We start from the raw sequence: 48,893 nt of genomic DNA on the forward strand, positions 1-48,893 counted from the left end.
GCCGCAGGCTGGATCGCCGGGGATGTTGTCACGGTGGCGAGCACGGGTACCTTTGATACTAAGCATGCGGGTACCGGTAAGACGGTTAACCTGAGCGCTACCAGCTATGGCGGCGCGGATAACACTAACTACAGCATCACCGATCAGGTGACGGCCTCTGCTGCCATCTCAAAAGCGAACCTGGTGATTACTAGCGATGATGTTACAAAAACATATGACGGTACGGTCATTGCAGAGGGCTCAGCATCAGCGACATCGGGTACGCAAATGTTTGTCGACGACAGCCTGACGGGTGGTACGTATGCCTTCACCAATGCGCATGTCAGTCGTGATGGTAGTGGTAATGTTCTCAATAACAAAACCGTTACCACCACAGGCGTCACCGTCAATGACGATAACAACGGCAATAATTACGCGGTTACCTATGCGGACAACATCACCAGTACCATTAATCCTCAAGCTTTATCATTAGTGTTGGCTAATCAGAGTAAGACCTATGATGGCTCGACCAATGCGCCGCTTGATACGACTGATTATTCACTCACTGGATTTATCGGAACTGAAGATGCCAGTGTTACACAAACTGTGGGAACCTATGACAGCAAAAATGTTCTGGATGCCACTAATGTAACCGCCGCCCTGACTAGCAACGACTTTACGGCAGATGCATTAACGGCTTTGAGTGATTACGTTCTGCCTATAACCGTGGTTGCCGAGGGGAGCATTACAACGGCAACCCTGACGGCGGTTGCTGATGTGCAGGATCGTACCTATGACGCTACTAATGTTGGCACACTGAATGATATTACTCTGCAGGGCCTTATTGGTAGTGAAACATTGCGGACTGCTCAAACAACTGGAGGTGACACGTTATTTGGCGACAAAAATGTTGGCGTTGATAAGACGGTTACTGTTACGGGAATTACGATCAACAACGGTACGGGAGTTGAAGCGGGTCTGAGTTCTAATTACCAGGTTGCTTCCACCGCGACAACTAAGGCCACTATCAGTAAAAAGGATCTGACAGTAAAAGGTGTGGTTGCGCTCGATAAGGTTTATGACGGCAAAACTACCGCGCAAATTAACACCAGCATAGCATCGCTTGATGGTGCAATTACTGATGACCTTGTCAGCATTGGCAGCATGACTGGTAGTTTCCTAGATAAGAATGCAGGAGACAATAAAGTGGTTAATGGTAGTGAGGTTGTACTCTTAGGGGCTGATGGCGGAAACTATAATCTGATACAGCCCACAGGGTTACAGGCCAGTATCACTCAGAGAGCACTAACAGTCTCTATTAGTAGTACTGATGATAAGGTTTACGATAGCGCTACTGATGCGATTGTTACATTGGCTGATGATCGTGTTAGTGGTGATCAGTTATCCTATGTTTATGATGCAAATTTTATCGACAAAAACGTGGGTAATAATAAGTTTGTTAGCGTTAGTAATATTAGTTTAACCAGCAGCGCAGATTTGACTAATTATACGGTAAATAGCACAGCATCTGGGTTTGCGGCTGTAACGGCTAAAGCGATTACCATTAGTGGCATCACGGCTGGCGACAAGACCTACGATGCAAACACAGCAGCGATTATCGATGTCAGTAGTGCTGCAGGTTGGATCAACGGGGATGATGTCACGGTAGCGGCTACGGGGGTGTTTGCCACTAAAGATGCCGGCACGGATAGAACGGTGGCACTGAGTTCTAGCTATAGCGGCGCGGATGAAAGCAACTACGTCATCACCCATCAGTCGACAACTACGGGCGATGTAACGGCTAAAGCGATTACCATTAGTGGCATCACGGCTGGCGACAAAACCTACGATGCAAACACAGCAGCGACTATCGATGTCAGCCGTGCTGCAGGTTGGATCAGCGGGGATGATGTCACAGTAGCTTCTACGGGTGCGTTTGCCACTAAAGATGCCGGCACGGATAAAACGGTGGCACTGAATTCTAGTTATAGCGGCGCGGATGAAAGCAACTACGTCATCACCCATCAGTCGACAACCACGGGCGATGTAACGGCTAAAGCGATTACCGTTAGTGGCATCACGGCTGGCGACAAGACCTACGATGCAAACACAGTAGCGACTATCGATGTCAGCGGTGCCGCAGGTTGGATCAGCGGGGATGATGTCACGGTAGCGGCTACGGGTGCGTTTGACACTAAAAATGTCGGCACGGATAAAACGGTGGCACTGAGCTCTAGCTATGGCGGCGCCGATGAAAGCAACTACGTTATCACCCATCAGTCGACAACCACGGGCGATGTAACGGCTAAAGCGGTTGCCATTAGTGGCATCACCGCTGGCGAAAAAACCTACGATGCAAACACAGTAGCGACTATCGATGTCAGTAGTGCTGCAGGTTGGATCAGCGGGGATGATGTCACCGTAGCGGCTACGGGTGCGTTTGACACTAAAGATGTCGGTACGGATAAAACAGTGGCACTGAGCTCTAGCTATGGCGGTGCGGATGAAAGCAACTACGTCATCACCCATCAGTCGACAACCACGGGCGATGTAACGGCTAAAGCGATTACCGTTAGTGGCATCACGGCTGGCGACAAGACTTACGATGCAAACACAGCAGCGACTATCGATGTCAGTAGTGCTGCAGGTTGGATCAGCGGGGATGATGTCACGGTAGCGGCTACGGGTGCGTTTGCCACTAAAGATGCCGGTACGGATAAAACAGTGGTACTGAGCTCTAGCTATGGCGGCGCGGATGAAAGCAACTACGTCATCACCCACCAGTCGACAACCACGGGTGATGTAACGGCTAAAGCGATTACCGTTAGTGGCATCACGGCTGGCGACAAGACTTACGATGCAAACACAGTAGCGACTATCGATGTCAGCAGTGCCGCAGGTTGGATCAGCGGGGATGATGTCACGGTAGCGGCTACGGGTGCGTTTGACACTAAAGATGTCGGCACGGATAAAACGGTGGCACTGAGTTCTAGCTATGGCGGCGCCGATGAAAGCAACTACGTTATCACCGATCAGTCGATAACCATGGCTGATGTTCAGTCGACAACCACGGGTAATGTTCTTCTGAATACGATTGTTACTGATGTTGTAAATACTCCAACATCAGCCACTGGAGACGTGACCTCTGAAAATATTAATAGCAGCGCAGTTAATCGTAGCGGATTTGGTAGTAACGCTACTGGCATGATGACTGGCTTGATGACTGACTTGATGACTGTCGCTGATGCCGGTATCTCTGGTTTGCAGGCTAAAGATGAAGAGGATAATAATGGCGAGTGACGCATTAAACTATGATTGAATACATGGCATCTAACTAGGCATGTATTCAACGGAATATGATTATTCAAGTCATTAACTAGTACGAATGATAGCGATTACTCCTAATTGACAGGTAAATCGCTAAATAGAACCATTAATAATCAGGATAGATATAAAATGCATCAGTTTAATTGCACTTTTTTTACCATGGTGCTTGCCAGTAGTGTCGGCAGCGTTCATGCAGCGACTATACCCCCAACTGATTCTGGGCGGTTGTTACAAGACACCAGAAATAGTCAAAGCATCACTAAGCCTATGCAGCAATTGAATGGTTTGACTTTACATGGATCGCCGTTGAGTGAATCAACACCGGGAGGGGCAAAAATCCTGCTGAATAAATTTAATGTTTTTGGTAATACTATATTCGATTATGATCAATTACTGGCTGTGTTGGGAACGGATACACAGGGTAAGAAGTATGATTTAGCAGAGTTAAAGAATCTTGCTAATCAAATCAGTATTTTTTATCGAGATAACGGCTACCCGTTTGCGAGAGCCTTTATTCCTGCTCAGGAGCTTAATAGTGGTGAGCTCACCATTGGCATTCTTGAAGGCCGTTATGGTGAGGTTCGCACTACGGGTGATCATTCGTTGTCTTCTATGACACAGGGCTTCTTGATGTATATACAGCCTGATGTGGTGATTGACGAGGCTAAGCTGGAACGTTCAATGCTTTTGTTAAGTGATCAACCAGGGGTTGATGTTGTTCCTGTGATACAGCCAGGGAAGGAAGTCGGCAAAGGTGATTTGATGGTTTCCGTCCAAGAAGGTAAACGCTACGCTTTATCTGTCGGCTTAGATAATTTGGGTAATAGGTATTCTGGTCGTAATCGCGCTACAATCGATTTAAATGTTAGCAGCTTACTAACGGTTGGAGATAACCTGTCGTTCAATCTTTTTCGAACAGATGAAGAAACTTGGCTAGGACAGGCAAAATATGAAATGCCAATTGGATTTTCTGGTCTAAGAGCTTCAATCGGATATTCTTATTTGAATTATTTTTTGGGCGCTGAATTCGAGGATAGTGATTTTTCAGGAAAGGCTACAACAAGGAGTTTTGAATTAACTTACCCACTTATCCGTTCATTAAGTCGTAACGTTACTGCTCTAGGCAAGTATAATATGGCTAAATACTCAGATGAGCGACTTGGTTTTATTGATACAAAAGATGGGGATAGCTTTCAATTCGGCATACAGTTTGATAACCGTGATAGTTTTTATGGCGGAGGGATTACTTATGGCAATATTTTGAAAGTAGAAGGTGATATTCATCACTCTTCGGGTGTGGGTTTTGATCGTTTTAACCTTTATAAAGGTCAGTTATCACGTCAGCAGAATATGCCGGACAGCTTCTCACTATTTGCTAATTTAAGTGGCCAACACTCTGATAAGTCAGTAGATGGTTCAGAGCAACTGGCACTGGGAGGTGTATCCGCAGTCCGAGCTTATCCACAAGGAGAGGGCAGTGGGAGTAAGGCTTGGGTGGGTCAAATAGAGCTTCGATATCAGATTGATGATTACCAGCCATTTGTGTTTTATGACTTAGGTAAACGTTTCAATGTTGGTGCGGAAGAAGTACGAAAATTGGCCGGCGCTGGTTTGGGTATCAGGTATCAAAGGGATAAATTTAATGTTGAACTGATGTCGGCTTGGAAGACAACAGGGGGTGATTCGTTATCTGATAACAAACAAAAAAGTGCTCGTATTTGGTTTAAAACCGGCATTGTTTTCTGAAAAAATTCAGTAACATGATGCCTTTACTTATAAATATCCATTAAGGAAAGTGTAGTGAATACTATTAATATTGATAATAAAGAGTTTGATGTTGATGCATTGTCGGAAAATGCTAAAGCTCAAATAATTAGCTTGCGTAGCTGTGATCAACGTATGCAAGATCTACAGCAGGAGCTGGCAATTTTGCAGACTGCTCGTAATGCCTATTCAAATGCTTTAAAGGCAGAACTACCGGATGATGCAGATGATGCAACAGTAAAATAATAAGTACCTTCTAACCTATCTTGGATGTTTTTCTTTGAAAAATGGAAATATTAATGCGTACAATAATTAAAAGTATAATTACGATTATAGGCATAACATTCAGCTGTCTTGTATGGTCAGAGGAAAGCCCTAAAAATCCTAATGTTGTTACTTATGGTGATTGGGGTTTGCAATGCACTGAAGAGGTTAAACTACATATCTGTCAAGCAGTACAAGTAATTTGGTTAGAGCAAGATGAAAAAAAACAGCGAGTTCTTACTCTGCAATTAATTCCAAGGAATGAGGAGCAGAAAGTGCTGCAACTCAGTTTTCCACTAGGCGTTGATTTAAGACCCGGCATTGTAATCGCGGTTGATGATGGCAATGAGCAGAAATATCCTTACACTACCTGTGCCAATCAAAGTTGTTTATCTCTAATTTTGATGACAGAAGAACAATTATCTATGTTTGAGAAAGGTAATGTATTAAAAGTAGGTTTCAAAACTTTCGAGTCTGATAAAACTGTAGTGCTCGAGGTTTCGTTAAAGGGCTTTACAAAAGCTAATGCGGAGGTGAAAAAAGCGTTGATTAAGTAACCTAGAATTATATAGGTTATCTATTCTGAATAAGCGTTTGACGTGGTCAAGTGACTTTTGAAAAATCAGTAGCTATTATTTTTAAGAAAAATAAAATGGTCAATAGGGCCGTAGCCTAAAAAGCGACGGTCCTTATAAATTGCTTCATTATTCATGCGCCTCTTTTATCTGATTGTAGTCCCCTAGCAACAATGGCTTTACGGAAAAAATACGTAGCCCTTAATTGATGCTAGTCACAGATCATATTTTTGTGTGAAGAAGGTTGGACATTATTACTAAATATTCAGTAAGTGAAAATCACTCATCGGGAAGTCTTCTATAAATAGTTTTACGACGAATCTTATAGTTAAATTAATACTTGTTTACGACTAATATCAAACTTTATTATAGGAATACATTACCCCTCTCCGCTTTCTTATTCATATTCTGGCTATCCTTAACCCGACATGGATATTAATAATAGGCAGTTATACAGATTTTGTTACAGGGTCATAATCACAGTATCATCAGGTAATAAAAAAGCCACCAACATGATGTTGGTGGCTTTTACTTTTATAAATACTTTAACAAAAGTTTAGATTATCTGATTACGCTTTTCTACGGCGAGTAAATAACAATGGTGTCAGCAGTAATATTAACCAACCAAATGAACCACTTTCTTTCTTATTAACAATTGATACTGAAGCAACCATTGAATCTGAGTTGCCGTTGCTATCATTTACTGTCAACTGAAAAGAGATAGTTTCATTTTTCGATACTTTGGGTGCTGTAAAGCTAATTGACTCAGCGCTTGCGTTGAAAGTCACCGGAGTACCTGCCATCTGTACCCAAGCATAAGTAAGTGCATCACCGTTAGGATCTGATGAGTTAGCACCACTCAGTTGTACACTTTCGGTTTCAACAACAGCGGTACTACCTGTAATCATCGCGGTAGGAGCACCTTCAACTTGAATAGCAACACTTGAGTCATTAACAACTTCAATTGTATTTATATCGTCTGCACTGTGTGTAAGAACAACATTTGCTGTACCACCTTTAAACGTATCTTTAATCTCAGTAGAGAAAGTAAAGACTCGTGGATCAGTTGCGACAGGCGTTAATGCATAACATATAACTAAGCCAGAATATATATCTGCAATATCACCAACAGAACCGGCTTCACCGCCTGTATAAGGTGATATTGCATATACGTCGGTACGACCTGATGTACCTGCAGAATTTTCAAGGCCAACAGTAACACCTAAATCAGCACCAACAACATGTGTCACATTATCGTAGGCAAACATAATATTGCCAGTAGAGTTCTCAAAGACCACTTCAAAATCGATATTATCAGAAACACTTGCATCGCCATTATGGAAATCCCAAGGTCTCATATCATCAAACTCAATGAAGCTATAATCACCAGCTGAGGCAATACTAATACCAGAGGTATCGGTACGAACAATTTCCATATCACGCCAAAATGGGGCAACTAAGTTGTTAGCTTCCGCTGTATTGGGTAATAACTGGTTAACCCAAGGTGTTGAACCGGCTGTACCACTTAAGTAAATAAAACCATCATCTGTTACAGAAACTGAACTAAATGACTTGCCTAAAAAGTTGGCGTCTAAGCTATATGTCGCGGTAACCGTGTCGCCATTTAGCGTACCAGGTAAGATATCAAAATCAGCTAAATCAAGGTAACCACTACCTTGACCAAAATCTGGTAATGCACAACTTGTATCATTATCATTGGTCGTTTTAGTATAGAAGGGCTCAACACCAAAGAGTGATTCTTGAACAACAGTCCAGGTAATATCATTACCGCTAATTACCGCATCACCGCTAACAGAAGCTTCATCAAGCGTCATACTTGCAGGTACTGTTGCTTTAACAGTATATGTGCGCTCGCCCGGGGTTAAGTTTGCAATTACACTCACTTCATAATCAACACGGTCTTGACGTTCCATGTATGCATTTGCATTACTTGAAATAGACACATCGTCCATGCCACGCATAAGGTCAACAGATACTAATCCTAAGTTGCCTGCATTTTCAAAGCTTGTACCTAAGTCAAGAGCACCGTAGTACATATCACCTTGTAAAGCACCGTCAAGTGACCATTTAACACGTAAGTCAAATTCTGTTAATGCAGTTATAGCAGTGTCAGCTTCGATAGATAAGTTATCACCAGCTTCAGCATCTACAATAGCTGTTGCTAAGGTATATGCATCTTCAGCACCTTCCTCTGATGCCGCCCAGTTTTGAACAGCAACCCAGTAACTACCGGCTTCAGGCATAATTAGGTCAACTTTTTCAAGTGCAGTAGCGGTTGCACTGATACCCACTTCCTCGTCTTCTTGTGGAATACCATCGCCATTAGCATCTAAACCTACGCGTAGATCTAAATCTGGAGATGCTGACGCTAAGATTTCTGCAACAAAACGTTTTGCATCAGCAGGAACGGTATGCAGAGTAACATTAATGCCATCTGCTAAATCATCGTAAGCATCACTATTATCGCTATCGACAGCTAATGTCGCCTCAGTTTTTTCTGCCTTAGTCAAACCGTACGAACGACTGGTAAATTCAGTAATTTCAACCGCCATAACATTTTCAATTAAGAAGCTATCTTGATCGCGATTTGCGTCGAAAGATAGACTGTCTGGTATGTTACCATTTGAAGCCTGCACGCTTACAGGAATTCTAGCTGTTGGATGAATATTTGATGTCATCACAACGTGGCCAAATGACCAAACATCACTTTCTGCAGCAATGGCATCAACGCTAATTGCTATAGTCTGGCTTTCGCCGGCAGCAAGTGTAAATGTTGCCGGAGTAGCGGTAATGATTAAACCATCAGAAATCGTAGTGCCTTCAACAGTCCAAGTGCCATCTGCTGTAGCAGTTACAGTACGGGTCCAATCACACAAACCAACACAGCTAGCATTAGCAACCGATGGAATGTTTAATGTTTTAGGATCCCCACCTTCTTCAGGATTAGCAGCAGTGTAGTTCGCTGCGGTTTCATTCATTACAAGACCCGTTAGATGCGCTAAATTTACCCGTATACTACCAGCCCCCATATCAAAGAAATCAGCAGCTGTTGTGCCATCTTCTTTACGAACATCGGTAATGGCTGTCAACATTAATGCTGAACGAATGTTATCAGGTGTCCATGTTGGATGAGCTGATTTCAATACCGCACCAGCGCCAGCGACATGAGGAGCTGACATTGAAGTCCCTTGTAAAAAGGCAAAATCTGTTGGTGCTGGTGTGGTTTCGTCATGACCAAATTGCTGATCTGAATAGGCCGCATAAATTGAAACCCCTGGAGCTGTTACAGAAGGTGTCATGATATCAGGAACTGTATTATTACCGCCTCGTGAAGAGAAGTCAGCCATATCATCTGCTTGGCCAATTTGTAACTCACCGACTGCAGTAGTAATGGTTGCAGTATGTCCTTCACCACTTGCTAACCAAGTACGTAAAGCATTACCATTTTCTGCGTTGATATGAATACCAGGTACCACGTAAACGTCATTGGCTACAGCATTTGAACCACCATCTATATTACCAAGTACAAAACCACCTGCGCCACCATCAGCAGCATTTATTGCTTTTTGTACACGAGCAATTTCGCCTCGGTCACAAACAACTATTTCACCTGAGAATGTATCTGTAGGGAAAGGTTGTAAACATTGTGCAGGGTCTCCATCAGGATCGTTGCTGTTAGCGTAATCACCAGCCCAAACGATACTTGCTGTAATACCTTGTGAAGCGCTCTTACCTTCAATAGCCGCTAATTCAGTATCACCACCGGTGAATGCGCCAATTTCTTTTTCAAAGGCAACTTCACGGCCGTGTGTGGAAGCACCAACAACAGTATACCAAGGAGCATTTTTCGAAGTGGTCAATGCATCTGGACCGTCATTACCCGAAGAAACAGAAGAAAAAATACCGGCTTCTTGAGCGGCTAAGAACCCCAATTCAGTTGAGCTTGACCAAGGATCGCCACCACCACTAATCGAGTAGTTAATCACATCAACGCCATCAACTAGCGCATCATCTAGCGCTGCAATAATTGCGGCACCTGGACAACCCGAATATTTATCACCAGTGTCGCCACCATGACATATTTGATAAGCAACAATGTTTGCGTGCGGTGCTACACCAGAGATTTGAGCAAATTCAAAGCCTGTTGTGTTTATACCGTCACCTTCAATTTCACCTGTTTCAGGGTCAACTAAAGGCACATCATGTAGGATGTTACCACCAGCAGTACTTGCAGTATGAGAACCGTGCCCGCCGTAATCTTCACCATTTTTTGCTGGTGGGGTAGCACCAAATACATCAGCATCGTCATAGCTGTCTGTAATAGTGTCATATGAACGTACACCAATTAATTTGTCGTTACACAAAGCAGCGAAATCGCCAGCACAGTCACCCGCGTAGACACCTGATCCCCATGGGTTAGTATGATCGTAGCCGTCATCACCAACGTCGGCAAATGATCTGTGATCCGTATTTGCACCGGTATCAAGCACACCGATAATTACGCCTTCACCCATGTTAACAGCACTTTGGCCTTGACCATCCCAAACTAAAGGTGCGCCAACGTGAATTGGGCCGGTATCAGTTTCTAAATGCTCAGTTTTTTCACGCTCAACGTATGCTACATCAGCAAATGCCGATAACGCTTGAGCTTCATCTTGTGTTAAACGCACAGCCATACCGTTGAAGGCATTTTTATATTGATAAGTAACGTTTAAACTACTGCCTAATTTTCCTGACGCCTTGGTTAAGAAAGTCTGGTGTTTAGCTTCTAAATAATTACTGTAGGCCATTATTTCAGGCGCTTGAAAATCAAGCCGTAACTCTTTTCTGATTTGTTTAGAGCTTTTGTTGCTATGGGCTAAAGATTTAAAAAGAGACTTCTTGGCAATTTGAGGATTAGTCGCTGTTAAACCGGCAACAGAACCGTCGTATGTAGCAACTGGTTGGTCTTTAAGTCGAATAATATAAGTATAAGTACCACCAGTTAAGTCTTTTTCAGCCCGAAATTTTTTAACTTGCGTTTTATTGTATGTACCACCTTTATTTATTGAAATTGGTGCGACTGACTTTAATGAGTCAGCCAAATATTGCGTTTGAACTGTGCTAGCAGATGCCTGCATAGTGGCCATTGATAATAGCGCTGTAGAAACAGCAATGGTTACTTTGTTATTCACAAGGAGCTCCCTAAATGCACAGGATAGTTGTGCAGTTTATTATTTTATATTTAGTAAATCCATTTAATATTAAAGACCTACTTATTTCACAAGACGAAAAACGCAAAAATGCGATGAGTAAACATAGCAATACGTAAATAAAATGTAAAGTTAGTGTAAATTAATGTCAGTGCAACTTTTATTTAAGAGGATGTTTATTAGAAAAATTGGAAAGTAGTGTTTACAAAATGTACCTTGGGTTTTTATTAGGTCTAAAATTAATTCTTCATTAGGGACAAAATTAATTGACTAGTTATCTAGTATCTTTTTTAGTTTTATTTAACAGTAAATTTAGCAATTTAATCTAAATGTTATTAATTAATATATTTTGGCTGGAAAAACGGTAGGTATTTAATCGTTGGGGATAATCAGTGACTTTAAGCGTGGTAGCCTACGCACGTAGCGTAGACTACCAGAGGTTGAACTTAGCTTAACCTGAGTTTAGTGAGTTGTACCGTCAATAAATTGTGCTAATTGAGGACGCTTAAATTCATAAGTGGTCAGACAATAATCACAAGTCATCGACACACTACCTTGTTCAACAATAATACTTTCAAGCTCACTAGGTTCAATTTGAGAAATGGTATTTAAACACTTTTCTTCTGAGCAACTACATTGATAGCTAACAGCTTGCGGCTCAAAGAGTCTAACCTCTTCTTGATGATATAACCGGTAAAGCAAGTCTTCGCTAGCTAATGAGAATATCTCTTCAGATTTAATCGTATTGGTGAGTTGGCACAAGTGCTCAAAATCAGCTTGTTGTTGCTCTTTATCATCACCATCAGGTAGTAATTGAATTAAGGTGCCTGCTATTTGCGAGCTTTGCTCATCACTAAATAGCCAAATTTTAGTGGGGATTTGTTCTGAAACATCAAAGTAGTGTTCTAAGCATTCGGCCAAGGTATCTTGCTCAAGCGCTACAACACCTTGATAAGGTTCGCCATTGCTCGGCCGAATAGTGATGATCATATTACCTTTACCGATAAGTTCTTTTAGCGTCGTTGCATTGGTTTCGCTCACCATACGTGCAATACCACGCATTTCTTGGCGATTATTGCCATTTACGGCTAAATAACCTATTGGGCCATCGCCTTGAAGTTGTACCGCAATTTCACCTTCAAATTTTAATGTTGCTGTTAATAAGCAAGTCGCTGCCACTAATTCACCTAACAATTGCTTTACGCCCAGCGGGTAGTCGTGTGCAGCAACAATGTCTTGGAAGGTTTGGCTTAAGTTAACCAATTCGCCTCGAGCATGTAGGTTGTCAAATAAATAGCGATTTAAGATATCTTTTTGCATGGTCACTGTTTATATCCTTTCTTTTAATTGCCGAATTTGTCGACGTTGTTTCTTATCAGGTTTAGTGTCACTGGCTGGGCTGAGCAAAATACCCTGCTGGCGGGCTAAGTTGTTTCTCTCACGGGTTTTAATACTTTCAGGCGTTTCTTGATAAAGTGTTTGAGCAAAACTTGCATCTCGACGTTTATCTGCCAAGGCAATGACCAAAACATGTTTTTCTTCAAAACCTTGGCGAATGGTAACGCGATCACCTAAAACTACAGCTTTGCCTGATTTACTGCGTTGGCCATTGTAGAATACTTTACCGCCATCGATCATCTGTTTTGCAATCGCTCGGGTTTTATAAAAGCGCGCTGCCCACAACCACTTGTCTAAGCGGGTTGACTGGGTGTTGTTTGTCTCAATAACGTTAGGTTTGGTCATTGTTTTGTTTATATCCCGTGTAGGCATTATAAATTGGCGAAAGTTAACATAACGCTAATGTTTACGCTAGTTAGAATGCATTTGGTTACATTTTTAAGCTTATACCAAGGTCGTTAAATAAAGTCATTAAATTATTGTTCACCTTTATTGGTTAAAATACACTAGGGCAGCGCTGGTTATGTTTAGTCTGAAACAATAAACACCTGCCCTGATTTACTTTTGCTGTGCGCAACTAGATTACAAACTTCATGAAAAATGGCATAATTATAGGTAAAAATAATATGACGTCTTGTTGCGAGGCGTTTGGTCAAGTATCATCAAAGCGACTTGAAATCTCCAGACAATAAAAAAATTATAAACAATGACCTTATCGAATAACCTATCAAACGCGTTTGATCAGCTTGCTAAGCTGCCACAACAAAAAATTACCCAGGTAATTATCTTGGTGTTGCTGAGTTATATTGCCTTTCTCTTTGCGCAAATAACCTGGCTAGGGTTAGCAGAGACCGATAATAATGCGAACTTAACACTTAATAATTTATCGTCTGTTTCAGTTGCGCCAAAAGAACAAGTTCAGGTGAAAGCCATTCAAGCACTCAATCTTTTTGGTGTTTTTTCTCAGCAAAACGTAAATCGTGTTGAAGAGGTTGTTGAAGACGCGCCAGAAACACGGCTGCAACTCATTCTAACCGGTGTGGTTGCCAGTAGTAACAAAGCGACTGCCGCGGCAGTAATAGAAAGTAGGGGAAAGCAAGAAACCTATAGTATCGGTGAAAATATCAAAGGCACTCGGGCCGTGTTAGAAGATATTTTTCACGATCGAGTCCTGTTAAAAATATCGGGTGGCTTAGAAACCTTAATGTTTGAAGGCTTAATATTTGATAAAAAAATTAAGGCTATTAAACCACGTTACAATCAGCAAGCTGTGACGCAGCCGACAAAAAATACCAGTCAAAACTTTTCACCCACCAATATTGTTGATCAACGAGATAATAAAGCGCTAGCCCAAGTGACCAGGTCACTACGAACAGAATTAGCTAGCGACCCAGGTAAAATTACTGATTATTTAAAAATTTCACCTAAACGAGAAAATGGTAAAATTACCGGCTATCAATTAATGCCAGCAAAAGATCCAACTTTTTTTCAAAGTGCGGGTCTTAAGTCAGGTGATGTTGCGGTACAAATGAATGGTTTCGATTTAACCGCGCCACAAGAGGCAGCTCAAGCGCTACAATCTTTAAAAGAACAACGCGAAGTTTCGCTGTTACTTGACCGTAATGGTGACATAACAGAAATACTCTTCAGTATAGACAATTAGAATAAAAGGAATAATAAATGCGCAAATTATTAAGCGCACCTTGGTATAAGCGAAGCCTTACCGGGGTTGTTACTGCAGTTTTACTCAATAGTATTTTGCTTTCTGCCAATATCAGTGCTGCAGAATATTCGCCCAATTTCAAAGGGACAGAAATTGGGGAATTTATTAATATTGTCGGTAAAAACTTAAGAAAAACCATGATTGTCGATCCAAACGTACGTGGCAAAGTTAATGTCCGTAGTTATGACTTATTAACTGAAGAGCAATATTATCAATTTTTCCTAAATGTTTTAGAAGTCTATGGTTTTTCTGCCGTATCAATGGACAATAACATTGTCAAAATCATTCGAGATAAAGATGCAAAAACCTCATCTATCCCAGTAGTCGGTAATGAAAACCCCGGTGCAGGTGACGAAATGGTTACCCGTGTGATTGAAGTTAAAAACGTCACAGTTCGCGAGCTTACGCCATTGCTGCGCCAATTATCAGATCAAGCAGGCGGCGGCAACGTGGTTAATTATGATCCTGCCAACGTTATTATGTTAACGGGCACCGCGGCTGTTGTTAATCGCTTGGTGCAAATTATTGAACGGGTTGATAAAGCGGGCGATCAAGACGTACAAATCATTAGCCTTAAATATGCATCGGCTGGCGAAATGGTCCGTATTATTGAAGCAATGAACAAATCTGGCCAAGGCAAAGGCTCTAGTACACCGACTTTTTTAATCCCTAAAATTGTGGCTGATGAACGCACCAATAGCGTTATTGTTAGTGGCGAAGTCAAAGCGCGTGAGCGTGTGGCAAGATTAGTGTCACGTTTGGACAGTGAATTAGAGTCAAACGGCAACACACGGGTTTATCATTTAAAGTACGCAAAATCAGAAGACATGGTGAAAGTACTTCAAGGGGTTAGTGAATCTATTGAAGCAGACTCTTCTACAACAACTTCATCATCGCGAAAAAGCAAAACACGTAATGTCAGTATTGACGCCCATGAAGATACAAATACTTTAGTTATTACTGCCCAACCAGATATGTTGCGCTCATTAGAAGCGGTTATTCGCCAGTTAGATATTCGTCGTGCTCAAGTGCTTATTGAAGCCATCATTGTCGAAGTATTTGAAGGTGATGGCGTCAACTTAGGCGTGCAATGGTATAGCGAACAAGGTGGTGTTACTCAATTTACTAACGGTGTTGCACCGATTAGTTCTGTGGCAGCTGCTGCAGAAGCGGCTCGCTCAACTTCTGGAACTAAAGGTTCAACAGTCACTTCAGAGAGTGGCGCGGTTACTGTTAACCCTGATCAAGCCGATACTAAAGGTGATTATAGTTTATTGGCTCAAGTATTAGGCTCTGTTAGTGGCACTATGTTCGGTATTGTGAAAGATGACTGGGGCGCGATAGTCCAAGCGGTAAGTTCAGATACCAATTCAAACTTATTGTCTACGCCAAGTATTACCACACTAGATAATGAAGAAGCCTATTTTATTGTTGGCCAAGAAGTGCCTATTATTACTGGCGCGCAAACCGGCAGCAACAATAGTAATCCCTTTCAAACAGTCGAGCGCCAAGAAATAGGTATTAAGTTAAAAGTCACACCACAAATTAATGAAGGCAGTGGCGTGCAGTTAACCATTGAACAAGAAGTGTCTTCGGTCAGTGGTGCTACGGGTGTTGATATCTCAATCAATAAACGTGAAATTAAAACCACCGTGATGGCTGATGATGGCGCAACCGTTATTTTAGGTGGCTTAATTGATGAAGATGTGCAAGAAAGTGTGCAAAAAGTCCCTTTACTAGGCGACATTCCATTTATCGGCCACTTGTTTAAATCTACCAATAATACCACGCGTAAGCGTAATTTGATGGTGTTTTTACGGCCAACTATTGTCCGTGATGGCAAATTGATGAATGACCTGAGTAGAGAAAAGTACAACTATATTCGCGCACTGGAAATTCAAAAGAAAGCAGCGGGTCTTGAGTTAATGTCGGGTGAGAAGTTGCCTATTTTGCCAAAATGGAATGATCAATTGGCATTACCGCCGTCGTTTGACGAATACATGAAAAAGCGTGATGAAGAAAAGTCATCTGCTGAAAACGAATAGTCATGAGTGACATTGCCCCACAAACACAAGTGCTTGTTAACGCAAATGAACAAGGTGCTGCCAGTGAAAACACCTTAGCAGCTGATGAGTCGTCAACGATTGCCGTTAGTGACATTTTGAAAGACGAAAATGTTCGCTTTCGCCTACCCTTTGGTTTTGCTAAGCGCCACAGTGTGTTGGTGGCAAATGACCAGGGTGTATTACGTTTAGTTTGCACTGACTTGCTCAGTGCTAATATTTTGTTGGAAGTACGTCGTGTACTCAAAGCACCTTTTACCCTTGACGTAAAAAGTGCCGAAGAATTTGAACAATTGTTAATCATTGCTTATCAGCGTGATTCATCAGAAGCGCAACAAATGATGGAAGACATTGGCAACGAGGTTGACTTATATTCCCTTGCCGACGAGATGACGGAAACCGAAGACTTATTAGAAAACGAAGACGATGCACCGATTATTAAACTGATCAATGCCATGCTCAGTGAAGCCATTAAAGAAAACGCTTCTGATATTCATATTGAAACTTTTGAACAAGCGTTGCAAATTCGCTTCCGTGTTGATGGTGTATTACGTGAAGTGTTAAAACCTAATCGTAAATTAGCCTCATTACTTGTTTCACGTATCAAGGTTATGGCCAAGCTCGATATTGCGGAAAAACGCATTCCTCAAGATGGTCGTATTTCGTTAAGAATAGCGGGTCGAGCCGTAGATGTGCGCGTTTCCACCATGCCAACAGGCCATGGTGAACGTGTAGTTTTACGCTTACTAGATAAAAACTCAACACGTTTAGACTTAAAAGACTTAGGCATGAGCGATGGTAACCGAGCACGTTTTTCTGAATTAATTGAAAAACCTCACGGTATTATACTGGTTACTGGGCCGACAGGATCAGGTAAAAGTACCACTTTGTATGCCGGTTTAAGCCAAATTGATAGTAAAGAACGTAATATTCTCACGGTGGAAGATCCCATCGAATACGCTATTGAAGGTATTGGACAAACACAAGTTAATACCAAGGTTGATATGACTTTTGCCCGAGGTTTACGCGCGATACTGCGCCAAGATCCCGATGTGGTTATGGTGGGTGAAATTCGAGATTTAGAAACAGCCCAAATTGGCGTGCAAGCGAGTTTGACTGGACATTTAGTCTTATCTACCTTACATACCAATACAGCGGCAGGCGCGATAACGCGTATGGAAGATATGGGTGTTGAACCTTTCTTGCTTTCATCAAGTTTGCTAGGTGTTTTAGCGCAGCGATTAGTCAGAACCTTATGTCCGCATTGCCGCGAATGTAGCACCCCATCAGCAGAAGAGCGCAAGTTATTGCAACTAAGTGACGAGGATACCGCGCCAATATACCGATCTGTGGGTTGTGAAGATTGTAACTTTAAAGGTTATCGGGGCCGAACCGGTATTCATGAACTGATTGTCGTTGATGAGAAAGTCCGTGCATTAATTCATAACGGTAAAGGTGAGCAAGCGATTGAAAAATTTATTCGTAAATCGACACCCAGTATACGCCGTGATGGTTTTGATAAAGTCATGCTTGGCGAAACCACGATTGAAGAAGTATTGCGTGTTACGCGCGAAGACTAACAGTCGACTCATCTAAGTACCTAACTAAGTACCGAACTAAGTATAGATAAATTGTAAACTATGGCAGCATTTGATTATCAGGCAGTAGACAGCCGAGGCAAAAATAAAAAAGGGGTTATCGAAGGCGATACCCCTAGACATGTGCGTAATTTATTGCGCGAACAGGGCTTAATGCCGATTGAGGTGACGCCCTGTCTGCAAAAAAGTAAGCAAGAAAGTAAAAAGTCTATTTTTGCTGGCGGTAAAAAAATATCAGCGTCGGAGTTGGCATTAATCACACGGCAACTATCAACCTTAGTTGAATCAGGTTTGCCGATAGAAGAGTCCTTGATGGCTGTTGGTGAGCAGTGTGAAAAAATCGTTATAAAAAGCATGATTATGGCGGTGCGAACAAAAGTCACCGAAGGCTATGGTTTAGCTGAAAGTATGGCGGAGTTTCCGCAAATATTTAATCACTTATTTCGCGCTATGGTTGCTGCGGGTGAAAAATCAGGCCACCTCGAGAAAGTATTAGACCGTTTAGCGGATTACACCGAAAAGCGACAACAACTGCGCTCGCAGCTTATTCAAGCCTTGGTATACCCGGTTATTATGACCGTAGTGGCCACTGGCGTTATTGCTATATTACTGACCGCTGTAGTACCAAAAATTGTTGGCCAATTTGAGCATATGGGTGCTAATTTACCCGCCACCACCCAGTTTCTCATTGCCAGTAGTGACTTTTTACGTGACTATGGTTTGGTTATTGTGCTGATTGTCGTCGCACTGATGTTACTTTGGTCGCAACTGCTGAAAAAGGCCAGTTTTAGGTTTGCTTATCATAAGCGTTTTCTTGCCATACCTGGCATAGGTAAAGTAGCAAAAAGTGTCAATACCGCAAGATTTGCTCGTACCTTGAGCATTTTAACCGCGAGTGCCGTTCCTTTATTAGAGAGTATGAAGATATCGGGTGAAGTACTCGACAATTTATATATTAAGCAAAGTGTTAAAGAGTCAGCGGATAAGGTCAGAGAAGGAACAAGTTTACGGGTGTCATTAGAGCAAACTAAGCTGTTTCCTCCCATGATGCTACATATGATCGCCAGTGGCGAAAAAAGTGGTCAGCTTGAACACATGTTAGGTCGAGCTGCAGATAACCAAGATCGTGAGTTTGAGGCTATTATTAATATATCATTAAAAGCATTTGAGCCAGCTTTAATGGTGGTAATGGCCGGTATTGTATTATTTATCGTGATGGCTATTTTACAGCCAATTCTTCAGTTAAATACGTTAATAGGAAATTAGAAATGAAAGTAGTAAGAAATATTCGAGGTTTTACCCTGTTAGAAGTTATGGTCGTTATCGTTATTTTAGGCATTTTAGCTAGTATGGTTGTGCCTAATCTGCTTGGCAGCCAAGAGCGTGCCAATATCCAAAAGGCGGTGTCAGATATTAATGCGTTGGAAACGTCTTTAACCATGTACAAAATGGATAATTATCAGTACCCAACTACGGAGCAAAGCCTAGAAGCACTGGTCACTGAAACGGATATAGAGCCAGCGGCACGTCGTTTTCCACAAGGCGGTTATGTTAAGCGTTTACCTAACGACCCTTGGGGCAGTGAATATCAACTACTAAACCCAGGGGAACATGGCGCTATGGACGTTTTTTCTATGGGACCTGATGGTGAACCCGGTACAGACGATGACATTGGTAACTGGAACCTAGGCGATTATCAATAATCAGTCGCCTAGATTATTGACTCACTATGAAGCTTAAAAATGGGCATTTGCCTAAAGATAAACATCGCCAGCAAGGTTTTACCTTAATTGAAGTGATGCTAGTGATCGTGTTAATTGGCGTAATGGCTTCTGCAGTACAATTTACTTTTTCTGGTAATAAAGCTGAACAACTATTAGAACAAAACAGTGCCCGTTTTGCCGGCGTTTTTGATGTCGCTGCGGAATACGGCCTGTTAAATAATATAGAGTTAGGCTTGTTTGTGGAAAAAAATACTTATCAATTTCTTGGCTATGACGGTGTTAGTTGGTCGCCGATTGCCAGTAACCCTATGTTTGAGGTCTTTACTTTACCTGAGGGTATAGAAATCACCTTACAGCTTGATGATCTGCCTATTGAAGAACCTTTGCTGTTTGATTCGTCGTTATTAATTAATGAAGATCAAGACGATAACTTTACTGAAGAAGAGAAGAAAAAAATCATCCCTCAAGTGTATATGCTCTCTGGCGGTGATATCACCCCTTTTAGTTTAACCTTTTCATTGGCAGAGTTTGCTATTGATGGCGATGTAGATATCAGTTTTAAAGTGTCTGGCATCTACACCACACCATTAACGATAGAAGGGCCATTAGTTAATGCTAACTCTCGTTAACTTTAGTTTTCATAAACTGGCAAAAGGTTTTACCTTAATTGAGGTTATGTTGGCGATGGCAGTGTTTTCAATTGCCGGTATTGCTATTTTAGGTACGGCAGATACCAACGTGCGTAACTTAGGTTATTTAGAAAGTAAAATTATGGCGAGTTGGGTGGCATCGAACCAGTTAGTCGAAGTAACGGTTAATAATGCATGGCCACCCAAAAACAATAAAAAGGGTAAAGTAGAGCTGGCAGGACAAACATGGTTTTGGCAACAAAAAGTACTTAAAACAACGGACAGCGACATGCGTTCAATTGTGATGCAAGTGCGACTTGACGAGAAAGAAACTTCAGCGTTAACCAGTTTAACGACTTATATCTCTAAGCCTGACCAATGAAAATTTCTACCATTAAATATGGTTTTTTGACAAAACCCGTTAGCCTTATGCCAAAGCGCAGCAAAGGCTTTACCTTATTAGAAGTGCTGATTGCGATTGCAATTTTTTCAGTGATCAGTATGGCAAGTTTTAGCATTTTTGAAACTGTGATTAACAGCGACACAGTAAGCAAAGTACGCACTGACCGTATTAACGAACTGCAGCGGGGTTTTTTAATTATCGAGCGTGATATGTTACAAATAGCGCGACGCAGTGTACGTTTAAACGGTGAAGCACCTCTGAGCGATTTTTTACATACTGACAACGACAGCTTTACTACTAGTGAACAAGCCATCGCCTTTGTTCGTCATGGTTGGACTAACCCAGGATTACTATTACCTCGCAGCGATATGCAGTCGGTAGCTTATCAACTAAACGAAAATACTGTCGAACGAGTACACTTTAATTTTGTTGATGCGGTGTTAGGCGAGGAGCCAAAAGTTAGGCCATTAATATCGCAGGTAGAAAAACTAAATTTTGAATTTTATGACGGGGAAAAATGGCAAGAAGCCTTGCAAGAGAATACCTTACCAATGGCGATTGCAATTGAAATAGACACCACAGACTATGGCATAATTCGTCGCCAATTTATCGTTGCCGGTGATAACCTGCAAGATAATGGGAGCTAGCAGTGATGACTATTTTTGCAGGTAAACATAGCGCTAAAGGTGTTGCGTTAATCACCGTTATGCTTATTGTGGCATTAATCGCTATTTTGGCAACGCAAATGACCGCGCGGTTACAATTACAAATGCAACGCACGACCAATATTTCCTCAAACCAGCAAGCCTATTGGTATGCCATGGGCGCAGAAGCCTTTGCAAAAAGAGTGTTAATACAATCCTTTGCAGATAATGCCGAGGTAACACATTTAGGTCAAATATGGGCGCAAGGGGAGAACACTTTTCCTGTCGATTTTGGTGAAATTACCGGTGAGATAACAGATTTAAATAGCTGTTTCAACTTGAATGCCTTACGAGCCGACGATGATGACAGTAACAATATTAGTAATAATGGTGATATAGCGACCAAATCGCCAGCACGAGCCGCGTTTGAAGAATTACTCATTGTCATGAATATTGAAGGTGTTGGCAGTTTTGAAGCGCAATATATGGCAGATGCATTAACCGACTGGTTAGACGCTAATAGCAGCATCTCAAGTTCAGGTGGTGCTGAAGATAATGATTATGCCGCAAAAGCATTTCCTTATTTAGCGGCGAATAATTATCTTGCTAGTATCGGCGAGTTAAGAGTCGTTGAGCATTTTACGGTCAATGTCATTAATAAACTAAAAGACTATGCCTGTGTGTTACCTAATACTAACCTCAATAAGATTAACGTTAATACCATAGCATTAGATAAGCCTGAAATACTTGTCGCTATGTTAGGGATAAGTCAAAATGAAGCGACACAAGTCTTGACTGCTCGCGGTGAAGAAGGCTTTAAAAGTGTTGATGAATTTTTTAATTTAAGTGAGTTGAGTAAGGCTAAAATACCCCCCGAGAAAAAACAACAATTTGCCGTTACCAGCGAGTATTTTAAGCTCAAAACAACAGCAAGTTTTAATAACAGTTACTTTGCTTTGAATACCATTATGAAAGTAGACAATAAAAACAATATAAGTGTGATCAGTCGCATCATAGGACGAGAGTAATGGGTGAAACCTTATTTATCCGTTTAGGCAGCCAAGTTGAAAATAAAATTCACTGGCTGATCAAAACCAACGGACAAGAAGATATTATTGCAAGTGGTGAGTTACCTAATGCGAAGGCATTGAGTCAATTAACTGAAAAATCGACAGCACGGGATGTGGTCGTTTTTGTACCAGCAAGTGACATTGCCATTAAACGCTTAAAAGTGCCTGGTTCATCTCAACGCGCTATTCGTTTAGCGGCGCCATATATGATGGAAGAAACGCTGGCACAAGATGTTGAGCAACTATGCTTCTCTTTTAGTGATACAAAACAAGATGAACAGGGTCATAACTGCTTTGTTGCGGCACTTGAGCGTAAGCAGTTAGAGCTTTGGCTACAGTGGCTGGCCAATGCAGGAATATTCACTGAGTCAATCATTCCCGATGCTTTGGCATTACCCTTGGATAGCCAAAGCAGTACGGCAGTGATGCTGGGTGAGCAAGTATTAATCAGGCTTGGTGCATGGCAAGTTATGTCATTTGAAGCCAATGCATGGCCTATTATTGCGCAACACTTCAGTGCACAGGCAGAAAACAGCGCACTAGCAGACAATGAAAACACCATTTTGGCCTATTCATCTCTACCGCAAGTGCCGGGTGAAATAAAGGTCGAATACTTACCCGAAGAGTTGCCTTTAGCTATTTTAGCGAATAATCATTCCGCTAAATTCAACCTACTGCAAGGTGAGTTTCAAGTAAAAGAAAAACGTTCAGCAACCAAAACCAATTGGCTTTGGGTTGCCGGTATTGCCGGTGTAGCTTTAGTGCTTAACTTTACCCTTAAGGGGGCAGAATTATATCGCTTGTCAGATCAGCAATCGGTGATTGAAGCGCAAATTATCGCTAATTATAAAGCAGCATTTCCTGAGACTAAGCGGGTGAAAGTGTCAACTGTTCGCTCACAGTTACGGCAAAAATTAGCCGAGGTGGGTAATAGTGACGAATCTATAGGTTTTTTATCATTATTAGTTAAGCTTGAGCCCGCATTAGCCAGTGTGCCTGAGATTAAACCACAAACACTAAAATTTGACGGTAAACGCCATGAAGTTCGTATGCAAACTATTGCCAAAGATTATCAATATTTTGAAAAGTTAAAAGTGGCGCTTGAAAAGGCAGGATTAACCGTGAATTTAGGCGCACAAAATAATCAAGGTGAGCAAATTTCAGGCTCGTTTAGTATTACAGATACCGCAGCTAAGGGGCGCTCATGAAAGCTTGGTGGCAACAGTTAAATATTCGTGAACAACGTTTGGTCAGCGTGATGTCAGTGCTTATGTCGATATTTATTTTATATGGTCTTATTTGGCAGCCGTTGACGGAAAATATCGAAAAAACAACATTAAAGCTTGAACGTCAACAAGCCTTGTTAACTTGGGTGACCGAAAATACTCAACGCTATCAACAAGCAAAACGTAGTGCACGCGCCAATTCGGGCGCAAGTTTGTCGAGCATAGTCAACCGCACTTCCAGCGCTAACAATATAACCATTACTCGCATGCAGCCCCAAGGCGATGACTTACAGGTCTGGATTGATGAAATATCATTTAACCAGTTATTAACTTGGTTAGAACAATTGGCTATTAACGATGGTCTGCAAGTTAAAAATATAGATCTTAGTTCAGCTGATCAACAAGGTATGGTTCGTGTTCGTCGATTACAGTTAGGAAAGAGTTAATGAAAAAGAAGTTTGCTTATATCGCCATCTTTTTAACCGCGTACAGCGTTTTTGTTTTAGCATTAATGCCGGCAAGTTGGTTGATGGCGCAAATTAAATTACCGAAAAATATCACTATCGCCGCAGTAGAAGGCACTATTTGGCGAGCCCGTGTTAATCAGGTAATGGTTGATGACGTTGTGATTAACCAAGTGCAGAGCTCGCTATCGTTTATGTCTTTGTTAACGCTTGACCCAAAACTTGATATTAGTTTTGGTGGTACTTTAGTCAATGGCCCTGAAGGACAGTTGACGATAAGTGGCCTATTATCTGACATGGTTATTAAAGATGCGCAGATAGACCTTGCTGCAAATACCGTGACCGCAAGGCTTAACTTACCGGTTAATGTTATTGCCCATGAACAATTAGCGCTAACTATTGACCGTTTTATTATTGGCACGCCGATATGTCTTGAATTACAGGGTAATTTGCAATGGCGTAATGCGGGTATTACCGCTTTTGATGAAAAAGTTGAGTTTGGTACACTTAAGGCAAAACTAACCTGTGATAAAGGCGAACTTGTCGCTGATATAGACCCTGAAAATAATTTAGGATTAAGTTATCGTGCCCAGTTAAAGCAAGGCGGGCGTTTCTCAGGTAGTGGATATTTAAGCCCAGGGGCTAAATTTCCTGAGCAATTAAGATCAGCATTAAGCTTTTTGGGTAAGCCAGATAATCAAGGTCGATATCGCTTAAAAATATAACGGCTATATAATGCCTACATAAGATATCACTCACCTTACACTTAGGTGAGTTTAGGTGAGTTATATCAAATACCTCAGCTCACTTATAATTACTGATGAAATGCAATGGCTATTATACTCAAGGGATTATTAATTGTTCCACTTGCTGTTGTTTATTCCTGCCAGCAAAACACTATAATCAGTAATCGACGGGTAGTCATTAATCACAGCACTGGCTTTTTTACTATCGGGGTTTGCCACCGCTAATAAATGCTCAATACCATATTTTTTAGCAGAATCTAGCATAACGACACTGTCATCAACAAAAAGTGTCTTCTCTAAGGCAAAACCATGCTTTTGATGTAGACGCTGCCAGAGTAGTTGTGATTCTTTTGTCACACCAAATTCATGAGTTGAATACAGGGTATCAAAGTATTTATCTAACTTAGTGCGCTCTATTTTTAGCGATAAACTATCAGGATGGGCATTGGTCACCAATACCACTTCACGCCCTGATGACTTAAGCGCGACGAGAAAGTCATGTGCGTCACTGCGCAGTTGAATCAAATGTTGTACTTCGCGTTTTAGGTCGATGATCGACAGTTGTGTTTGCTGGGCCCAATAATCAAGGCAATACCAGTCTATAGTCCCGGCCACTTTTTCGTAGTGATTGGCCAATGACGTTTGCGCATCAGCTAAACTTACCCCGCGTAAATCACTATAGCGTTTAGGTAAGTAGTGCAACCAAAAGTGATTGTCAAAATGTAAATCGAGAATGGTTCCATCCATATCAAGTAAAACAGTTGAAATTTTTGACCAATCAAGCATAGATTTTTCCCTAGAAACACGTTTATTATAGGAGCATACCAAAGAGGTTTGGTTATGTATTCAACGTTATCGTGTTATGGTTAAACTTTAGTTTTTTTAACGTTGCATTCTCAGTTAAGTTGTTGCAATAAAGGTCGTTATGACAACAAAAAAAGTATTACCGCAAATTACCGCACGCAAGCAGGTTGCTAAAAGTCGTTTATTTTCGATTGAACAAGTTGACCTAACTTTTACCAATGGCGAAAAACGTGAATATGAACGTATGTCTGGCAAAGGCAGAGGGGCGGTGATGATTGTTCCTATGCTAGATCAACAGACCATGTTACTAGTACGTGAGTACTGTGGCGGTACTCACACTTATGAACTCGGCTTTCCCAAGGGGCTGATTGATGCCGGCGAAAGTGCGGCAGAGGCAGCCAATCGAGAATTAAAAGAAGAAGTGGGCTACGGTGCTCAAACATTAACCTCAATACATACCGTTGCCATGGCACCCGCATTTTTTGATGCCAGCATGACCATTTTTCTCGCGGAAAATCTTTATACTGAAAAGCTGCTCGGTGATGAACCCGAAGCCTTAGAATTAATACCTTGGCCGTTAGCCGATTATCGGCAATTGATGCAAGAGCCAGATTTCAATGAAGCACGCAGTATTGCCGCGCTGTTATTAGTAAAAGATCACTTAGGAGGTGTTTTATGAGCCCAGAAAAATTATTGTCAGTAGCACTTGAAAGTGCCAAAAAAGCGGGACAAGAAGTCGCGAGTTACTATAAGCATGGCAACTATACGGCTGAAATGAAGGAAGACAATAGCCCAGTGACCAGTGCTGATATGGCGGCAAATGACATTCTAATGGATGAATTAAGACGGCTAACACCTGATATTCCCATTATTTCTGAAGAAGTGGGGGCGTTAGCACTTGCTCAGCGCAGCAAATGGTCACGCTATTGGTTATTAGACCCTATTGATGGAACGGGTGAGTTTATTGCCGGCAGTGGCGATTTCGCCGTCAATGTTGCTTTAGTGGAAAATGGCTGGCCAACGATTGGTGTTATCCATGCACCTGATCATCAATTAACCTACTATGGCCAAAATAATTTAGGTGCATTTAAAGAAAATGATAGCGGTAGTCATAAAATACAAGTGGCAAAATATGATGGCCAGCGTCGAATTAAAGTCGCTATTAGTCGTCGCCAAGATATTAACTTAATGGGGCAGTATTTAAATGATAAATACGACTACGATCATGTTGCTTTAGGCAGTTGCTCGCTAAAAAATTGTTTAATTGCTGAAGGTGGTGCTGATTGTTATTTACGGGTTGGGCCAACAGGTGAGTGGGACACTGGCGCTAGCCATTGTATCATTGAACAAGCGGGTGGCAGTATTATCGACAGTGAATTTAAACCATTAACTTATAATCAACGTAACACTTTGATGCAGCCTGATTTTTTATCTTTAGGGAATACAGAGATCCCTTGGCATGATATTATTAAGCCGCACAGAACAACACGCTAACAATCAATAATAGCTTAAGCGAAGAGTTAACACACTTATTTGCTTTAGGCATAAAGATCAAGGCGAAAGCCTGACATAAATGGAATATATAATGCGCCAAACAGCTTTAATGTTAATTACCCTACTTGTGGCTACAATCAGTTTACCTGCTTTAGCTACATGGAAACTCGACAATTCAAGTTCACTACTTAGTTTTACATCGGTGAAAAAATCGGCTATTGCGGAAAATCACAGTTTTGCAAAACTTGAAGGCGATATTGACGCAAAAGCACAGGTGACTATTAGTGTTGACCTAGCTAGCGTAAATACCAATATTGCTATCCGCGATGAGCGAATGAAAAAGTTCGTTTTTGAAACGGATAAATATAGCTCAGCAAATTTTACGACTCAGCTTGATAAAGAATTAATTAACACTTTAAAAGCTGGCCAAAATCAGCAACTCAGTCTTAGTGGCACGCTTGACTTCCATGGCCTACAACAAGTAGTCACTATTGATGTTAGTGTTGTAAAACTAAGCGCAGATAAAATATTGGTCAACACGATAAAGCCATTTTTTATTAAAGCGGATGCTTTTAGTGTCGTTGCTGGCATTAATAAACTTAAAGAGTTAGCGTCTCTACCGAGTATTGATTATGTCGTACCGGTAAGTTTTTCAGTCACCTTTACTCGTTAAATTAAAGGTCGTTAAGTTTAAAGTTCGTTAAGTCTACACTTGGTTAAATGCAACATTCGTTAAGTTGACACAGCATTACTCTTTATCAAAGGCACTTAATCAGTGCCTTTTTCATTGCAATAAACTGTAATTATATTTTTTAAGCGCTTTCCTCACTGTCTTCAACCAATTGATCTGTCGGTAAAATATTAACTGTCTCATGTAGTTCTGAGTAGACTAATAGGGCAGAACCTTGTGTTAATTGCTGACGCACTTGAGTGATTTTATCACTGAGTGACACATCCTCACTACCATACTCAGTACCTTCTCGAAGGACAAAGTTCTCGATAATGGCGTTTAAAGTCTCGGTTGATAATTGTTCTAATGGAATGATCATAAATATCTCGTCAAAAATTCAGGTATACGCTGCTCAAGCCAAAATTGTGGCTTAAGTGGATTTTTACCGGTAATGAAGCCAACATGGCCACCATGAGCACTAATTTCAAAGGTTAATTGCTCTGGTAGAACACTAATAGCGGTGGTGTTTTCATGGCATAAGAAGGGGTCATCGCTCGCGTGAATGATTAAACATGGCGTGGTTATCTGTTGAAGTACATCTCGGCCGCTTGCTTGTTGATAATAGTGATTGGCATCGCGAAAGCCATTAACTGGGGCGGTGATCATTTGGTCAAACTCTCGAATAGAGCGAACCTTGTCTAAATTTTTTCTGTCTATATTATTGAGTAAATTTGTATTTATTTTTTCAATGGTGCTAACTCTAAGCATATCAACCAGGTACTTTTGATAAACGCGCGAAAAGCCTTGATTAATTCTGTCACAGCAACTTGATAGGTCAAGTGGAGCACAAATTACACCGGCGGCTTGATAGATATTTTGTTTTTGTTCTGCCAAATATTTAGTTAATACATTACCACCCAGTGAAAAGCCTATAATCGCTTTTTTTGCGTCAGGATAAGTATCAGCAAGATATTGACTAAAGTAGTCAACATCACAAGTTTGACCACTATGATAAGACTTTGCCATACGATTGGGTCGGCCACTGCAACCGCGAAAATGCATTAAAACACCTATCCAACCTTGCGCTTTAATTGCAGATAACATGCCTTTAGCATAATGACTGTTTTTTGAACCTTCTAAGCCATGTAATACGGCGACAATGGGGCGAGAGCACGAAGGGCTAACCTTTTCGGTCCACGCCAAATCAACAAAGTCACCATCGGGTAACTCTAACGTTTCATTTGTGGTATTAATAGTGTGACCACGCCGAAAAAACTTAGCGGCAATGGTTTGGCAGTGAGGGTTTTTAAGCCACCAAGCAGGGCTGAAAGAACTTTTGGTAAACATAACGTGGTAATAGTGTGTAATGCAAAAAATTATTGTACGTTAAAACACTGTGGATGCCCAATGGTTAGCCATCAATGTACAAGCTTATTTGGCTTGGGTAAGTAATGCAGGGAGTCTTACGCAGACTAAAGCAGTCTTAGTTAGTGGAGCCATAGCTAGCAAGGTTAGGTATGAGTCTAAGAAAGGCATTAGTCAGTTTTGCTCGACCTTGTCCAGTAAGACTTACGTTATTTAAATAGGCAATATTAGTTTGCTCAATGTAGTGAAAATAAACTTAACAGCATAAGTTACTTATTCAGCTTAGAGCAGAGTAAAAAGCCAATACTGAACCGATAGCATTGATCTTGTTATATGTTAAGCGTATATACCTTGATTGTACTATTGCTAGATTTACTTTTCATCTTCACTAATATGCTTTAAAAAATAATAGACATAAAAACCACATATACCCAGTAAAACCGCTAAGCCAATAAAAGAATAAAGCACAACAGGGTCGTTGATTAGCATATTTAAAACGTTCATAACTGACTCCAAAAATCATCAAAATAGTAAAAAGATTAGATAACTATTGTAAATAATAACTCAGTACTACTTATTGATTTAGATCACATTCATTGCCATTGTATGCTGTGAATATGATGGCTAGTAATGGAGGCTAGCATTGACTTGAGGTATTGATATGAGGTATTGATATTAGGTATGGACTTCAGGTGTGTATTTTTATTAATAGTAAGAAATAAGCAGGTTATAAATTAACTTTTCTATCGCTGAGGTTACTGATTTTTATCATTTAATAGACCGCTAGATAAATAACTTACTGAAAGGCAAAAATAAACCCGCTAACGTTTGTTGCGGGTTTATATTTTTTATTGAAGCCGGCTAATGCAGACGAATTTTTCGTCTAACGGTTTTGCTCTATTAGCGCTTGCCTTAATTTCAGCTCTCTTTGTTGTATTATGTTACGCTGAAGAGTATCTGCTTTTTCACGGCTGATATTAATTTCTTCTACCGTTAATTTATACTCGTCCATATCGCGACTTTTTTCTGCTATACGATAGCCATTTCTAGCGGCAATGATATTCCAGATATACGACATCTCTGTACTTTTAGCGACCCCTTTGCCGTCAAAATACATTAAGGCGAGGTTAAATTGCGCTAGTGCATAGTTTTGATCAGCAGCCTTTTGATACCAGCGCGATGCTTGCAAATAATCTTGCGGTACACCGCTGCCATTATAAATCATCACCCCTAAGTTAAATTGCGCGCGAGGTAAGCCTTTTTTTGCCGCTTTTTCCATTAAGGCATAAGCAGTGTTTAGATCTTTTTTAACGACTTCACCCTCACTATATAACAAAGAAAGGTCAAACAAAGCATCTGAATAATTTTTTGACGCCGCCAAATGAAATAATTCCACTGCTTTTGTTGGATTTTTAATCACGCCGTAACCATTTAAATAAACTAAGCCCATTTGATATTGAGCAGGTGCATATCCTTCTGCAACTAAAGGCTCAAACTGAGCTATTGCGGCGTTAAACTCACCACGATTAAGATCATATATGCCTAAATCTAAATCTGCGCTGTATGCAAAGTTCTGAGCAAATAGGGCAATACTGAGTACGAGTAAGGTCAATTTTTTCATTTTAATGTCCTATAGTCTGGTGTTGTCGCCATTAAACGCAATGACAAGGTATTTTTCTGCTATGTGTTAAGTGTAGCAATAAATTTATAATGCTTGCGACATTATCTCTTCAATTTGCTCTTCAAGGTCAAGCCATTGTATTTCATTGGCTTCTAAGTCTTGTGTCAGCTTTGCTTGGCGTTTCAGTAGTTCGGTTAGTTTGGCTTTATGCTCAGCTTGATAAATGTCACTGTCTGCTAACTTAGCTTCAACTTCCGTTAACTCGTCTTGGCTTTTTTGTACTAATTTTTCAAATTTATCTGCTTGTTTACGCAGCGGTGAGGCTTTTTTACGTAATTCGGCTTGTTCTTTGCGTTGTTGTTTTTTATCAACTTGTGGCTCGCTAACGATTTTATTTGCTTTAACGCTTTGCTTTTTATCGTCATTTAACCATTGTTGATAGTCGTCAATGTCACCATCAAAGTCAGCCACGTGGCCGTTAGCTACTAAGTAAAATTCATCGACACACGACTCTAATAAATACCTGTCATGGGCAATAAGAATGATTGCGCCCTCAAAGTCTTGCAGAGCGAGTACCAATGCTTGACGCATTTCTAAATCAAGATGGTTGGTTGGCTCATCTAACAGTAGCAGTTGTGGTTTGTCTAGGACAATAAGCGCTAATACTAAGCGCGCTTTTTCGCCACCAGACATAGTGCCGACTTTATCTAGTGCTTGGTCGCCACTAAAGCCAAAGCGGCCTAGAAATGACCGTGCTTGTAATTCGGTTATATCGGCCTTTGCCCGTGTAATATGCTCAATGGCACTACTGGATAAGTGTAGTTGCTCAAGTTGGTGCTGTGAAAAATAGCCCACTTTTAAATCTTGCGCACAATAACGCTCACCTTTAAGCAGGGCTAAATCTCCCGCCAGTGATTTTATTAATGTTGATTTACCCGCACCGTTGCGCCCGAGTAAGCCAATGCGACTTCCAGGTACTAGGGTCATGGCAACATCTTCTAAAATAATGGCTTGTTCACTATAGCCACATTGGCTCTCTTTTAGTGCCAGTAACGGATAAGGCAGGGTTTCGGGCTGCTCAAAGTTGAAAGTAAATTGACTATCTACATGAGCTGGCGCCAAATCAGGTAATTTTTGCAGGCGTTTTAAACGACTTTGTGCTTGTTTTGCTTTACTGGCTTTAGCGCGAAAGCGGTCAACAAAAGAAGTTAAGTGAGCAACTTCTTTTTGTTGTTTCTGATATTGCGCATCTTGTTGTGCAAGGTGTTCGGCACGTTGGCGCTCAAAAGCACTATAGTTACCCGAATATAATTTCGCAGTTTGATGCTCAATATGCAGAATTTGGCCAATCACATCATCAAGAAAATCACGATCATGTGATATCAGCACTAAAGTACCGGTGAACCTTTTTAACCAACGTTGCAGCCAAATCACGGCATCTAAATCTAAATGGTTGGTGGGTTCATCCAGTAATAATAAATCGGCCCGGCTGATCAAGGCTTGAGCTAAGTTTAAGCGCATTCTCCAACCGCCAGAAAATGATTTAACCGGGTTAACTAGCTGCTCTTGTACAAAACCTAAACCGTGTAATAATTCTCCGGCTCGTGCCGGTAAACTGTAGCCATTAACCGCGTCAATTTGGTTGATAATAGTGGCTTCAAGTGTGCCATTGTCGTCTTTGCGTGCTTGTTCTAATTTAGCTTCTAGCTCACGATATTCAACATCACCGTCCATAACATAGTCTAGAGCTGAGCGGTCTAACGCAGGCGTTTCCTGTTTAACGGTAGCAATTTTCCAGCTTGAGGGCATAGAAAGGTTGCCCACATCTGATGGTAGTGTGCCCAGTAAGCTGGCAAATAAAGAAGATTTTCCACAGCCATTCGCCCCAACAAGTCCAACTTTATGATTTGGATGTATAGTAAAACTTGATGATTTTATGAGGTATTTTGCGCCTCGGGCTAAACTTAAATCTGTGGCTATGATCATTTATCGTTACTCATTTTAATGCAGAACACTATTGTCGCTTTTCCTTAGGGGGTAGTTCAAGGTAAAATAACAGCACTAAGCAGATATCTTGCTAAAATCTAATACAAAATTAATTAAAACTGAGTAAATAAGTGAAAAAACGATTTATAGCAGGAGCAACCTGTCCAAAATGCAAGGAAATGGACACTATGGGGCTAACGAAGGTAAACGGTATTGAAACAGTCACCTGTGTAAGTTGTGGCCACCAAATGTCGCAACCGGAAGAACATGTTGTGCAAGAAGTAAGACCAAACGAACAAGTTATTGGTATTTTTAAACCAGATTGATGTGCTAGGAGATACTTACAATAGACTGTTTTAATTAAGAAAAATATTATAAATCATTGGTTAAGTACTATGTTTTAATCAATGTCAATTAAGTGGACTTAGCCTCAGGCTGAGCAAAGAAAACAAACGGCACAGCCAGTGGACCGAGAATAGCCCCCATTATTACCCAAAATCTAGTGTTAGCACCTTTAGATTTTGCAATTGAATAACAAACAAAAATACAGAGTAAATTTAAAACCACTAAAGCAAAAATATAAAGCTCCTTTTAGAAACTATATTGGCAATAATATAAATTTAACACAAAATGATACGTACACAAATGCCTTAATAATAGACTGATAATTTTAGGCAAAATTTTATCATTGAATTTACTTAATATGCTTAATACTGAAAAGCTAGACTTTTAACTAACAAAGTCTAGCGATAAATTTGCGTAAACAGCTTTTGAACCTAGCTGAATAGGGCATAAAATTTTCTTGAAATAGAAAGGACTATGCGAATAAAAACTATTCCTCAAATAAAAGTACGTTAGATTTTTGTGGCGATAATTCGACCATCTGTTTACGACCATCGAGTTTGTTTGTTGCGGTAATTTCTAAGCTTTTTTCAGCATCCCCTTGACCAAAAAGATTGACTTGATATTCAAACTCACTATTGGGCTTAACTAAAGTATAACGGCCCATAACCACTAACTGTGACGCAGGTGCCTTAGGCGAATGATGATCAGTAACTGGCGACAAGATTATTCCCTGCAAAGCGAGTTTTCCGCTTTTATCTTTTAAAGTTATTTTGCTGTGAACCGTATCGATAATACTAAGGCGGTGCGTTGCAAACTCTTCAGCAGAAAGTTTACTATCAAGATCTTCATCGATGCCTACAAAAGCAGATACCGGCAATGAAATTACCATGTAAACGCCATCTTCGGCAACGTTCAATGTACCGTGCTGAGCTACCATTACATGGGCATATAGCGACTTAGAGCACAGTAAATTTAGCAAGATTAAAATAGTCGACATTGCTATGGTAATATTCAATTTCATCTTGTTACATCCTGATAATTTAGCCGTACTGGGCTTATAAAAGTGCCAGTCGTATTTTGTAAAGTTGAACCGACATTACAGAATTACTGATGTCGGTATCGTTAAGTAGGTGTATTAAGGGGGTGGCATACCACCTGTTACTTCTACTTCGCCTTTTACACAGCGTTGAAAGTACGGGTAACTGTCGGTGGCAAAATAATGATAAATACCTTCGGGGAACTCAGGTGTAACGCCCACTCGGCCATTACATTCATCTAAATCTCCTGAACCGGCAACATATTCCCAGTCTTGAGCGAAAGTCCCTAATGTGTAGATGTCTTGCGAAGGTCGAGAAGCACTAACGTCACTTTTTAATTGAAAGCTGCCTGTAAGCAACTTAAGTGCTGACGTTGCATCACTTACAATGCTATAACCGTAGCGGGCGTAAATAGGAAAGCCATCGGCAGCCCAACCAATTAGCGTCATGCTTGTGTCTCCACCACCTTGTTTTGTTATAAAACCTTCTGGCATACCATGATAATGATATGTGCCACCGGGCTGAACATGGGCATTGTTGTTGTCAGTACCAAAGTTAAAACTTGTATGACCTAATGCTTCGATACTCCAATTGCCGCTGTTATCGATTAAACTACAGTTGTCACCGGAGTCGTCACAGCTTCCTGCGGTACCCGCATCAATTTTCACCCCATTAAGTACGTAACCTGTAACACCGCGAGGACCGCCTAACTCTGTTGCAGCAGTCGACTCTACAGGCGACAAGCTTAAGTTAGCTGAAATAGTTTGAGACGAAATAGTATTGGGGTTGCCTTCATTTGGAAACTCTCCTACCTCGTGATCAGGAATGCCGTTGGCACTTAATAAACGCTCACTATCGGTACAGCTCCATTGCGAAAAGCTGTCGTCTTGTACATAAATGGAATCGTTATATTCGTTATAATTGTAGTCACATAAAACACCTAAAGTAGAGCTTTGCGGTACTTCTGAAACCACTATTTCAACACTATCAACTTCACTATTAAGCAGAGTATCGTCGACAGTTAAATTAACCCTATAACTACCTATAACATCAGCGACAAAAGTAGGTGCTACCTGAGTATCGCTTGATAATGTAGCAACACTGCCATTAGGAATTGATGAGAAACTCCAAGAATAACCGAGCGTATCCTTGTCTGCATCGCTACTTAGCTCACCAGAAAGGACAACAGTACTGTTTAAAAATACCGATTGGTCAGTGCCAGCGTTAGCAATGGGGGCTGAATTAGTCGTTCCAGATTCACTGCTTTCATCACTATCGGCGCTACTACTGCCACCACAAGCGGTTAATGTCGATATGACTAAGCATAAGCTCAGTAAGCTTGATGAACTTTTCCAACAACTTATTTTTGTTTTCATTTTAAAAATTCCTTCAGTATTTTTTATTAGAATAGCGTTAGTTTAAAACAAAAATGTGCAGAAAGTGTGCAAAAAATGTGAAAGGATTTTTAAAGCTAGTTTAAAGCTTGGAGCGGATAAAAAGTTAATAAAAATAAGCTACTTTCACTTTAAAAGTAGTTTATTGTCAAAATTAAACCCACATTAATTTTTAGATATACCATCAGCACATGAACTATTAAATATTTTACTCATAGTTTACGCCGTGGTGTTGATAATTGACTCGCCCTCTTCAATATCAAACTTTTCAAAGATCTATGCCAATATCGATTGCTTGTTTGTGTCGCTCAGGCTATTGCCATTATTTTCCGCCGATGTTCTTCTAGAATTTCTGCTAGATAGTCTACCAGAGAAGTTATTTCTTCTGCACTTTGTCTAGGCGGAGGAAGTGGCCTGTTAGCTTTAGAAACATTGGCTAGATCGCCAATGTTTTTTGCATCAAATTCGGCAGTTTGAAGCTGCTTTTTCTAGCGCTGCATTTGGTTGAATATTGGTTTGAGAAAATGCTTTTATAATGTTCAAAGCACCTTCTTGAGTAATATTTTCAGTGTCAAATTCAGCTAAGGTATCAGAAATAAAAAACTGTTATTCTTCGGTTAAGCTTTGCGCTGATCTTGGCGATGGCATTGAACTATTGAAATTTGTTGAGTTAATCATTTATAGCGCCTCAACGTTGCTGTTTAGTAGGTGGTCGGTGATTTTTAAACTCTGTGCTACTAATCACGCCATTATTATCGCTGTCGATATGAGAAAAAATAGTTTGATGATCACCATTAGGCAGGGTTTGTTGCGAAAACTCGTCCATGTCAATTCCACCGTCACCATTAATATCTATCGATGAAAAATCCGGTGGTCCTGGTCTGTCTCGATTTTTTTCTTGAGCCTGTACTTGAGAAAACATAACCACTACAAACGTGATAGCTAATACGGCTTTTGATTGCATATTCATAATCTTTGTTAATCCTGTGTTTAGTTCATAAACAAGGTTATCAATAGAAAATGCAAAAAATGTGCAAATAAAAAGTAAGTTAACTCACTTCAGTCATTTTTATTAAAAGCAGCTAAAGCGCTAAGTGATAACCCTTGCCATATAACGACTGCAGCCAGTCTTTGCTATGGCTAATATCGTTGAGTTTTTTACGCAATTTTTTTATGTGGCTGTCAATGGTGCGATGATTTACGATGCGATGATCTGAATACATATTTTGTATCAGTTGATCACGGGTAAAAATTCGCTTGTGTTTAGCGGCTAAGGGTTTTAATAGCTGAAACTTTACAAAAGTAAGTGATACTTTTTGATGATGAAAACCTACCGTAAGGCGATGTTCGTCGAGTATTAGCATATCAGCACTATTTTCGATTGTTTGTGTTCTTCTTAGAACCGCTTTAACTCTTGCAACAACTTCCCGAGGGCTGAAGGGGTTACAAATATAGTCATCAGCGCCTAACTCTTAACCTATCAAGCGTTCTATTTCTTCAACCTTAGCCGTCACCATTAAAATAGGCTTATGACTAAAAGTGCAATTAGCCATAAATATTCTTGTTGTTGTTCAATAAATTCAACTTCGTAACCTTGTGTGAGTTGATTCCGTTTTGATACCGCAAAATATCCCACTACGCGATTATCAACCTCGATAGCTATTTTTTTATAATCTAAAGTCGACAAGTAATTAGCAATAATCACATTTTCGTCAGCATCTAATAATGCATACTTTGCTTCAGATTTTGGCGGGCGAGGAGGTAAGTCAGCAAAATTGTTATGGCAAGGTGGAGGTCTATTTTCTGCTGATTCAGCTTAAAACCATGGTTTATCGAGGCGCTTTTATCGGTTATATCTTGTGTAGGCGGAAAGTTTCTCTCTACATCCAAGTCACTATTAGCTAATTGCTGGGTAATTAAGTGATGAAACCTACGGTGTTTCCCAGCCAGATACGGCCCATTGTTTTCAACTTTATATTTATCTGTTATCTGAGTTAATGCGGGCTGTAATGTTTCTATTTCTTTTGAAATAACATATTAAACCATGCCTTTATCAATGCTCCACTGCATTAGTAGGGTATTGGGGATTATCGTTTCAACAAGCCAACCATAGGTGTTCAGTTGAGATGTTTTTTTTTAAATTCTATGACTTTTTGCTTTTTTTGTACTTTATGATCTTCCTTGTGGTTTATTTAAATTTTATTCGTTGGACCATATTTCATAAAAACTAAAACTAGACAGCTTAATTATTGAGGTTAATAAGTTTTAGGTATTACAGGGAAAGTAAGCCAATCATGATGAGAAAGATACTCTAGAAAATACCTGCCAGTATTTTCCAGTGCATAATGAAGTTTAAAATTAAATTTTTACGAAAGTTTTAACTCTTCCAGTAAGTCATGAATTTCCGCTTTTAATTCTTTATCCGAAATTTTATTACAGCTTATTTTAGCTTTTTCTAATGACTCAATAGCACCTGCTTTATCATCTAATGCCACTTTCATTGTCGCAATAGAATAACTAATAGACGAACGGAAGTCTTTGTCGTTAATCGCTTCAGCTTTTAATAAAGCTTGCTCGTAAATAGTAATAGCTAAGGGTAAGTCATCAGTAAAGTCAGCAAGTGTTTCCCATTGCACAGGGTGGTCTTTATCGGTATTTTCATTCTCTTCGCAGAGTTGCTTTAGCTCGGCATAAAAACCATCAAATGTAGGTTGGTCTTGCTCTTGAGCTGCTGCCATTAAGTGATCAGCGAAAAAAAGCACTTGCTTGTATATTTTGGTGTTCATGCTGCGACCTTTGTCAGTTGCGTTAACTTGCGTTAAGTTTTGTGATTAACAATATTCAATCGCTAATTATAATGCTTTTATAGCCACCAACCCCAGTTTATTCGCTCAGTAGCTTAAAATTTAACAGAGCAAATTAAATAAAGCCTACTCATTAGCGCCTAAGGTTATTTTAGATCTGCTTTAATAACCTCGCAGGTCTTGAAGTATTTGGTATCAATTAGATTACAATATTTAGCTTATTGCTTTTAATAGTGTGGCGGCGGTGGCTCTACTTCTTCTTTACCGTCTTGCTCTGGCGTATTGTCTTTAATTCTGTTGGCAAGCAATGATACTTGCTGTTTCAGCTCTGCAAGCTGGCGTTGATGTAGTGTTATTTCGTGGTTAAGTTGTTCTATTATGTCGTCTTGAAAGGCATTGCGGCTTTCAAGCATTTCAATTGCTTTGTTTAATTCGTTAACTGATTTCACTGTTTATTTACCTGCCATAATTCGGCGTATCCTGAGGAACTTTCGGTGATTACTTGGTTATTATCTCTAAAAGCGACGCTATAAACAACTGCCCCCGCCGGTCTAATATCATCACGTGGTAAAACACGCCAACTGGTTAGCCGTTCGCCTGTAGCAATATCCCATACGCTAACCTTACGAGAAGGCGCGCCAGTTAATAACTTAGTGCCGTCAGGTGAAAATTGCACGGCACTAAAAATCTCTTGGCGATTAAAATATTTTAATTGGGACACTAACTCGCCCGTTTTTAAATCCCAAATATTGGCTGATTTTTTACTGTCAGCGGTAAAGGCATAGCGTGCTTTAGGATCAAGCGCCACCATAGTCACGCGGCTAGGGTGATTAAAACGATAAATAACTTGTCCCGAAGCGGTATCCCAGACATAAGCAACAAAATCATTAGAGCCAGAAATAGCCACTCGGCCATTAGGTAGCATATCGATTGCATTAATTTTTTCTTGATGACCCAAAAACTCTAAGCGGCGGCCATTGGCAATGGTGATGTGTACGACTTTACCGTTACTCTGTCCAACAAGTAAGTAGTCACCATTATTTGCTACGGCTACATCACGAATACTAGATTCGGTAATTGACCAATAACCTTCTGATTGGCCATTTTTGATATTCCACAACGAAAAATCATGGCGATTAGCGGTTATGGCATGACTGTTATTATCAGCAATATCTGCCACCAACACTAAATTATCAGCACTATTTTGCTGTTGCGACCAGTTATATTTCAGCGCGTTTTTGTCTAAATCCCACAAGCTAATGCCGTGATGAATGGATGAGACAACACTGAATTTAGCGTCATTAGAGATATTTGCCGCGTAGGCTCCCTCTACCGCATGTTGCCACCTTTTTTCTGGTGCTTGACCGAGAGGCTGACAAGCTGTTAGCCATATCAACACCAATAAAAACAAAAGCTTGGCTTTAAAATTAGTTAAGTTACAGTTTAGCAAAATATTAATACTTTTTTCTTAGGGCATTTATCGTTAGTATAAGCCGCATTGTTTCACAATTCACACATATTTAAATGACTTAGCGGGAATTTCTGACTGAGTAGTAAACGGAGAAATAAATGAAATTTTTTAAACCAACGGTAGTCGCTATTGCTTTATTATCAGTAATGGGTTGTCAAGAACCAGTTAAGCAAGAAGAACAAACAGTTGCGCTTGATACAGAAATACAAAAACAAGCCTACGGTTTAGGTGCTTCAATTGGTCTATATATGGAGCGTAATCTAGAAGAGCACGATAAATTGGGCTTAACTTTAGATAAAACACTTATTATTCGTGGCTTTACCGATAGCATGGACGGTAATTCTCAAATTGAACAAGAAGACATTCAAGCCTTGTTGATGAACTTAGATCAAGCAATGAAAGCAAAGCAAGCCGAACAAGCTACCGTCAGTTCAGAAGCAAGCTTAGCTGAAGGTCAGGCTTTCTTGGCAGAAAATGCTAAAAAAGAAGGTGTTCAAGTTACTGAGTCTGGCATTCAATACGAAATTTTAACCGCTGCTGACGGCGAAAAGCCTGTTGCCACTGATACAGTAAAAGTACATTACAAGGGTACTTTCCTTAATGGTGAAACTTTTGATAGTTCATACGAACGTGATGAGCCAGCTGTTTTTCCACTTAATCGCGTGATTTCAGGTTGGACCGAAGGTGTGCAGTTAATGTCAGTAGGTGCTAAGTTTAAATTTACTATCCCTGCAGATCTAGCTTACGGTCCTAACGGAAACCCACCACGCATTCCGGGTAATTCTGTGCTTCAGTTTGATATTGAGTTATTAGAAATTCAAAAACCAGAAGCCGCAGCGCAAGTTGGCGACAAATAGATAAGTAAAATTTTATAGCTTTTTGTATAGTAAAAACCAACCACCTAGGTTGGTTTTTTTGTTTTTAACCCGGCATTACTACTGTATTGCTACTGCATTCAATTAGGCTAATCCGTTAGCTGTAAGTGCTCAACGTACTCAGCAATAGCTAAACTTGAGATCAGCCGGGGTGAGTCAGTAGCCAATAAATAAATTAGCCCTGCTATGCCATATTTGTTTTCATTTTGAATGCTAAAGTCTTTAAAACCTTCGTATGTGGCTTGTAATTTTGGCCGAGCCCCTGCGTAATCAGGCTGCAATTTATTAGCATCAACTTCAGGGAAGTATCGTACTATTGGGTTAAAGAACTTAGCTTTTATTATCGGGTCAACGTGGTAGTCAATAACATCAATGTATTGCGTGTCAGGGCCAAAGTTAAGATGTCCCGCTATATTTAACGAAACATGAATACCTAAGCCATTAATCTGAGGTATTGGCTAAATAAGTTGTTGAAATGGACTTTCCCCCTGATAACCCACAGTATACAAGTGCAGTGAGGGCAGGTGTAGATCATGGCAAAGAATCAAGTACAGTTTCAGTAAGGGTATAGTTTGTTTGAGTTTATGGGAAACTTTGGCACTGAAGATAAGTGCCAACAAACGTTGTTTAACTGGCGTTTCCCACTGGGGTCTTTGTGCTGGGATTGCGGTAACCATATTTATTGCTAGTTGAAGTGCCGCAGACTTTTACAATGTAACCGCTGCGGTCATCAACATTCTCTGATCAGCGGAACATTATTTGCGAGTACTAAACTGTCTTTAACTAGGAGGTTTATGGCAATCCATTTGCTAATGCAATCCAAAACAGGATTGTCAGCGATGGAGCTAAAGCGCCAATTAGGCGTGAATTACGACACCGCCTGGAAGCTAAAATACAAGCTGTTACAGGCGATGAAAGAAAGCACCCCATTGGAGGTGTCGTGCAGTTGGAAGATGTGTACTGGTGAGGCAAACGACGCGGGGGAAAGCGCAGCTGGTAAGACACCTTTTGTCGCCGCAGTCGCCTGAATGAGCAGGGTCATCCCGTTCGGATGAGAATGAATGTGGTGAATGGGTTTCAATCAAGGGCGATAGAAAATGATCAGCGCTGCATATCAAGTCAGATACCATTGTTATTTAAGACAGCCTGCCTGCTTCCGGGTGATAGCCAGTGAGGATAAACACCATTTTTGAGCCGTTACAGGCGGTAATCTGGATATGTTGGAGCATCCCGCCTTCATGCGTGAATACTATGATAGACAATGTGAAGAACTCGCTACGGTGCAGTTGTCATGCCATTGGAGCCAAACATCTGCCACGTCATTTGGCGGAGTATTGTTATCGGTTTAATAATCATTTCGAGTTGAGGACGCTTCTACCAAGGCTGGTGGTAAGAACACAGCCTATGCCAATCGTCTATTGAGACTAGCTGAAGTTTATTGGTAATCAGGAGATTGTATTACTTTGAAAAAGCACACAAATATGACATCCATTTCTCTACTACTTGTTATTCTATCTTAATGATTTTATTTCACACATCAGAATACGCCCATTCTTATTCAAGTGTGATTTCAGAAGTTTTCAGACAATTTCATTAGACCATTAACCACAATTCAAGCACCTTGTTAGTGTGAACTTATATCATGTAATCCGTTTAATATTAAACCAAAAAGGTGAAAAAATGCTGTCTATAGAATCGAAAAAACGCCCTATCATTACTTCAATACTCTTTTTGCTAACCCTTCTTAGTTTTTCAATACAAGCTAATGAGAATAAGACGACCTCTCTGATTTGGGACGTTATTGAATCATTTAAGCTTTCTATAGTAACCAAAGATGAAGCGTTATTTTTATCGCTGTTCCATAATATGAACAATGATAATATAACTTGGGTTGGTGTTATTAGTGACGACACATTAAAAGCATTAATAGCGAAAGATGAGAAATTTAAACAACAACCTAAGATCATGAATAGCACACCAAAAGAGTTCATCCATGCAATTGTCAATTCACCCCAAGCAAGCAAAGAGGTCTTCAAAAATGTCAAAATTAATACTGATAAAGAAGTCGCTTCTGTCAGTTTTGATTATGAATTTTTCAAAGATGAGAAAGTTAGTAATTTTGGACAAGAACACTGGCAGTTAATAAACACCAAAAACGGTTGGAAGATTAACGCAGTCAACTTTTCATTCACGCTAGTTATATAATTAAAAAAACTTAAACCTATGACGCTACAGGTCTTGTTGTAGCTGACTAGTTTTAATTCGATGTATCCATGATTTTACTGCGGGTTTTATACTTAGCAATTCGCGTTCATTAATAATTGCTAATGCTTGCTTAGCGTTATATTCGGCGACTTTTAAATCACCTTGCGCATGCGCAAGTACCGACAAATGCATCAGTCCATTAGAGCGTCCCAACGGACATTGCAAGACTTTATGGTATTCAATGGCCTGCTCAAAATTTGCTTGAGCTAAATCAAACTTAGCTAGGTGTTGATTTAATGAACCGGTAAATTCCGATGCATAGGCTAAATATAACCAGTCGTTAATCAGTTTTGCATCAGTGTTAACATCATCAATAAATTTTTGACTCTGATCAAAATCGCCATTTTGTGCGGCGTTCATGGCTGCAAAAAATCGTAACCGAATCAGCTCTTTAATATTTTTTGTGGCTATAGCCTTGGGAATTGCGTTGGAAAGGATCTCCTCCACCGCAGCACGATCTTTGTTTTCTAAAGCAACTTCTACCAACAACCGTGAAGCGGTAAGGTTGTCAGGCTCAGTTACGGTAATAGCTTCTAACAGTTGCCTCGCCCCTAAATTTTTTCCACTGTTTCGCATTTGTATTGCTTCAGCAAGCATTTGATTGGCAAATGCTGATAAATAATGTGTTGTCGAAATTTCGTTTTTGTTGTCTAGCTTTCGATTGCCTATCACCGCCAATCTATCAATAGCAGACCCAATGTGCTCGTCTAAAATAGCCCCTCTTTCAATGTCATTCTGTTGATGCAAGGTGTAAATGACTTGGTAGTCGCCAGAACTGCCTGTTACCGAAGCCTCAATAACTAAAGTCGCGCCCGATACAGTAAATATTTGCTCGATGTGTTGACGGTCAAAGTTATCCCTTGGCATGTCAGCTCTTTTCATTACCTCCATAACGTAGTCAGTATTTAACACTCCGACATTGTGACTAGACGACAGTCGCTGAATTAGCTGATCCATTGCGCCATAGCGAACCCACTGATGGTTAGTGTCTTCAATATTATTTTTAATAGGCAAAACAACGACAGAACCGGTAATGGCTGGCTCGCCCTGTTGCATAAAGGAAGCGGCTAAAATAACAATGAACAATATCGTAGCGGCTATTGCTAACGACAATGGATTATTGAAAAGAGTCGCCTTTTTTAAGCCCACAGCTTTGGCGTCGTTAGGGGATACATCTATATTTTGGTTCTGTTCAATTTTGGCAATCCAAGCATATCCTTTGCGTGGATACGTTTTAATAACATCTTTACCCACAAAAAGTTTTCTAAGCTCTTTTATCGATTGAAAAATAACTTGGTCATCATCAACAACAACATCATCCCAGATTTCATCCAAAATTTGTTGTTTGCTGACCATATTTTTAGACGAAACGAGTAATACCAGCAATTGGAACGTTTTTGGACGAACACTGACATTTTGATCGTTGAAAGTCACTTTGCCAGTATGGGGCCATATTGTAAAACCGACAGTTTGGTAAAACACAGTCACAAATTTACTACCCACTTACTTAGAGTTTTTCAACAACAGGAATGTAATAGTACACCAGTTCCTATTGCAATTGTCTCGAGTGCACCAAATTAATATAAAATTAATTGGTTAAGTTTTTGCCTCACCTGAATTTCAGTAATTTTCAGATTATTTCAATAGGTTTTTTTTATGAACGCATACACCATTAGCTTTATCCAATAACTAACGGTAACTCATAAGAATGCAAAAACTTAAACAACAAATTCTCAATCAACCGCTAATCAGCGCTATTTTAATTGCTGTGATTGCCGTCGCTGCATCGCAATTAATACCAGTACTGTTAAATAACTTGTTTCCCCAAGTAGGATTATGGACCTTTGCAACACTCACTCGTTACCTAATCGCAGCCACTTCTATGTTGCTCGTCTACCGTTTGGGTTGGAACACCATAACGAAACCAAATAAGCATCTAGTGATCGGGAGTAAATATAGGTGGGCGCTCATCATTCCTATGTTGTGTGTGGGTCTCATTAACCTAGCCAATGTTAAATGGGTACTACTGCAACCTAGTTCTGTAGATATTGTCCGATGGCTAGCAACAAACCTCGCGGCAGGCGCTTTTGAAGAAACACTAATGCGAGGTTTAGTTTTTATCACCTTGTATCATGCATGGGGACATACCCGATCGGGCTTGTATAAAGCGGCAATGGCACAAGCAGTTATATTCGGTTGCCTTCACCTACTTAATTTAGTGCATTCCGATCCCATAGATGTGATAGCACAAGTTCTATACGCCACTATGCTAGGCATAGGCTTTGCGGGGTTAATGTTATATTCACGCAGCATATTTAGCGTCATTGCCGTTCACGCATTCATCAATGCAACTGGCAGTATAAACAGCAGTTTCATCTTAGATTTCACCCCAACGCCCAACGAACCGGCCGCTTATTTTGTTGCCATCCCCTTAATATTCGCACTCGCCACCTTGCCCGGTATCTGGGGATTAAAGCGAGTTCCTCTTAATTGTTACCTACAAGGATTAACTCATGACTAGTTTCAACATCCTACGACCAACATCACTCATACTACTAACCTTACTTTGTATTGAGAATCACCATGTTCACGCCGATACAGATTCAAATATTGGTCGGTCAAAGGTAGCTTTACAAAAAGCGATAAGCGATCTTGAATTGCGCAACAAACAAGTGCCTATCGACTTAGGCATTTCTTTTATCCGCACGGTTGAAGATGGTGCAGGCAATAAACTGCAATCAAAATACACTCCAACGACACAAGAAAAGGGGGAGTGGAAAACCATCGAAATACTGGGGAAAATGCCATCTGGTAGATTGCGGTGGAATACAAATTTCCTTGTATCTAATACCAACTTTATTATTGACGAAACTACGCTAGTGAGAGAGTCAGAGACCACTTGGGTATTTGATATACCTAACGTTGTCAATGTCGATACCGGTGAATACGATTCCACTGAAGAAACAGGAAAGAAAATAACCAATACGCTTGGGGCATCGCTAATAAGCGAAATGGCTGTCAGTAAGGTTAATCCACGTTTTTTGTCTATGCACATATATGCCCCAAAATCCTTTAAACCGTCAATATTGGCCAAAGTCAACACCTTCGAAGTCAGAATTGATTACGCCGAAGCGTGGGAAGGCGGGCCGTTATACACCAAATTGGAGTCTCGACAACTCAAAGGTAAGTATGGATTTTTTATCAGCATAGATGAGTTCGTCACTACAACCCATACCCATGTTGTTGTCACCCAACGACTATCCGAACAAAACAATACAAAACTTGATTCAAAGCGCTAGTTGAAACTGCGAACCAGAATCAAACTGTGTCGATTGAAAAACTAGTTTAGTGATTTGGTTGTGTCCAAATGTATAAAACACATAATGAAAAAAGATAGGCGCTACACGTCTTCCAATTGTTAAGTAAATCAGTGGTGATTCAAAGTGCATTAATAGATCAGTACTCGCCATTTTTTTATTTTACTTCATCAGGTTCACAAAAGGCCTGTTTTGCGACACGTTTGTGAAAAATCGAATCACCCAACCGACCTCCTTGGTGGCTGATACCTCTAACAATATTCGATTTGATAAAAGTGCCAAATATCTCCTATGGTCGCTAATTTATGATTGGTGCTGAAATCTTCCACTGACTGTTTTCTGCTATTACCGCCAGTTCAATCAAGGTTGAATGTCGATCTGCAAATAGCACAAATGCGTTATTCCTGATCCGTAGGACTATGTCCGCTATGGCGAAGCGGGCTATTTATTATAATAATATTGTACCTAAATTAGGTCAGTTTTGTGGTCTTTGTTAAAAGCTATCGACGGGTTTTGAGCTTGAAGCTGACGTTAGCCATAGCTCGCTGCTAATGTTGCAATGTGCACTTTGTTATCGTTCCAATGTTGGTGATTAGTAAAGTTATTTACAGAGCTTCAAGTGAGAAAAAACTACTTTCGTTCTTTCTAAACGTCAACTAAAAAAACTAGTGACAATTACTTGCCCTCCTTAAAGCACACCTTTAATCGTTTGACTAATATCACCATCTTTCTTTAGGTCAGGATTGTTTTCTGCGTAATCCATTATTTCCTTGTCTAATTTTTGATAGGCATTTCTTATGCTTGGAAAGCTACTTTTTTTATAACGTTTTATAGCAAAGGTTTTCTTCATACTGCCTATACAGATCACCGACTGATAAGTGCTCTATACGTTCTTCGCGTTACTTCTCAATAGGGTTAACACCATTTTCCATTAACAAGATATTTTCACGTGCTTGCTCAATACTATTTGCAGGGGACCTCCCTAAAGTAACTCGAACATATTTATCATCAATTTTTTTGGCAACAGAAAAGGACTTAGAGCCAGTTGACGTTACTCTTAACATTAACTAGGGAATTTTGGTGTCTCAATATTAGACTCGACTGCTGTCGGTGATTTTTAAATTGTTTATTGCGGGGATAGTAAAGTTGAAGCGCTTATTCATAATACTTCCTCACATGGTCGTGGGATTTCTTCTGGGGATACTTTGAAGGTGTATTTCGGTCTATTTTCGTTAATCTTGAGTAATGTTGAAAATCCATGTGTTTGCCTACAACCCTTGTGTATTAACTTTGGTTAATGTGAACACATTATTTTAGGCAATAAAAAAGCCTTACCGAAGTAAGGCTTGAAATGCTCGCTATATGGTCTAGTAAACTAGCTTCTTTTTATTTTTTTCTTTATTTTTATTATTATTTTTATTGTTTTTATTATTGTTTTTCTTTAGCGCGAGACATTTATAGCAAAGGCTTTTTATCTGTGCAACAACTTTAATAGAGCATATATTCCACGAATATCTTCGTATAAGTGATGTGTAAATTGACAATGCTCAGTCTATTTTTTTGTTATGTAGGATTTATTTTCAATGAAAATATGTTCAGTCTACTGAAAACACCAGTGTTTATGGAGTTTTGGTATTTATAATGGTCTAATTTATCACTTCTATTTCTAACTTTTTTATTTGAATTTACTATAGATGAATGGATTAATATTATTATTATTTGAAATGATTTTTTTTTAAGTAGTGTAGTGGTATTTTCAGTCTCACTAAAATTTTCATATCTATTACTTGTACCAGAGTCTTTGAAGTAATTACTTTAGTTAAATAAAGATTATAAATCTAATATTATGGTGTTGTTTCTATGCGAACAAAAGTACTTTTGTGTAGAACGCAGAAAATGATGAGATTTGCGCCAGAAAATGAGATTTTGATTGGATATTATAAATGAAATTGATGGACATTAAATGAGATAGGGTCATTTTATGAAACATTAACTTTTGCCACAAAGTTAGCATTAGCAGTTTTATGACGAACGACCGTTTTTTTTGGCTTTTCCGACTGTCAGTCTTGATTAAAACCTATAAAGCCAAAGTGATAGTTCAAGTTTGAGCTAATAAATTTAATGGTATAGAGGAGTTTTTGTTGGATTGTAGTTCGTACTAATTTATATGCAGGCACGATAGTATGATCCAAAACGTCTTCTCCGCGTACATTGGAGACGTTAGCAACTCATTAATCCTAACGTCCGCTTGAAGCTCAAAACGGTCTAAAATCACAAGTAATAATCACCTCAATTAATGGTAACTAAGATACGCTAGCTGACATTTCAATATCTATTTTAAACTTCTATCGTTTTCCAATTTTTTTGTTCCAACTATAGGCTACAATGTACCTTGTTAATTTAGTGCCTATTGAGTAAGTCATAAAGTATGAAAATGAGTAAAATCTGCCATCGTTTGAACAATAAGTTATTGGCTGTATTAGACCAAATCAATGAAGAGGCAAAGCAAATCGGTGGTTTTAGTCATATAAGTCACACTGTTCAGTTCGATTGCTTCCCTGCCAGTTTATTAGTGCACTGCCATTTTAGTGAAGCACAAAAGCTACGTGTTGCACAGAGCAGTCATGCTGAAACC

At 40.1% G+C, this 48,893-nt stretch carries 45 protein-coding genes and 2 pseudogenes; 27 read left to right on the forward strand and 20 right to left on the reverse strand.

Annotation, left to right across the window (positions count from 1 at the left end; translation table 11 throughout):
* The 4 genes from H4J59_RS15565 to H4J59_RS15580 form a co-directional block, all read left to right on the forward strand.
* Positions 1–3,279: S-layer family protein (locus H4J59_RS15565; protein WP_220469854.1), on the forward strand; the 3,279-nt coding region annotated here is incomplete at its 5' end.
* A gap of 156 nt (positions 3,280–3,435) precedes the next feature.
* Entirely contained in the window at positions 3,436–5,052 is a 1,617-nt protein-coding gene (locus tag H4J59_RS15570) for a ShlB/FhaC/HecB family hemolysin secretion/activation protein (RefSeq protein WP_182240905.1), read from the forward strand.
* Between the two features lie 54 nt (positions 5,053–5,106).
* On the forward strand, positions 5,107–5,316 hold the full coding sequence (locus H4J59_RS15575) for a DUF6447 family protein (protein ID WP_182240906.1): 210 nt from the start codon (positions 5,107–5,109) through the stop codon (positions 5,314–5,316).
* Positions 5,317–5,369: 53 nt separating this feature from the next.
* Positions 5,370–5,891, forward strand: a complete 522-nt coding sequence (locus H4J59_RS15580; protein ID WP_182240907.1) for an invasion associated locus B family protein — start codon at positions 5,370–5,372, stop codon at positions 5,889–5,891.
* Positions 5,892–6,478: 587 nt separating this feature from the next.
* Here the strand turns inward: H4J59_RS15580 and H4J59_RS15585 are convergent.
* A complete protein-coding gene (locus tag H4J59_RS15585; protein ID WP_310733209.1) occupies positions 6,479–11,104 on the reverse strand; it encodes a S8 family serine peptidase in 4,626 nt (1,541 codons plus the stop codon).
* Positions 11,105–11,118: 14 nt separating this feature from the next.
* On the opposite strand from H4J59_RS15585, the gene H4J59_RS19525 reads away from it, so the two are divergent.
* Positions 11,119–11,241: a hypothetical protein gene (locus H4J59_RS19525; protein ID WP_259369564.1), complete on the forward strand. Its 123-nt coding sequence runs from the start codon at positions 11,119–11,121 to the stop codon at positions 11,239–11,241.
* Between the two features lie 343 nt (positions 11,242–11,584).
* Here the strand turns inward: H4J59_RS19525 and hslO are convergent, their stop codons facing one another.
* Positions 11,585–12,442: an Hsp33 family molecular chaperone HslO gene (gene hslO, locus H4J59_RS15590; protein ID WP_182240958.1), complete on the reverse strand. Its 858-nt coding sequence runs from the start codon at positions 12,440–12,442 to the stop codon at positions 11,585–11,587.
* A 9-nt stretch (positions 12,443–12,451) separates the two neighbouring features.
* Positions 12,452–12,865, reverse strand: a complete 414-nt coding sequence (gene hslR, locus H4J59_RS15595; RefSeq protein ID WP_182240908.1) for a ribosome-associated heat shock protein Hsp15 — start codon at positions 12,863–12,865, stop codon at positions 12,452–12,454.
* Positions 12,866–13,226: 361 nt separating this feature from the next.
* Between hslR and gspC the strand changes: the two genes are divergently transcribed.
* The 12 genes from gspC to H4J59_RS15655 are packed head-to-tail and all read left to right on the forward strand — an operon-like array spanning position 13,227 to position 24,789.
* The gene (gene gspC / locus H4J59_RS15600) at positions 13,227–14,183 is read left to right on the forward strand and encodes a type II secretion system protein GspC (protein WP_182240909.1); all 957 of its coding nucleotides are present in this window, start codon (positions 13,227–13,229) and stop codon (positions 14,181–14,183) included.
* Between the two features lie 17 nt (positions 14,184–14,200).
* A complete protein-coding gene (gene gspD, locus H4J59_RS15605; protein WP_182240910.1) occupies positions 14,201–16,288 on the forward strand; it encodes a type II secretion system secretin GspD in 2,088 nt (695 codons plus the stop codon).
* 2 nt (positions 16,289–16,290) lie between these two features.
* Entirely contained in the window at positions 16,291–17,886 is a 1,596-nt protein-coding gene (gspE, locus tag H4J59_RS15610) for a type II secretion system ATPase GspE (RefSeq protein ID WP_182240911.1), read from the forward strand.
* Between the two features lie 60 nt (positions 17,887–17,946).
* Positions 17,947–19,170, forward strand: a complete 1,224-nt coding sequence (gene gspF, locus H4J59_RS15615; protein ID WP_182240912.1) for a type II secretion system inner membrane protein GspF — start codon at positions 17,947–17,949, stop codon at positions 19,168–19,170.
* Positions 19,171–19,172: 2 nt separating this feature from the next.
* A complete protein-coding gene (gene gspG, locus H4J59_RS15620; RefSeq protein ID WP_182240913.1) occupies positions 19,173–19,607 on the forward strand; it encodes a type II secretion system major pseudopilin GspG in 435 nt (144 codons plus the stop codon).
* Between the two features lie 26 nt (positions 19,608–19,633).
* Positions 19,634–20,257 carry a type II secretion system minor pseudopilin GspH gene (gene gspH / locus H4J59_RS15625; protein WP_182240914.1) on the forward strand — a complete coding sequence of 208 codons (624 nt, stop codon included), beginning with the start codon at positions 19,634–19,636 and terminating at the stop codon, positions 20,255–20,257.
* Positions 20,241–20,639, forward strand: coding sequence for a type II secretion system minor pseudopilin GspI (gspI, locus tag H4J59_RS15630; protein ID WP_182240915.1), 399 nt, complete (start codon positions 20,241–20,243; stop codon positions 20,637–20,639). The genes gspH and gspI overlap by 17 nt, the downstream gene beginning before the upstream one ends.
* On the forward strand, positions 20,636–21,307 hold the full coding sequence (gene gspJ, locus H4J59_RS15635) for a type II secretion system minor pseudopilin GspJ (RefSeq protein WP_259369565.1): 672 nt from the start codon (positions 20,636–20,638) through the stop codon (positions 21,305–21,307). The genes gspI and gspJ overlap by 4 nt, the downstream gene beginning before the upstream one ends.
* 5 nt (positions 21,308–21,312) lie before the next feature.
* Positions 21,313–22,332: a type II secretion system minor pseudopilin GspK gene (gene gspK / locus H4J59_RS15640; RefSeq protein WP_182240962.1), complete on the forward strand. Its 1,020-nt coding sequence runs from the start codon at positions 21,313–21,315 to the stop codon at positions 22,330–22,332.
* Entirely contained in the window at positions 22,332–23,582 is a 1,251-nt protein-coding gene (gene gspL / locus H4J59_RS15645; RefSeq protein WP_182240916.1) for a type II secretion system protein GspL, read from the forward strand. Before gspK ends, gspL begins: the two co-directional genes overlap by 1 nt.
* Positions 23,579–24,046: a type II secretion system protein GspM gene (gspM, locus tag H4J59_RS15650; RefSeq protein ID WP_182240917.1), complete on the forward strand. Its 468-nt coding sequence runs from the start codon at positions 23,579–23,581 to the stop codon at positions 24,044–24,046. The genes gspL and gspM overlap by 4 nt, the downstream gene beginning before the upstream one ends.
* Positions 24,046–24,789, forward strand: coding sequence for a type II secretion system protein N (locus tag H4J59_RS15655; protein ID WP_182240918.1), 744 nt, complete (start codon positions 24,046–24,048; stop codon positions 24,787–24,789). The genes gspM and H4J59_RS15655 overlap by 1 nt, the downstream gene beginning before the upstream one ends.
* Before the next feature lie 129 nt (positions 24,790–24,918).
* Here H4J59_RS15655 and yrfG read toward each other — a convergent pair whose 3' ends face one another.
* Positions 24,919–25,596, reverse strand: coding sequence for a GMP/IMP nucleotidase (gene yrfG / locus H4J59_RS15660; protein WP_182240919.1), 678 nt, complete (start codon positions 25,594–25,596; stop codon positions 24,919–24,921).
* 139 nt (positions 25,597–25,735) lie between these two features.
* Between yrfG and nudE the strand changes: the two genes are divergently transcribed.
* The 3 genes from nudE (at position 25,736) to H4J59_RS15675 (ending at position 27,781) form a co-directional block, all read left to right on the forward strand.
* Positions 25,736–26,293 (forward strand): ADP compounds hydrolase NudE, encoded by a 558-nt coding sequence (nudE, locus tag H4J59_RS15665; protein ID WP_182240920.1) that lies wholly within the window; start codon positions 25,736–25,738, stop codon positions 26,291–26,293.
* The gene (gene cysQ, locus H4J59_RS15670; protein ID WP_182240921.1) at positions 26,290–27,108 is read left to right on the forward strand and encodes a 3'(2'),5'-bisphosphate nucleotidase CysQ; all 819 of its coding nucleotides are present in this window, start codon (positions 26,290–26,292) and stop codon (positions 27,106–27,108) included. The genes nudE and cysQ overlap by 4 nt, the downstream gene beginning before the upstream one ends.
* 91 nt (positions 27,109–27,199) lie before the next feature.
* Positions 27,200–27,781, forward strand: coding sequence for a YceI family protein (locus H4J59_RS15675; RefSeq protein ID WP_182240923.1), 582 nt, complete (start codon positions 27,200–27,202; stop codon positions 27,779–27,781).
* Between the two features lie 139 nt (positions 27,782–27,920).
* Here H4J59_RS15675 and H4J59_RS15680 read toward each other — a convergent pair whose 3' ends face one another.
* From H4J59_RS15680 to H4J59_RS15700, 5 genes are all read right to left on the reverse strand, one after another.
* The gene (locus tag H4J59_RS15680; RefSeq protein ID WP_182240925.1) at positions 27,921–28,157 is read right to left on the reverse strand and encodes a YheU family protein; all 237 of its coding nucleotides are present in this window, start codon (positions 28,155–28,157) and stop codon (positions 27,921–27,923) included.
* Positions 28,154–29,125 (reverse strand): hydrolase, encoded by a 972-nt coding sequence (locus H4J59_RS15685; RefSeq protein WP_182240927.1) that lies wholly within the window; start codon positions 29,123–29,125, stop codon positions 28,154–28,156. The genes H4J59_RS15680 and H4J59_RS15685 overlap by 4 nt, the downstream gene beginning before the upstream one ends.
* 390 nt (positions 29,126–29,515) lie before the next feature.
* The gene (locus tag H4J59_RS15690) at positions 29,516–29,647 is read right to left on the reverse strand and encodes a DUF3149 domain-containing protein (protein ID WP_182137421.1); all 132 of its coding nucleotides are present in this window, start codon (positions 29,645–29,647) and stop codon (positions 29,516–29,518) included.
* A 379-nt stretch (positions 29,648–30,026) separates the two neighbouring features.
* Complete coding sequence (locus H4J59_RS15695; protein ID WP_182240929.1) at positions 30,027–30,764, reverse strand: tetratricopeptide repeat protein; 738 nt, start codon at positions 30,762–30,764, stop codon at positions 30,027–30,029.
* 84 nt (positions 30,765–30,848) lie between these two features.
* Complete coding sequence (locus H4J59_RS15700) at positions 30,849–32,750, reverse strand: ATP-binding cassette domain-containing protein (RefSeq protein WP_182240931.1); 1,902 nt, start codon at positions 32,748–32,750, stop codon at positions 30,849–30,851.
* A gap of 131 nt (positions 32,751–32,881) precedes the next feature.
* Here H4J59_RS15700 and H4J59_RS15705 point away from each other — a divergent pair, with 131 nt between their 5' ends.
* Positions 32,882–33,076 (forward strand): YheV family putative zinc ribbon protein, encoded by a 195-nt coding sequence (locus H4J59_RS15705; protein ID WP_182240933.1) that lies wholly within the window; start codon positions 32,882–32,884, stop codon positions 33,074–33,076.
* A gap of 506 nt (positions 33,077–33,582) precedes the next feature.
* Here the strand turns inward: H4J59_RS15705 and H4J59_RS15710 are convergent.
* The 8 genes from H4J59_RS15710 to H4J59_RS15745 form a co-directional block, all read right to left on the reverse strand.
* Positions 33,583–34,116 carry a hypothetical protein gene (locus tag H4J59_RS15710; protein ID WP_182240934.1) on the reverse strand — a complete coding sequence of 178 codons (534 nt, stop codon included), beginning with the start codon at positions 34,114–34,116 and terminating at the stop codon, positions 33,583–33,585.
* Between the two features lie 114 nt (positions 34,117–34,230).
* Positions 34,231–35,508, reverse strand: coding sequence for a YHYH protein (locus H4J59_RS15715; protein ID WP_182240936.1), 1,278 nt, complete (start codon positions 35,506–35,508; stop codon positions 34,231–34,233).
* A gap of 706 nt (positions 35,509–36,214) precedes the next feature.
* Positions 36,215–36,496 carry an EF-hand domain-containing protein gene (locus H4J59_RS15720; RefSeq protein ID WP_182240938.1) on the reverse strand — a complete coding sequence of 94 codons (282 nt, stop codon included), beginning with the start codon at positions 36,494–36,496 and terminating at the stop codon, positions 36,215–36,217.
* A 112-nt stretch (positions 36,497–36,608) separates the two neighbouring features.
* Positions 36,609–36,890: a winged helix-turn-helix domain-containing protein gene (locus tag H4J59_RS19530; protein WP_259369566.1), complete on the reverse strand. Its 282-nt coding sequence runs from the start codon at positions 36,888–36,890 to the stop codon at positions 36,609–36,611.
* Between the two features lie 152 nt (positions 36,891–37,042).
* Complete coding sequence (locus tag H4J59_RS15730) at positions 37,043–37,231, reverse strand: hypothetical protein (protein WP_182240965.1); 189 nt, start codon at positions 37,229–37,231, stop codon at positions 37,043–37,045.
* A 661-nt stretch (positions 37,232–37,892) separates the two neighbouring features.
* Positions 37,893–38,312 carry a tetratricopeptide repeat protein gene (locus H4J59_RS15735; protein ID WP_182240940.1) on the reverse strand — a complete coding sequence of 140 codons (420 nt, stop codon included), beginning with the start codon at positions 38,310–38,312 and terminating at the stop codon, positions 37,893–37,895.
* Between the two features lie 245 nt (positions 38,313–38,557).
* Positions 38,558–38,779, reverse strand: coding sequence for a SlyX family protein (locus H4J59_RS15740; RefSeq protein WP_310733210.1), 222 nt, complete (start codon positions 38,777–38,779; stop codon positions 38,558–38,560).
* Entirely contained in the window at positions 38,776–39,741 is a 966-nt protein-coding gene (locus H4J59_RS15745) for a WD40 repeat domain-containing protein (RefSeq protein WP_182240942.1), read from the reverse strand. The genes H4J59_RS15740 and H4J59_RS15745 overlap by 4 nt, the downstream gene beginning before the upstream one ends.
* A gap of 158 nt (positions 39,742–39,899) precedes the next feature.
* Between H4J59_RS15745 and H4J59_RS15750 the strand changes: the two genes are divergently transcribed.
* The 3 genes and pseudogenes from H4J59_RS15750 (at position 39,900) to H4J59_RS15760 (ending at position 42,881) form a co-directional block, all read left to right on the forward strand.
* Complete coding sequence (locus H4J59_RS15750) at positions 39,900–40,658, forward strand: FKBP-type peptidyl-prolyl cis-trans isomerase (RefSeq protein WP_182240944.1); 759 nt, start codon at positions 39,900–39,902, stop codon at positions 40,656–40,658.
* A gap of 602 nt (positions 40,659–41,260) precedes the next feature.
* Positions 41,261–42,121 (forward strand): annotated as a pseudogene (locus H4J59_RS15755) (IS1595 family transposase).
* Between the two features lie 235 nt (positions 42,122–42,356).
* Complete coding sequence (locus H4J59_RS15760; RefSeq protein WP_182240945.1) at positions 42,357–42,881, forward strand: nuclear transport factor 2 family protein; 525 nt, start codon at positions 42,357–42,359, stop codon at positions 42,879–42,881.
* 24 nt (positions 42,882–42,905) lie between these two features.
* On the opposite strand, the gene H4J59_RS15765 is transcribed toward H4J59_RS15760, so the two are convergent.
* Positions 42,906–44,429: a winged helix-turn-helix domain-containing protein gene (locus H4J59_RS15765; protein WP_182240947.1), complete on the reverse strand. Its 1,524-nt coding sequence runs from the start codon at positions 44,427–44,429 to the stop codon at positions 42,906–42,908.
* A 220-nt stretch (positions 44,430–44,649) separates the two neighbouring features.
* Between H4J59_RS15765 and H4J59_RS15770 the strand changes: the two genes are divergently transcribed.
* Together H4J59_RS15770 and H4J59_RS15775 are read left to right on the forward strand one after the other, a co-directional pair.
* Positions 44,650–45,462, forward strand: a complete 813-nt coding sequence (locus tag H4J59_RS15770) for a CPBP family intramembrane glutamic endopeptidase (protein ID WP_182240949.1) — start codon at positions 44,650–44,652, stop codon at positions 45,460–45,462.
* Positions 45,455–46,240, forward strand: coding sequence for a hypothetical protein (locus H4J59_RS15775; protein ID WP_182240951.1), 786 nt, complete (start codon positions 45,455–45,457; stop codon positions 46,238–46,240). The genes H4J59_RS15770 and H4J59_RS15775 overlap by 8 nt, the downstream gene beginning before the upstream one ends.
* A gap of 706 nt (positions 46,241–46,946) precedes the next feature.
* Here the strand turns inward: H4J59_RS15775 and H4J59_RS15780 are convergent.
* Complete coding sequence (locus H4J59_RS15780; RefSeq protein WP_182240953.1) at positions 46,947–47,108, reverse strand: hypothetical protein; 162 nt, start codon at positions 47,106–47,108, stop codon at positions 46,947–46,949.
* 49 nt (positions 47,109–47,157) lie between these two features.
* Complete coding sequence (locus tag H4J59_RS15785; protein ID WP_182240955.1) at positions 47,158–47,322, reverse strand: Arm DNA-binding domain-containing protein; 165 nt, start codon at positions 47,320–47,322, stop codon at positions 47,158–47,160.
* A gap of 1,370 nt (positions 47,323–48,692) precedes the next feature.
* On the opposite strand from H4J59_RS15785, the pseudogene H4J59_RS15790 reads away from it, so the two are divergent.
* Positions 48,693–48,893 (forward strand): annotated as a pseudogene (locus H4J59_RS15790) (hypothetical protein); the annotation flags it as partial.

Origin of the sequence: Colwellia sp. MB02u-10 (assembly GCF_014077185.1) — a bacterium.
GTDB lineage: Bacteria > Pseudomonadota > Gammaproteobacteria > Enterobacterales > Alteromonadaceae > Cognaticolwellia.

Excerpts from the sequence above, each read along its gene's own strand:
- H4J59_RS15570 (WP_182240905.1), top strand. The coding sequence starts at position 3,436 with ATGCATCAGTTTAATTGCACTTTTTTTACCATGGTGCTTGCCAGTAGT.
- H4J59_RS15580 (WP_182240907.1), top strand. The coding sequence starts at position 5,370 with ATGCGTACAATAATTAAAAGTATAATTACGATTATAGGCATAACATTC.
- H4J59_RS19525 (WP_259369564.1), top strand. The coding sequence starts at position 11,119 with ATGCACAGGATAGTTGTGCAGTTTATTATTTTATATTTAGTAAATCCA.
- hslO (WP_182240958.1), bottom strand. The coding sequence starts at position 12,442 with ATGCAAAAAGATATCTTAAATCGCTATTTATTTGACAACCTACATGCT.
- hslR (WP_182240908.1), bottom strand. The coding sequence starts at position 12,865 with ATGACCAAACCTAACGTTATTGAGACAAACAACACCCAGTCAACCCGC.
- gspC (WP_182240909.1), top strand. The coding sequence starts at position 13,227 with ATGACCTTATCGAATAACCTATCAAACGCGTTTGATCAGCTTGCTAAG.
- gspD (WP_182240910.1), top strand. The coding sequence starts at position 14,201 with ATGCGCAAATTATTAAGCGCACCTTGGTATAAGCGAAGCCTTACCGGG.
- gspE (WP_182240911.1), top strand. The coding sequence starts at position 16,291 with ATGAGTGACATTGCCCCACAAACACAAGTGCTTGTTAACGCAAATGAA.
- gspF (WP_182240912.1), top strand. The coding sequence starts at position 17,947 with ATGGCAGCATTTGATTATCAGGCAGTAGACAGCCGAGGCAAAAATAAA.
- gspG (WP_182240913.1), top strand. The coding sequence starts at position 19,173 with ATGAAAGTAGTAAGAAATATTCGAGGTTTTACCCTGTTAGAAGTTATG.
- gspH (WP_182240914.1), top strand. The coding sequence starts at position 19,634 with ATGAAGCTTAAAAATGGGCATTTGCCTAAAGATAAACATCGCCAGCAA.
- gspI (WP_182240915.1), top strand. The coding sequence starts at position 20,241 with ATGCTAACTCTCGTTAACTTTAGTTTTCATAAACTGGCAAAAGGTTTT.
- gspJ (WP_259369565.1), top strand. The coding sequence starts at position 20,636 with ATGAAAATTTCTACCATTAAATATGGTTTTTTGACAAAACCCGTTAGC.
- gspK (WP_182240962.1), top strand. The coding sequence starts at position 21,313 with ATGACTATTTTTGCAGGTAAACATAGCGCTAAAGGTGTTGCGTTAATC.
- gspL (WP_182240916.1), top strand. The coding sequence starts at position 22,332 with ATGGGTGAAACCTTATTTATCCGTTTAGGCAGCCAAGTTGAAAATAAA.
- gspM (WP_182240917.1), top strand. The coding sequence starts at position 23,579 with ATGAAAGCTTGGTGGCAACAGTTAAATATTCGTGAACAACGTTTGGTC.
- H4J59_RS15655 (WP_182240918.1), top strand. The coding sequence starts at position 24,046 with ATGAAAAAGAAGTTTGCTTATATCGCCATCTTTTTAACCGCGTACAGC.
- yrfG (WP_182240919.1), bottom strand. The coding sequence starts at position 25,596 with ATGCTTGATTGGTCAAAAATTTCAACTGTTTTACTTGATATGGATGGA.
- nudE (WP_182240920.1), top strand. The coding sequence starts at position 25,736 with ATGACAACAAAAAAAGTATTACCGCAAATTACCGCACGCAAGCAGGTT.
- cysQ (WP_182240921.1), top strand. The coding sequence starts at position 26,290 with ATGAGCCCAGAAAAATTATTGTCAGTAGCACTTGAAAGTGCCAAAAAA.
- H4J59_RS15675 (WP_182240923.1), top strand. The coding sequence starts at position 27,200 with ATGCGCCAAACAGCTTTAATGTTAATTACCCTACTTGTGGCTACAATC.
- H4J59_RS15680 (WP_182240925.1), bottom strand. The coding sequence starts at position 28,157 with ATGATCATTCCATTAGAACAATTATCAACCGAGACTTTAAACGCCATT.
- H4J59_RS15685 (WP_182240927.1), bottom strand. The coding sequence starts at position 29,125 with ATGTTTACCAAAAGTTCTTTCAGCCCTGCTTGGTGGCTTAAAAACCCT.
- H4J59_RS15690 (WP_182137421.1), bottom strand. The coding sequence starts at position 29,647 with ATGAACGTTTTAAATATGCTAATCAACGACCCTGTTGTGCTTTATTCT.
- H4J59_RS15695 (WP_182240929.1), bottom strand. The coding sequence starts at position 30,764 with ATGAAAAAATTGACCTTACTCGTACTCAGTATTGCCCTATTTGCTCAG.
- H4J59_RS15700 (WP_182240931.1), bottom strand. The coding sequence starts at position 32,750 with ATGATCATAGCCACAGATTTAAGTTTAGCCCGAGGCGCAAAATACCTC.
- H4J59_RS15710 (WP_182240934.1), bottom strand. The coding sequence starts at position 34,116 with ATGAAATTGAATATTACCATAGCAATGTCGACTATTTTAATCTTGCTA.
- H4J59_RS15715 (WP_182240936.1), bottom strand. The coding sequence starts at position 35,508 with ATGAAAACAAAAATAAGTTGTTGGAAAAGTTCATCAAGCTTACTGAGC.
- H4J59_RS15720 (WP_182240938.1), bottom strand. The coding sequence starts at position 36,496 with ATGAATATGCAATCAAAAGCCGTATTAGCTATCACGTTTGTAGTGGTT.
- H4J59_RS19530 (WP_259369566.1), bottom strand. The coding sequence starts at position 36,890 with ATGCTAATACTCGACGAACATCGCCTTACGGTAGGTTTTCATCATCAA.
- H4J59_RS15735 (WP_182240940.1), bottom strand. The coding sequence starts at position 38,312 with ATGAACACCAAAATATACAAGCAAGTGCTTTTTTTCGCTGATCACTTA.
- H4J59_RS15750 (WP_182240944.1), top strand. The coding sequence starts at position 39,900 with ATGAAATTTTTTAAACCAACGGTAGTCGCTATTGCTTTATTATCAGTA.
- H4J59_RS15760 (WP_182240945.1), top strand. The coding sequence starts at position 42,357 with ATGCTGTCTATAGAATCGAAAAAACGCCCTATCATTACTTCAATACTC.
- H4J59_RS15770 (WP_182240949.1), top strand. The coding sequence starts at position 44,650 with ATGCAAAAACTTAAACAACAAATTCTCAATCAACCGCTAATCAGCGCT.
- H4J59_RS15775 (WP_182240951.1), top strand. The coding sequence starts at position 45,455 with ATGACTAGTTTCAACATCCTACGACCAACATCACTCATACTACTAACC.
- H4J59_RS15780 (WP_182240953.1), bottom strand. The coding sequence starts at position 47,108 with ATGAAGAAAACCTTTGCTATAAAACGTTATAAAAAAAGTAGCTTTCCA.
- H4J59_RS15785 (WP_182240955.1), bottom strand. The coding sequence starts at position 47,322 with ATGTTAAGAGTAACGTCAACTGGCTCTAAGTCCTTTTCTGTTGCCAAA.